Raw genomic sequence first — 49,637 nt, forward strand, 5'->3', positions numbered from 1 at the left:
TCGGCGAAACCCGCGGCCCGCAGTACGCTCGCCTCGCCGGACGGCGTACCGTCGGGCAGCAAACCCTGCCCGGCTCGTCGCGTCGCGCCGAGGTAGCTCCGCACCAAGCTCTTGATCTCGTCGAAAGGCGGCCGGGGTGCCGCCCCCGTCGGCAGCGGCGGGAATTCCTTGAGGTCGCTGATGTGCACCAGGGAACCGCCATCGGTCAGCAGCTCGCGGCTCGTGGCAGCGACCTTGCCCCTTTCCATCCAGTGGAAGGACTGCGCGAAGACGATGACGCGGAACGAGCCGAGGCCGGCCGGCAGGTCCTCGGCTCGCACCTGGACCCATTCCGCGTTGGACACCCTCGCCTCGGCGCCACGCCGCCGCGCCTCCTCGATCATGCCCGGGTCAGGATCCACTGCCACGACCTCCTCGAAGAGGGGAGCCAAGGTCAACGCCACCACGCCCGGGCCGCAGCCCACGTCCAGCAGCCGTCCGCTCCCGTCCAGGCCGAGCGACTCTCGTAGTGCCTCCGCCAAACCGGGGGCGTAGGGAAGTCGTCCTCTGGCGTAGTAAGGCGCGCTTCCCAAGTAGAGCGTCTCGTCCCATACCCAGGTCATGTGCCCTCCCGCCGTCAACTCGCGGAGCACGGCTTTCCGAAGGCGTCTGGCGAGTGACTTCACCCCACGCCCCACTTCCCGCCCGCAGTTGCTCACCACTTTGCAGACCGGCGATGAGATTCTGACGGCGTGCCGGTCACCGCCGTCCGCTACCAGGGCGTCATCCACGACTTCGTCATGCTCAATCGAAGGCCTCCCGTTCGACTCCTATCCGAGTCCTATCCGAGGTGGTCGGAGAGGTAGCGGCGGACGAGGCGTTTGCATTCGGCGATCAGGTCGAGGTCGCCGTCGGGGTGGGCTCGGAAGGCGAGCTTCAGCACGGCGTCGGCGGCCTCGACAGCGACGACGAAGGCTCGCGCGATGTCGTCGCTGCGCGGCACGCCGAGCAGCTCGACCGTGAGCGAGCGCAACCGGTCGGCCACGATGACGTTGTTCTCCAGCGCCGCGTCGAGCATCCGCTGGGTTCCCGGCAACGCGGGACCGCCCGGCGCGGCGAGCACCTCGCCGAAGTCGACCACCCCGAACCCGGGCGTGGTGCGCTTCATCCGCACGAACTCGTCGATCCCGAGGTCGACCGCGCCGGCCCAGTCGGTGGGCGGCGCGTCGGCGAGCCTCGTCGCGACGCTGTCGAGGAACGCCTCGAGGTTCCGCAGCGCGAGCGCCCTGACCAACCCCTGTTTGTCGGGAAAGAACTGATAGAAGGTCCCGATGGGCACCTCGGCCCGCCGGGCGACCTCCTTGGTGGTCAGCGCGTCGTACCCGACCTCGTCGAGGAGCCCGGCGCACTCGTCCAGCATCCGCTCGACCCGCTCCTGGCTGCGGCGCTGGGCGGGCCGGCGGCGCAGCGTTCCCCCAGTGGCGTTCGTCATGCGGCCATTGTCTCGCCCTCAGATAGCAAGCGCATTAACATGAGTTGTACTCACGTCACATGCCGGGGTGCGCGCAGGAGGCGGACACATGTTCCTCTGGGGTACGGCTACCGCGTCCTACCAGATCGAGGGGGCCGTCGGGGAGGACGGCAGAGGGCCCTCGATCTGGGACACCTTCTCCCACGAGCCGGGCCGGACCCGCGACGGGCACACCGGCGACGTGGCCTGCGACCACTACCACCGCTGGCCTGAGGACGTGGCGCTGATGGCCGAGGCCGGCCTCAACGCGTACCGGTTCTCGATCGCCTGGTCCCGCGTCCAGTCCTCCGGCAGGGGCGAGCCCAACAAGAAGGGGCTCGACTTCTACGACCGGCTGGTGGACGCCCTCTGCGAGAAGGGCATCGTCCCCGCGCCGACGCTCTTCCACTGGGACCTGCCGCAGGCCCTGGAGGACGAGGGCGGGTGGCTCAATCGCGATATTTCCGGCTATTTCGCGGATTACACCGCCATCGTCGCCGAGCGGCTCTCCGACCGGGTGAAGATGTGGATCACGCTCAACGAGCCGTTCGTCCACATGGTGTTCGGGTACGGCCTGGGCGTCCACGCCCCCGGCAGGGCGCTCTTCCTCGACGCCCTACCCGTGGCCCATCACCAGTTGCTCGGGCACGGCCTCGCCGTACAGGCGCTGCGGGCGGCCGGAGCCGAGCAGGTGCTGATCACCAACAACTGCACGCCCGTGTGGCCCGCCTCGGACTCTCCCGAAGACCTGGCCGCCGCCGACGCCTACGACACGCTGCACAACCGGCTGTTCAACGACCCCGTCCTTCTCGGCACCTATCCAGATTTCTCGGCGTACGGCCTAGCGAAGCTGGACTTCGTCCTTACCGGCGATCTGGAGACAATCGCCCAGCCCCTCGACGGCCTGGGGATCAACTATTACAACCCCACCCGGATCTCGGGGCCGGGCTCGGGTGGCCTGCCGTTCGAGGACGCGGGCATCACCGGCTTCCCGACGACCGCCTTCGGCTGGCCCGTCGTCCCCGACGGCCTGCGCGAGCTGCTCGTCTCCCTCAAGACGAGGTACGGCACGGCGCTCCCGCCCGTCTACATCACCGAGAACGGCTGCTCCTACGAGGAGATCGACGACCAGGAGCGGATCGCCTACCTCGACGGCCACATCGCGGCCATGCGGGAGGCTCAGCGCGAGGGCGTCGACCTCAGGGGCTATTTCGTGTGGTCGCTGCTCGACAACTTCGAGTGGGCCGAGGGCTACCACCAGCGGTTCGGCCTGGTCCACGTCGACTTCGAGACCCAGAAGCGCACGCCCAAAGCGTCCTACCACTGGCTGAAGGGCCTCATCGAAACGCTAAAGGACTGATACGTGGACGTGGTCGTAGTGGTTGGCCGTGATGCCGCCCCGGTCTGACATCATCCGCCAGCCGGTGCCCGTACGCATGTCGTAGAAGCGCTGCTGCCAGATGATGTACATGATCCCGTACTGCTGGGCGTGAGCGATGCACCACTGGGCGAGGGCGTCGCCGCGCTCCTTGGCGTCGGGCTCGGGCATGCGGCCGCCGCTGCTCATCATGAAGTCGCAGGCCCGGCCCTTGCCGTGCTCTCCCGGGTCGCCCGGCCGCAGGCAGCCGACCCCGAACGGCATCGGGAAATCCTGCATGATCGCGTTACGCACGGTGATCATGCGGGGCGTCAGTCCCGACCCGGCGTCCGGCGCCTGAAAGCCGAACTTGGCCATGCGCCTCTCGACCTCGCGCCGCTTGGCCTTCAACTCCTTGATGTGCGCCTGGAGCTTGTCGATCTCGGCGTCGGCGTCCTTGGTGGCCTTGCGCTGCTGCGCGATCAGATCCTTGACGTGGTTGAGCCGCTCGGTCTTCTGGCTGGAGAGGTAGGCCATCGTCGAGACCGTCCCGAGATCGACCCGCATGGTGAACAGCTGGGAGTCGTCGATCCCGCCGTTGATGTAGGACGTCTGGGCGAACTCGGCCACCTGCCGCTCGGCCGTACGGAGATCGCGGTTGAGCTTCTTCACCCGCTTCGAGGCCTTCTCGGCCGCCTGCTGGGCGTCCTCCAGGCTGATGATCTCGCCCCGGTACGCCTTGGAGAGCTCGGCGGCCTCCCTGGTGAGCGCGCGCAGCTTGGCCTGCGGGTCCGGCTTCGCCTCTGCCCCGGGAACCGTGAGCGCGCCGAGCAGTGCGGTGGTCACCACCGCCAGCCCGATCCAGCGCCCCGGTTGCACGCGACCTCCACTCACATTCGGTCCGAAACTATAGAAGGCGATCTTTATGCCTGCTACCGGAACAGGAGAAACCCATGCACCTTTGGTGAACAACGTGACACTCTGCCGCCACTTGACCAGATTTATCTGGACCAGACGTGATCAATTCGTGACTTACATGAGTCTCGACATGGGTTGCACGTGACCTTACGCGCAGTCAGATTCGGGTGATCGTCCCCCTCACGAAGGGCCGTACCCCATGTCCCGACGACTGATCATGTCAGTCCTGGCGGCCGGCGCGCTCGGAGCGGCACTGCTGACGCCGATCGCCGGAGCGCAAGCCGCCTCCGGAGACCCCCTGCCGCCATCGGACCGGAGCGACCTCTACCAGCTCGACAGCCCGCCGGGGACCGCCGGCGCGCTGCTGCAGAAGGGCTTCGACGTCGTTCAGCAGAAGATCGCGGGCGACAAGGAGCACATCGAGCTCACCGCCACCCAGATCGACCTGAAGAAGCTGCAGGGCCTCGGCCTGAGGCCACAGCCCGTCCGCAACCCGCAGGGCCAGACGCAGCTCCAGGCGGCCAAGGCGCAGGCCGCCGGCGGATACACCGTATGGAAGTCCTACTCCGAGAAGGGCGGCATCGCCGACCAGCTCCGCGCCATCGCCGACGCCAACAAGGACGTCGCCAAGCTGGAGTCGATCGGAAAGTCCCTCCAGGGCAAGGACATCCTGGCGATCAAGCTGACGAAGCTCGCACGGGTGCTGCCCGACGGGACCAAGCCGGCCGTGCTGTACTCGGCGACCCAGCACGCGCGGGAGTGGATCGCGACCGAGGTGGACATGCGGCTGCTGAAGCACCTGGTCGCCGGCAAGGCCACTCCGGAGATCGGCAGGCTCCTCGCCACGACGGAGATCTGGTTCGTGCCGGTGGCCAACCCCGACGGCTACGACTTCACCTTCACCGAGGGCAACCGGCTCTGGCGCAAGAACCTCCGGGACAACGACGGCGACGGCGTCATCACGCGCAACGACGGCGTCGACCCCAACCGCAACTTCCCCACGAACTGGCGCTACGACGAGGAGGGCTCCTCCGGCGTTCTCAACAGCGAGACCTACCGCGGCACCGCCCCCGGATCCGAGCCGGAGACCAGGGCCATGGACGGGCTGCTCAGGAGGCTCCGCTTCAAGGCCCAGGTCAACTACCACTCGTACGGCCCGCTGCTGCTCTACCCGGAGGGCTGGCAGGTGGAGACCAAGACCGCCGACGACCCCGTCTACCTGGCGCTGACCGGCACGGACGAGAAGCCGGCCGTCCCCGGGTTCGACCCCGGCGTGGGCGCGGAGCTGTACACCACCAACGGCGAGACCACCGACCACGCGCACAAGCAGTACGGCACGCTCGCCTGGACGCCGGAGCTCGAAGAGGGGTGCGAGGGGTGCGGCTTCGTCTTCCCCGACGACGAGGCGCTGGTCCAGGGCGAATTCGAGAAGCAACTCCCCTTCGCGCTCGACGTGGCGAAGTCGGCGCTGAACCCGAGCGAGCCGGTCAACCACCTCGGCAACACGGTCCCCGACTTCGTCGTCGACAAGTTCGACGTCAGCTACGGCACCGACCAGGTGGTCCAGGTGGACGCCAAGCGCAAGCTCGGCCCCGTTTTCCTGAAATATCAGATCAACGGTGGCCCCACGAAGATCGCCCTGACCTCGGAGTGGAAGGGCGGCGAGCGCTACGGCGGCGGCTACAACACCTACTTCCACCAGCTCAGGGGCACGGTGAAGGGGGCGAAGCCCGGTGACACCGTGAAGGTCTGGTTCTCCTCGATCACCAAACAGAGCGAGGGCTTCACCTACAAGGTCGCGACCGACATCGGCGGCAAGGTGCTGGTCGTGGCGGCCGAGGACGTGACGGGCGCCAGCCCGGCTCAGGGCGTGACCGAGGCGAAGTACGCCGGCGACTACGCCAAGGCGCTGTCGGAGACGGGTTACTCCTCCGACGTGTACGACGTGGACGCCAACGGCCGCAAGGCGCCGCACCCGCTCGGCGTGCTGAGCCACTACAAGGCCGTGATCTGGGAGACCGGCGACGACACCATCCCACGGACCGTGGGACAGCCGGGCGGCACCGCCGCGAACCTGGCCGAGGCCCTGGAGCTGGCCTTCCGCGACTACCTCAACGAGGGTGGGAAGCTCCTCGCCACCGGCAAGTACGCCCTCTACGCGCAGAACGTCAACGGCGCCTACTGGTACGAGCCCGACTATCCGGCGCAGCCGGAGTGCACGACCCGGACCAAGCCGCCGTGCCTCGCGCTGAGCAACGACTTCGCGCAGTATTACCTGGGCGCCTACAGCTTCGTGGACGGCGGCGGCCAGGACTCGAATGGGAACACCCTGCCGCTCAAGGGCACCGGTGGCGCCTTCGCCGGGTTCATCGGCACGCTGAACGGCGGCGACTCCCCCGGCAACCAGAACCACACCTCGACCTTCGTCAGCACCTCCTCGGTGCTGACGCCGGACAAGTTCCCGCAGTTCGCCAGCGCCGCCCCGCTCAAGTGGCAGTACAGCGCGGGAGCGCCCTTCAGCCCGCACACCGGCGCGTGGGACGTGCAGAGCGACCGGGCCGACGTGTCCTGGAAACGCCTGACCCGGACGATCGACCTCACCGGTAAGGCCGGCGGCAGCCTGTCGTTCTGGACGTCATACGACACCGAGCCGAACTGGGACTTCCTGACCGTCGAGGCCCACACCGCCGGCCAGGACGACTGGACGACGCTGCCCGACGCCAACGGGCACACCTCCGAGGAGCCCGGCGACAGCTGCGGCGGCGGCTGGACGTCCATCCACCCGTTCACCGCCCACTACCAGACCTTCGACGGCGTGTCCTCGTGCACCGCGACCGGCACCACCGGCGCGTGGCACGCGGCCTCCGGCTCCTCGAACGGCTGGCAGCAGTGGTCGATCGACCTGTCCGCCTACGCCGGCAAGCAGGTCGAGGTCTCGATCTCCTACATCAGCGACTGGGGCACCCAGGGCCTCGGCGTCTGGCTCGACGACGCGACGATCAAGGCCGACGGTGCGACGGTCTCGGAGACGTCGTTCGAGGGCGACCTCGGCGGCTGGACCGTCGCCGGTCCGCCTCCGGGCTCGGCCGCCGCGATCAACGACTGGGCGCGCAGCGACCAGTCGCTTGAGGACGGCGCCGGCATCACGACCAAGGACACCGTCTACTTCGGCTTCGGCGCCGAGGGCGCGACCACCCAGGCCATGCGCACCGACCTGGTCAAGCGTGCGATGACCCACCTGCTCACCACGCCCCTCCCATAAACCCTCTCTCCCATCAATCCACGCGGCGTACGGCTCCCGCCCCGACCGAACCCCCAGGCCGGGCCGGGAGCCACACCCCCGCGTGATCATGCACACCTTCCCGCGGATGCCGCGCAACCTGCGCCCCGATCAGCCGTGATCATGCAGACACTCCCGCGCACCCCCGCCGACCTGCGCATACCCCCTCCGTGATCATGCGCGGAGGGCGCGACACGCCGCAGCTCTTGCCAACGATCGGCAGAACATGATTCGGTCTCACTGTGGCGTGGGGCTTGTTCCGGCCCCCTCGCGAGAAGAGACTGTCCAAGCAAGCATTCGCTCAAGTCCATGAGGCGCGCCCGACCAGGAGGCAGACACATGCTTCAGCACGACAAGCTCTTCATCGGGGGCGACTGGGTGGCCCCCGCGGGCACCGGGATCATCGACGTCATCTCGCCCCATACCGAGGAGATCGTCGGCCGCGTGCCGGACGGCACGCCCGCCGACATGGACCGCGCGGTCGCCGCGGCACGCGACGCCTTCGACAACGGCCCCTGGCCCCGGCTCAGCATGGCCGAGCGCGCCGCCGTCGTCGGGAGGCTGGCGGAGATCTACGCGGCCCGCCAGGGCGAGATCGCCGATGTGATCACTCTGGAGATGGGCTGCCCCATCACCTTCTCCCAGCTCGCGCAGGCCCCCCAGCCGCTCGGCATGCTGCAGTACTTCGCCGAGCTCGGCAAGACCTTCGCCGTCGAGGACGAGCGCCCCGGCATGTTCGGGCCGGTGACCGTACGCCGCGAGCCGGTGGGCGTCGTCGCCGCGATCGTGCCGTGGAACGTCCCGCAGTTCGTCATCATGACCAAGCTCGCTCCGGCGCTCATCGCCGGCTGCACGGTCGTGCTCAAGCCCGCTCCCGAGACGCCCCTCGACTCCTACCTGCTGGCCGAGATGGTCAGGGAGGCCGGGATCCCGGCGGGCGTCGTCAACATCGTGGCCGCCGGACGCGAGGCCGGTGAGCACCTGGTCTCCCACCCCGGCATCGACAAGGTCGCCTTCACCGGCTCGACCGCCGCCGGCCGCCGGATCGGCGCCATCTGCGGGGAGCAGCTCAAGCGGTGCAGCCTGGAGCTGGGCGGCAAGTCCGCCGCGATCATCCTCGACGACTGCGACCTGCCGTCGGCCATGGGCTTCCTGTCGATCGCCGCGCTGATGAACAACGGCCAGGCCTGCGTCGCCCAGACCCGCATCCTCGCCTCCCGGAGCCGGTACGACGAGGTGGTCCAGGCCGTGGCCGACATGGTCGGCGGCCAGCGGGTCGGCGACCCCGCGGATCCCGCCACCGGCATCGGCCCGCTGGTCGCCAAGCGCCAGCAGGAGCGGGTGGAGGGCTACATCAAGATCGGCATCGACGAGGGCGCCAAGGCGGTCGTCGGCGGGCTCGACCGCCCCTTCGACCGCGGGTGGTACGTCGCGCCGACCGTCTTCGCGGGCGCGACCAACGACATGCGGATCGCCCGCGAGGAGATCTTCGGCCCGGTCCTGACGGTGATCCCGTACGACGACGAGGCCGACGCGATCCGCATCGCCAACGACAGCGACTACGGCCTGTCCGGCTCGGTCTGGACGGCCGACACCGCGCACGGCATGGACGTCGCCCGCCAGGTCCGCACCGGAACCTACGGCGTCAACATGATGAACACGATGGACCCGGGCACTCCGTTCGGCGGTTACAAGGCCAGCGGGCTCGGCCGCGAGCTCGGCCCCGAGGGCCTGTCGGCCTACCTGGAGTACAAGTCGATCGCCCGCCTGGGCTGAACCGCGATCGACGGCCCCACCGGCTGGTGGCCCTCCCCGCCCCGTACGGCATGCCGCGCGGGCCTGGCCGTACAGGGCGGGGAGTCCGCCCAGCGCGCCCCCGCGACGCTGGGCCACACCAGGGATGGTGTGCGCCGATCCCCGTGATCGGCGGCGCGGACCCCTCGCGGGATCCGTACATCACCCATAGACGACCGTTATCTGGATTTGGTTCGCGAAATCCACCGGCCTATTTTCCGGATCAGCTCAGGGGTGGCCGCCGACTCGGCATGCGCGTACCCCGGCTCGACCCACAGCTCCTTCGGCTCCTTGGCGCCGTCGTACAGCTGATAGGCGTGTTCCAGCGGGAAGAACGGGTCGGCGTCGCCGTGGACGATCAGAAGCGGCGTCGGGGAGATCATGGCCACGGCCTCGTAGGGCGGGATCGGGATGGGATCCCAGGTTCCCCGGGCGATCCGGGTGCCCTTGGCCACTCTCGCGGCGAGCCGTCCCGACCACTGCTCGATGGCCCAGTGCACCTGGCGCATCGGCTTGGTGCCCCGGTAGTACCACCGCGCCGGGCCGCTCACCGCCACCACGGCGTCCACGCCGCCGTGTAGCGCCGCGTGCCGCACGACCACCGCCGCGCCCATCGAGAAGCCCACGGTCGCCACGCGCTTGTAGCCGATCGACCGGGCGTGTTTCACCGCGGCGTCGACGTCGAGCACCTCCAGGTCGCCCACCGTGGACTCCCCGGACGATCGCCCGTGGCCCCGGAAGTCGAACGACAGCACGCCGCCGAAGCGGGACAGGACGTGGACGATGCGCCGGGTCTGGCGCTCCCGCCACGAGCCGGTGAATCCGTGAGCGACGACGATACCGAGATCGAGAGAGCCGTTCGGGGTGTGCGCCGCGTCGATCCGGACACCGTCCGACGTGCGCAGCATCGCCCCGAAAGAGGGAGCAAAAGCCATGCCCCTGACCTTATTCGCCGCCCCGCCCCGACCAAGTGACCCACTCCGGCCCTTGCCGTCGCGCCCGCCCGGTCGCGCCCCCCTTGTGTTTGTTGGTGATCATGCACAGAGTCCCAGCAATGGCTCCGACCTCCACGGACCTTGCGGGTGATCATGCACAGGTTCCCTCGCTCACCGCTGACCAGGAGGCTCACTGTACGTGATCATGCGCTCCTCACCTGCTGTCCCTCTCATACAGGTCGGCGAGAGCGGCCAGCTCCCCCTCGGGGACGCGGAGCCGTACCGGACCGTCCAGGGACTCGACCTGGTCCCAGGTGACGTAGCGGCTGCCCCGGTGCAGCCACCGGACCAGCGCGCTGACCGGCGCGGGTCCCCGGCCTCCCGGCCCCCGCTCGTAGCCGAAGAGCTGGCCCGTATGCCGCGGGACCACGACGAACCCGTCGATCCGGAACGCCTGCTGAATGTCCGCCAGCATCGGCCCATCCTGGATGAGCCTCACGTCAGCGGTGCGTCCGACGATGTTTCCGGAGGAGTCACGGACCTGCCGCCCGAGCAGGCCGCCCAGCCGCGTCGCCTCCGGCCTCCCCGCCTCTCGTCCCTCCGTTCCCCCCTCCGTTCCTCCCTCCACGGCCCGACGGCTCGCCGCCCCGGACGTGACCTGCTCCGCTCCGGGGATCCTGCTGACGACGTTCTCCGCCAGCCAGCGCTCCAGCGCGAGCTCCTCCAGCTCGCCGCTCACCCTGACCGCGCTGCCGATCTCGGTCGCCAGGCTCATGTCGATCCGGTAGGGCTGGGGATCCTCCTCACGCCGGAACAGCCCGTTGACCGCCACGATGAGCCACCCGAGGACGCCGCCGATCCGGGGGCCCAGCGCGAGCGGCCCCGCCAGGATCGCCGTCACGTACGGCGTGCCGTGGTCGTCGATCCCCAGCTCCAGGTCGTCGACCTTGCACAGGAGCCGGTCGTCGCCGGCCCGCACCACCTGCCGGTCGAGCAGGTGCAGCTGTGCGTGCAGGGTCCGGGCGTGCTCGCTCATCGATGCCTCCACCGGCTCACTGCCCCGCCTTGGTGGCGATCATCAACGGGATCGCCGCGACGGCGACCAGGAGCAGGAGCACCATGTACGCCGTCCCGAGCGTGTTGGAGAACCTGCCGTTGACCCGGTCGCCCATGTAGTCGGGGTCGTTGGCGATCATGAGAACCGGCAGGTACGTCAGCGGCAGCGCCGCCGCCGAGAAGACCAGCGAATACTCCGTCACCTTGATCGCGTCCACCGTCGTGAGGATGAGCGCCGTAGCGACGATCGTCGAGACCAGGACGGTCACGTGGAAACGCGCCGCCCGCCACGGCCGCACGTACTTGCCCCACTGCCACCCGAAATACTGGCTCAGCGTGTAGCCCGACGACAGAGCGGTCTCCAGCGTCGCGCCGAACGTCGCGGCGAAGACCCCCAGGATCACCACGCCCAGCCCGATCTTGCCGAGAGCCGCCCCGACGGGGAGCACCATCTGGCCGAGCGTGTCCGGCTGGGCCGCCACCGGAAGGAACACCGTGGCCGCGCACGCCGCGATGGCCACTGACAGCACGCCGCCCAGCGGAAAGCCGACGAACACGTTCGCCCGCTCGATCACCAGGCTCCTGGGCGTCCATCGCTCCTCCACGCCGCCCGACGAGAAGAAGAACACCTCGTACGGCGTCATGGCCCCGCCGAGCAGCGCGATGCCGTAGTAGATGTAGGTCGGCACGCCCTCGTCCCGCGGCGGCCGGGTGAGCTGGTGGGACAGCGCGCCCCAGTCCGGGCCGAGCTGCCACAGCGCGACGAGGAAGACGACGAGCGCGAGGCCCATCAGCCCGAAGATTCGCTCCATGGTCTCGAATTTGACCCGCCACATCACGAGCCAGGCGACCAGAGCGACCGCCGGAACCCACAGCAGGTAGTTGACGCCGGTCACCAGCTCCAGCGCCAGCGACGCGCCTCCGATCTCCGCCGCCAGCGTCAGCACGTTGATGAAGAACGACGCGCCGAGGTTGACCAGACCCGCCCGGGGGCCGAGCCGTTCGCGGACGAGGTCGAAGACCGGCCGCTGCGACACCGCCGCGATCCGGCCGGACATCTCCGCGAACAGGCAGATCCCCACGACGCCCACGACGACGACCCAGGCCAGCGACATCCCGAACCTGGCGCCCACGACCGCGTTGGCGACCAGGTCGCCGATGTCGACGAACCCCCCGAAGGCCGTCAGGATCCCGAGACTCACCGCGAACAGCTTCTTCATCGGTGATCCTCCGCGAACGCGCTGAGCCTGTCCGCGAGCCGTCCCAGCTCCTGTACGGCTTTCGCCGGGTCCTTGACCTGGTCACGCCTGACCTCGATCAGCAGGTCCTGCACCCGGTTTTCGGCCTCCTCGGTCAGGTCGGTCACCTGGTCCCTGACCTGGTCGGTGGCGTCCGATGGCGGCTGCACGCCCCCGAACTGCGCGTTCACGCTCCCCAGCGCCTCGGCCGCCTCGGTCAGGACGACCTTGAGATAGGGCCGGGTCAGCCGGTCCTCATGCTGTACGGCGGAGCGCACGATCTGGAGCGACGACGCGGCCGACTCGGCGGTCGCACCGGCCTTCAGCTCGTAGTCGTGGTCGTCCCAGGCCGGGCTGACGCACGCGCTCAGGAGCACGGCGAGGGCCAGGGCCGGGGGCGCGAGCCGTACCGGACGCCTCATGCGCGCCCCCGGAGCAGGAAGTAGGCGAGCACGCAGAGCAGGGCCAGCAGCTCCGCCCAGGCGCCCAGGAGCACCAGTCCCTCATCGATCACATCGGCCTGCTGCCCTGAAAGTCAGTGTTCAGACACCCGGAGGCATCGTCTTCACCACATGCGGCGGCCAGGACAGCCCGGAACAGCAAGGAATGCGCCCAGAAGACTCGGTGTTGCTTCCACGTTGCCTCATGGCCCGCGAGATTGTGCTGATTCGCGCCATCACGGCACATGGCGGTAAGAGGGATCAACTAAAATGGGAAAGCCGCACTCTGCGGCACGATGTGCGTCTCGCTTCAGTCCCGGGACGCGGACGACACCCCGACGAACCAGAGCGAGACTCCACTATGCCTTTGAACAGCCGCGACGACCTGCGGAACATCGCGATCATCGCGCACGTCGACCATGGCAAGACCACGCTGGTGGACGCCATGCTATGGCAGTCCGGGGCGTTCCGGGCCAATCAGGACGTCGATGAGCGCGTCATGGACTCGAACGACCTGGAGCGCGAGAAGGGGATCACCATTCTCGCGAAGAACACCGCGGTCAAGCACAGCGGCATGACGCTGAACATCATCGATACACCCGGCCACGCCGACTTCGGCGGCGAGGTTGAGCGCGGCCTGTCCATGGTGGACGGCGTGGTCCTGCTCGTGGACGCCTCCGAGGGGCCGCTGCCCCAGACCCGGTTCGTGCTGCGCAAGGCCTTCGCCGCCAAGATGCCGGTCATCCTGTGCATCAACAAGGTGGACCGGCCCGACGCCCGGATCGCCGAGGTCGTGGACGAGGTCTACGAGCTGTTCCTCGACCTCGACGCCACCGAGGAGCAGATCGACTTCCCGATCGTCTACGCCTCCGCCAAGGCCGGCCGGGCCTCGCTGAACCGTCCGGAGGACGGCGGCATGCCCGACTCCGACGACCTTGAGCCGCTCTTCGAGACGATCACCAGGACGATCCCCGCGCCGGTCTACGACCCCACCGCGCCGCTCCAGGCTCACGTCACCAACCTGGACGCCTCCAGCTACCTGGGCCGGATCGCGCTCTGCCGCGTCCACCAGGGCACGATCAAGAAGGGCCAGCAGGTCGCCTGGTGCCGGACGGACGGCAGCGTCCAGCGGGTGAAGATCTCTGAGCTGCTCATGACCGACGCTCTGGAGCGCAAGCCTGCCGAGGAGGCCGGCCCCGGCGACATCATCGCCATCGCCGGCATCCCGGACATCATGATCGGTGAGACGCTCGCCGACCCCGACGACCCCCGCCCGCTGCCGCTGATCACGGTCGACGAGCCGGCGATCTCCATGACCATCGGCACGAACACGAGCCCGCTGGTCGGCAAGGTCAAGGGCTCCAAGGTCACCGCCCGCATGGTCAAGGACCGCCTCGACAAGGAGCTCGTCGGCAACGTGTCGCTGCGCGTGCTGCCGACCGAGCGTCCCGACACCTGGGAGGTCCAGGGCCGCGGCGAGCTGGCGCTGGCCATCCTCGTCGAGCAGATGCGCCGCGAGGGCTATGAGCTGACCGTCGGCAAGCCGCAGGTCGTCACCAAGGAGATCGACGGCAAGGTGCACGAGCCGGTCGAGCGGCTCACCGTCGACTGCCCTGAGGAGTACCTCGGCGCCGTGACCCAGCTCCTGGCCGTCCGCAAGGGCCGCATGGAGCAGATGACCAACCACGGCACCGGCTGGATCCGGATGGAGTTCGTCGTCCCCGCCCGCGGCCTCATCGGGTTCCGTACGGAGTTCCTGACCGAGACCCGCGGAACCGGCCTGGTCCACCACGTGTTCGAGGCCTACGAGCCGTGGTTCGGCGAGCTGCGCACCCGCAACAACGGCTCCCTCGTCGCCGACCGGTCGGGCCCGGTCACCGCCTTCGCGATGCTGAACCTGCAGGAGCGCGGCACGCTGTTCGTCTCGCCGACCACCGAGGTCTACGAGGGCATGATCGTCGGCGAGAACTCGCGCTCCGACGACATGGACGTGAACATCACCAAGGAGAAGAAGCTCACGAACATGCGCTCGTCCACCAGCGACGAGACGGAGAAGCTGATCCCGCCGCGCGTCCTGTCGCTGGAGCAGGCGCTGGAGTTCATCCGCGACGACGAGTGCGTGGAGATCACCCCGGAGACCGTGCGGATCCGCAAGATCGTGCTCGACGCGGCCACCCGTGGCCGCTCCGCCGCTCGCGCGAAGCGCGCCAACTAGGAGTTCTGGAGGGTCCCGGCCCGCTGAATGATCAGCGGGCCGGGACCCTCGTCGTTCGCCGCCTCCCTTCGCCGCCTCCTTCCCGGGGTCCCTTGGGGGCACGCGAAAGTTCGGCGCCGCTTCTCCGCGCCTTCACTCATGAGCATCGAGAGCGACGCACGCGAACGTTCTTATCGATCACGAACTTGTGACCGATAAGGGCCTTTTACCCGGACGGCCACCTCAGACGTCGTAGCCGTGAGGGTTTCATGAACAACAACAAGGGCGCCCAGCCGCGCCAGACCGCTCCGACGGGTGGCGCGCGCCCGGGACGGCCTGCCGTACGAGTCCGGGCGGGGCTCAGCGCCGCCGCCGGGCTCGTTGTCATCCTCTCCAGCGGGCTCTACGGGACGGCCCAGGCCGAGGTCTCTGGACAGGCCGGTCAGCCGTCCGCCTCTGACCTGGCCACATCGCAGTGGTCGACCCGCATCGTCGCCCCGGGCGTAGAGGTCCGCACGGGGACCGTCACACATGCCGGCGCGGCGCCGGTCTGGACGATCGGTGTCCAGGCTCCCGCCACCAGCCGACTGACCGGCGCGGCGACCTGGGCCGATGTGAGCTCACCCACCTGGGCGGACACGACCGCGCGGGACCTGCGCGCCAAGGGCTTCGAGCCGCGCGTGGAGACCGTCCGGTGGCCGGACTACGCCGACACCCCGCACGGCGACATGGGCCGGCAGGTGCGGATCGGCTCCTGCGCCGCTGTCTAGGAAGGCGTCGTCGATCCTCAGGATCTGTCCTTCGGCTACGCGTGGGCGAACATCCGTCAGCCGCGCACCATGGCCGGGGTCGACGCCAAGGGCCGGCTGATGCTCGTCACGGTGGACGGCCGGCTGACCGGCGGCAGCGAGGGCTTCACCATCGCCGAAGCCGCCGACTTCATGCGCTCTCTCGGCGCCGTGCAGGCGCTCAACCTCGACGGCGGCGGCTCCACCACCATGGTGATCGGCGGTCAGCTCGTCAACAACCCCTCGGACGCCACCGGGGAGCGCCCGGTCGGCGACACCATCCAGGTGCTGCCGGCCCGCGCCGGCTGACACCCGGTCCCCATACCGGGCCGGTGAGCGGAGCGCCCCCGCCTCGCTCACCGGCCCGGACGGCGTTGGGGTCACGGACCGGGAAGCGGGATCGCGGACGGCGATTACACCCGTGCGTGATCACGATAGGTGTTCCCGCAGGCCGGCGGCATGCGGAGGAATCCACGCATGATCACGGTGAGTGCGGCGATCCTCGTACGGCAACGCGGGAGTAAACGAGCTGCCATGGGCGGCGTTTCCGGGTCTCGTGGCTGGCCGAGTGCGTGCTGTCCTATGCCGGGCACCAGCCGCACACGAAGGAGCCGTCCATGCCGAGCACGACCCGTCTCGTCCTGACCGCCCACCTGGTCATCGGCGCCGTCACCGGCGTCCTGGCGATCGCCCGGCCGTCGACCGGAAACCTGGCCGAGCCGGTGGCCCGGCACCCCCTCGGCGCGCTGGCCAGCGCGGCGATCAAGAACGTGAACGGCGCCACCCTGGGCACCGTCCAGATCGAGCCGTACGCCACCACCAAGTCGAGGGTCACGATCAACGTTCGAGGGCTCCCCGCGGGCTTCCACGGCTTCCACATCCACTCGTCGGGCACGTGCGACCCGAAATCCGTGGACGCCGCGACCGGGAGCGCGTTCTTCAGCGCGGGCGGCCATCTCGACCTGGGCGGCGCGGGCTCCGGGATGGGCTCCGGCATGGGCTCTGGGATGGGCACGCCCGGCATCACCGCGGGGAACCTGCCGCCGCTGCTTGTGACGGCCGACGGCACCGGCAGCATCTCGTTCGTCACAGACCGGTTCCGCGTCGCGCAGCTCGGCGACGCCGACGGCAGCTCGATCATCATCCACGCCAAACCGGACAACTTCGCGAATATCCCCGCTCGGTACACCCATCCGGCCGACTCGACCGGCACGTCGGGGCCCGACGCGACGACCCTCAAGACCGGCGACGCCGGACCTCGCATCGCGTGCGGAGTGATCAGATTCCTGGCCTGATCACGTGATCTTCGCATCCAAGTCAGTCCACAGCCCGGCACAAGACGCTCGCGTCACCATCCTTCCTGGGAGCGCTCGGTCTCCCAGGAAGGAAACCGTCATGAGGAATGCCAGCGGGAGCTTTCACGCGGCGCTGCTGGGGGCGTGGATGGTCATCGCCCTGATCGCGCTGCTCCTCGGTCACTGAGTTCGATCATTAAGTTCGGGCACGGTCCGCACGGGGTCGTCGCGGGATGCCGGGACGTCGGGGGATGCCGGGACGCCGGGGGATTCGCGGGAGGCGGGCCGTGCTCACGCGAGATGGATTCTCATCCAGTCGACCAGCGGGCCCAGCGCCCGCCAGGTCGCCCGGACGTGGCCGAGGACCTCGGGGGTGTGCAGCCACGGCTCCGGCTCGAACCGGCGGCCGGCGTGCAGCGACCTGTACCTGAGCAGCTCCAGCCGGGGATGATCCTCCGGGGTGCCGCGCGGGCGGGTCTTCAGCCGGTCGCCCCCGACCAAGAGGTTCTCCGGCAGAGCGGCCAGGATGGCCTCGATCCGGGAGCCGGCCGTGTCATCGTCGAGCGCGTCGCGGTAGCGGACGATCTGGTCGCCGCTCGCCCACCAGCCTCCCGCGACGTATAACCCCTCGGCGTCGATCTGCACGTAGTAGCCGACGCCCTCCACTCCCGACTGCACGTAAGCGCCCTGATGCGTCTTGTACGGCGACTTGTCCTTGGCGAAACGGACATCACGGTTGGGCCGGAACAGGTAGGGCGGCCCGAACTCGGGGGCCAGCTCGTCCATCAGGGCGCTCATCGGCCCCTTCACCGCGGTCTCGTACAGCTCCTTGTTGGCCGTCCAGTACGCCCTGGAGTTGTCGGCCACGAGGCCCTCGTAGAAGATGAGCGCCTCATCAGGAAACCCGCTGAATCCCATGGCACCCACCTTGGCATGTGGCACCGACAACAGCCTCCCCGACGACTCGGGCCCGATGAGTGCGAGCCCGGTCAGCGCCGTCGCCGCCGGGCGGTGCCGAAGATCGACCGGGTGATCTCCCGTCCCAGGGCCGACGCCGCCGAGCGGGCGAACGACTTGAACTCGGGCGAGCCGAGCACTCCTTCCAGCACCGACGGCCGCGGCTCGTACTGCGGCCCCTCCGCCGGGGGCATGCCGTACCCGTCGGGGGCCTGCTCAGGAGCCCGGCCACCCTCAGGAGCCCGGCCACCCTCAGGAGCCCGGCCGCCCTCAGGAACAGGCGCGGCGGGTTCGGGAGGCGGCGTGAGGCGGGCGGAGAGCATCTCGTAGGCCGATTCCCGGTCGACCGCCGTGCCGTACTTGGCGAGGAGCGGCGAGGCGGCGACGACGCCGCGCACCACGTCGGGGGCCGACGGCGCCATGAGCGACTGCGGAGCCCGCAGGCGGGTCCACGCCACCGGCGTCGGCGCGCCCGTCTCCGACAGCACGGTCACGACGGCCTCGCCGATGCCGAGCTCGGTGAGCAGCTTCTCCAGGTCGTACGGCGACGTGGGGAAGGTCGAGACGGTCGCCTTCAGCGCCTTGGCGTCCTGCGGCGTGAAGGCCCGCAGCGCGTGCTGCACCCGCGCGCCGAGCTGGGCCAGCACGTCGGCCGGCACGTCCTTGGGCGTCTGGGTGACGAAGAAGACACCCACGCCCTTTGAGCGGATCAGCCGCACGGTCTGCGTGATCGACTGCAGGAACGCCTTGGACGCCTCGTCGAACAGCAGGTGCGCCTCGTCGAAGAAGAACACGAGCACCGGCTTGTCCGGGTCTCCCACCTCAGGCAGGTCCTCGAACAGGTCGGCCAGCAGCCACATCAGGAACGTGGAGAACAGCCGCGGCCGGTCCTGTACGGCGGGCAGCTCCAGGATGGAGACGATCCCCCGGCCGTCGGGAGCCCGCCGCAGCAGGTCGCGCGTGTCGAACTCGGGCTCGCCGAAGAACGCGTCGGCCCCCTGCGCCTGGAGGTTGACCAGCGCCCGCAGGATGACCCCGGCCGTCGACCTGGACAGGCCGCCGACTCCCTTGAGCGCGTCGGGCGTGTCGGTCAGATACCGGATGACGGCGATCAGGTCCTTCAGGTCCAGCAGCGGCATGCCGTGCTTGTCGGCGAAGAAGAAGATCAGACCGAGAGAGGACTCCTGCGTGTCGTTGAGCCCCAGGACCTTGGCCAGCAGGGTCGGTCCGAAGGACGTCATGGTGGCCCGCAGCGGAATGCCCTCGCCGAGCCCCCCGAGCGACAGGAACTCGACGGCGCATGCCGTACCGGACCATGACTGGCCCACCTCAGCGGCCCGGTGGCCGACGCGGTCGGAGGGGACGCCGGGCGAGGCCATGCCGGAGAGGTCGCCCTTGACGTCGGCCAGGAACACCGGAACGCCCTGCGCGGCGAGTTGCTCGGCCATGAGCTGGAGCGTCTTGGTCTTTCCCGTGCCAGTGGCCCCGGCGACCAGGCCGTGCCGGTTCATCATGCCCAGTGGAATGCGGATCTTGGAGGACGAATCGGCCGTGCCGTCGTCCTTCACCAGCGCCCCGAGCTCCAGCGCCGGTCCGGCGAAGTCATAGCCCTTCATCGGTTGAAATACTGCTTTCCGGGTGTGAGGCTGCCGAACAGCTCGGACACGGTCACGTAGGTGAAGCCCCTGCGGTCCAGCTCGTCGAGGAGATGAGGCACCGCGTCGACCGTCGTCGGGTGGATGTCGTGCATCAGCACGACGTCGCCCGGTTTGGCCTCCGCGCAGCGTTTGGCCACGATCGCGGAGTTCCGGTCCCGCCAGTCGAGGGTGTCGACCGCCCACATGATCTGGGCGAGCCCCTCCTCGCGCGTCGCGGCCTCGACCTGCTGGTTCGTCGAGCCGTACGGCGGGCGCATCACGATCATCCGCACGCCGGTGACCTGCTGGACGACCTCCTGGGTCCGTTCGAGCTGGCGCTTGACCGCCTCGCTGGAGAGCCCGGCCAGCGCGGGATGGTCCCAGGAGTGGTTGCCGACCTCGTGGCCCTCGGAGACCATCCGTCGGACGAAGTCACGGGTCTCATCGTTGATCATCTGGCCGAGCATGAAGAACGTGGCGCGGGCGTGGTGGGCGGCCAGCATGTCCAGGAGCTTCCCCGTGTCGTCTCCCGGCCCGTCGTCGAAGGTCAGTGCCACGCATTTGTGCCTCGTACAGTCGATCTGCCGGGGCGGGGGCGCGATCGGGAGACGGGGGCCCGGCCAGCCATGCTGGGCGGCGGTCAGCCGCCCGCCGACGACGGCCGCCTCGAACCTCCTCGGGATCTGCCTCCGGATCGTCTCCTTCCCAGCCGTCTCTTTGGACATGTCCCTTCTCGCCCGCAGCGGCTCATGCGACGGCGACGATCCGGCCTGGAGGGCCGCCGGACTCGCCTGACCACACCCCGCGACCAGCAACAGCGACAGCAGCACCGACCCGATCCGCATACGTCCCCCCGGAGCAGGCGGGGGGCGTGAACGCTACGGATACTCCTCGGCCCTTTCCCCCCGCAGAACCTTGGCCAGGTCCTCCCACCAGGGCGGCACGTCTGCCTTGAGCTCGGCATATCTGCGCGCTACCCGGATGGCGCATCCACCCGGGTCCGTACCCAGGTGCCGGCATTTCACGGCACCTTCGCGCCAACGGTAAAACCCCTCCCGGAAGCTCACCACCAGGCCGATCCAGACCGAGAGGGTGACGTCGTCGCCGATCTCGTAGGCGTCGTGAACCCCGAGCGCGGCGAGCTCCGCGTGAAGCTTCTCCAAGGCGGCGCCTGACTCACTCATCCGCCACCGCCCGCCGCCGCGAAGACGCGGACCGCCGCCGAAGAGACCAGCACAAAAAGGGATGTACCCAACCTTGGTCCGCCCCTCGCACGTTCATTTAGTAATGATGGGGCTCCAATGCGTGACCGCGCACGCTTACTCATGAGTCAGGACGGTGACATTCGCACATCCCGAGGTCGCGGAGATCTGTCAGTGCCCGCTCAATGGCCGCCAATACACTTCAGTCACTTTCGGCATCTTGCTTCGGGGAGGTCTGCCCGGTGACGGCGGTGGCACTGGCTACGGCGTGCGCGGTGATATTCGGGACGGCCGACTTCTTCGGGGGGCTGGCCACCAGGCGCTCCCGCGTGCTGGCCGTGGTCGTGCTCTCGCAACTGGGGGGCTTGCTGCTGATCGCCGCCTTGATCCCCTTCCTGCCCGGACGGGCGAGCACCGCGGCCATGCTGTGGGGGATGGCCTCCGGAGTGGCCGGAGCCGCCGGCATCGTGCTGTTCTACCGGGGTCTCGCCACCGGCATGATGTCGGTGGTCGCGCCGACCACGGCCGCCGCCTCAATGGCGGTGCCGGTGATTTTCGGCCTGGTCATGGGTGAGCGCCCATCGGCCGTGGCGCTCGCCGGCGTCGCGCTCGGCCTGCTCGCGGTGGTGCTCGTCAGCCGGAGTCCGGGCGGCGCGGCGTCCGGCACCAGGCTCGGCCCCATCGCGAACGCCCTCGCCTCGGGCGCCGGTTTCGGCGGGTTCTTCATCCTCCTCAAGCTCTCCCCGGCCGACGCGGGCGGCTGGCCGCTCCTCGGAGCGCGGATCGCCTCGATCACGCTCGTCGTGCTGCTCGCGTTCGCCACGAGGCGGAATCTGCGGCCGATTCCGGGGACGCTGAGGGTGACCGTCGCCGCCGGCGTGCTCGACATGGGAGCGAACGTCCTTTATCTCCTCGCCGCCCAGCGTGGCATGCTCAGCCTCGTCGCGGTGCTGGTCTCGCTCTATCCGGCCAGCACGCTGCTGCTCGCGCGCTATGTGCTCGGCGAGCGGCTGAGTCCGGTGCAGATCACCGGTGTCGGCTTCGCCCTCGGCGCGGTCGCCCTCATCGCCAGAGCCTGACCGGGCCTCCGGAACGAGCCCCCTGACCAGTCCTGAATGAGGCCCGAATGTGCCCCGAAATGGCCGGTACGGCTGCCGCGCTGCGCGACAGCCGTACCGGGGATCAGGCGTGAGGCTGGTGAAGATCTGTCAGGGCGGGTGAAAGGCCCGTCAGGCGGCTCAGGCGGCCACCGGGACGCGCACCATGCCCTCATCACGAGCATAGCCCTCAAGCATCCCGCGAAGCTGGCGGCGGCCACGGTGGAGGCGGGACATGACCGTGCCGATGGGGGTGCCCATCCGGTCGGCGATCTCCTTGTAGGCGAAGCCCTCGACGTCCGCCAGGTAGACGGCCACGCGGAACTCCTCGGGCAGGGCACGCAGAGCGTTCATCACCACGGTGTCCGGGAGCTGGTCCAACGCCTCGGTCTCCGCCGACCTCAGGCCGGTCGACATGTGCGACTCCGCCGCGGCGAGCTGCCAGTCCTCGATGTCCTCGGCGGCCGAGAGCTTCGGCGAGCGCTGCTTCTTCCGGTAGTCGTTGATGAAGTTGTTGGTCAGGATCCGGTGCAGCCAGGCCTTGAGGTTCGTGCCCTCGCGGAACTGGTGGTAGGACGTGAACGCCTTGGCCACGGTCTCCTGGACCAGGTCCTCCGCGTCGGCGGGGTTCCGGGTGAGTCGCATGGCGGACGCGTAGAGCTGGCTGGTCACCGGCACGACATCGCGCTCGAACCACGCCTGTCGCTGCTCGTCAGTCATCGAGATCATCTCATCCCCCTACAGAACTTCTCCCCCGTTACCCCTACGGCGTGGACCCATGCGGGTACAGCCGTTCATTCTTGCCTCAAGGACATCGTCCCAGGCGAGTCGTAAGCGTGATGTTAAATGTTTTGCCTGGTCAGCGGGGTCACATAGCGCAGCGGGCCGACGCGGGCAGGTCACGCGCAGGCCGGGCAAGTCTCAGTAGCGTAACACTCTAGCCTCAATCGCAGGCAAAGTGTGGCAAACGTCACTCGATAGAGTATTGGCATGAAATACGTGGACCGGCACGACCCGGTAACCAGGGCGTGGGCGGCCGATGCCATCCGGGCCGTGGAAGCCGACGCGAACCGTAGTTGCGACACCCACCTGCATGTCTTCCCGCTCCCCTCGCACTGGGGCGTTGACCTCTACTTGAAAGACGAGTCGGTCCACCCCACCGGTTCACTCAAGCACCGCCTCGCCCGATCCCTTTTCCTGTACGGCCTGGCCAACGGGTGGATCGGGCCCACGACGACGGTCATCGAGGCGTCCAGCGGCTCGACGGCGGTCAGCGAGGCCTATTTCGCCCGGCTCCTCGGCCTGCCGTTCATCGCGGTGATCCCGGCGACCACGTCACCGGAGAAGCGGGAGATCATCGAGTTCTACGGCGGCAAGTGCCATCTCGTCGACGACCCCGGGACGATCTACGCGGAGTCCCACCGGCTGGCCGCCGAGACCGGGGGGCACTACATGGACCAGTTCACCTACGCCGAGCGGGCCACGGACTGGCGGGGGAACAACAACATCGCCGAGAGCATCTTCCAGCAGATGTCCCTGGAGCGGCATCCGGAGCCGGCCTGGATCGTGGTCGGGGCGGGCACCGGCGGCACGTCGGCGACGATCGGCCGCTACATCCGGTACCGCCGTCATCAGACCCGGCTCTGCGTCGCGGACCCGGAGGGCTCGGCGTTCTACCCATCCTGGGAGTCCGGGGACGAGCACGCCGGGCCGGGCTCCCGGATCGAGGGCATCGGACGGCCGCGGGTGGAGCCGTCGTTCCTGCCCACGGTGATCGACCGGATGACCCAGGTGCCCGACGCCCTGTCGATCGCCGCGATGCGCTGGGTGCGGGAGGTCACCCGCCGCGACGTGGGCGGCTCGACCGGCACCAACATGGCGGCGGCCGTACAGATCATCAAGGAGATGCGCGCGGACGGCGAGCGCGGGAGCGTGGTCACGCTGATCTGCGACGGCGGCGAGCGCTACCGGGACACCTACGGCAGCGCCGCGTGGCTCGCCGAAAAAGGGATCGACATCGACCCCCACCTCACCGATCTCCACGAGTTCCTCCTGACCTGAACAGACCCTCACCCTTTTTGTGGTGATCATGCACGCATTCCTGGAGGGCCTTCTGACCTGGCCACCTTCCGTGCGTGATCATGCACACCTTCCCGGGAAGAGCCCCTGGCCTGGCCACCCCCCATGCGTGATCATGCACGCCTTCCTGAAAGAGCCTTCTGGCCTGGTCGCCTTCCGCGTGTGATCATGCGCGAGTTCCCGATGGCCAAGTCGTCCGCACACGATGGAGGACGGAAACCCCGCGCATGATCACGGCCGAGGTCCGGCCCGCTCAGGCCAGGTCCCCGGGAACCTGTGCACGATCACGGCGAGGGGTTGGCGGGCTTGGCCGGGTTGACGCCGAAGATCGTGGCCAGGTCGTCGAGGACCGCGTGGGCGCCCTGGATGCCCACGGCGGTCATCCACGTCGTGTCGGAGACCTGGTGCTTCTCCCCCTTCAGCCGATTCCACAGCGGGTTGGCCTCGAACTTCTGCTTCACGGGAGCGGCGGCTGCGGCTGGGTCGTCGTAGGCCGACACGAAGATGTGGTCGGCGTCCATCTCCGGAATGCGCTCCTCGCTGAGGTCCACCGCGATCGCGTCGCTCACGGTCGGCTGGCCGCTCGGGCGGACGAACCCGGCGTCCTTCAGCACGATCCCCGAATAGGACTTCTCCACGTACAGCCGGGCGGTCGGCTCACCCGCGAACCGGACGATGGAGATCGTCGGCGGCGTGCCGCCGTTCTTGGCCTTGATCTCCTCGCCGATCTTCGCGGCGCGGGTCTGGTAGTCCGCGATCCTCTGCTCGGCCAGGGACTCCTTGCCGAGGGCCCGCCCCACCAGGCGGAGGTTGTCCTTCCAGATCGCACCGGTCGTCTCGCTGAACACCGTCGGCGCGATCTGGCTCAGCTTGCCGTACAACGCCTCATGGCGGACCTTGGCCGACACGATGAGGTCGGGCTTGAGCGCGGCGATCTTCTCCAGGCTGGGCGCCTGGAGTGTGCCCACCGACACCGCGTTCTTCGCCTTCGCCATGACCGGCGCGAGATAGCTCGGAAGGCCTCCCTCGATCGACCGGTACGTCGTGTATCCGATGACCTCGGTGTCCAGAGTCAGGACCGCGTCGACGAAGCTCTGGTCGAGCGCCAGCACCCGCTTCGGCTCCCTCTTGATCTCGGTGTCCCCCATCGCGTGGTGGATCACCCGCGGGTACGTCCCGCCGGCCCCCGTCGTCGTACCGGCTGAGCCAGTGCTTGACGAAGTGCTTGACGAAGTGCCGGAGGAGCCGCACGCGGCCACTCCCAGGAACAGCAGGGCTCCAACCGCCAGGGCACGGAGCGTTCTCACTAGGTTGCCCCCCTTGTGGGTCTAAGTTAGGTTAGGCATACCTAAACGGAAATCTACTAAGCGGTCAAGGTGGGACAAAAGACAACGAGCCGCCGCCTGCGGCTTCTCATGGCACTCCTGGCGGCGCTCGTGGCCGCCGCCACGCTCAGCATCGCGATCGGCGCGAAAACCGTACCTCCAGCGGATGTCTGGCATGCCCTGTGGTCGCCCTCGGATACGGAGAACGACGTGATCGTCCGCTCGCTGCGGCTTCCCCGGACCGTTCTGGGCGTGCTGGCGGGGGTCGCGCTGGGCATGGCGGGAGCCCTCATGCAGGGCCACACTCGCAACCCGCTCGCCGACCCGGGTCTCCTGGGCGTGACCCAGGGCGCGGCGTTCGCCATGGTCGTCGCCATCATCGCGCTGGGCGTGCCGACCATGCGGGGCTACATCTGGTTCGGCCTGGCAGGCGCACTGATCGCGAGTGTCGGCGTGTTCGCGCTGGGCTCCGCCTCCGGCCGGGGCGGCCCCACCCCTGTGACGCTCGCGCTCGCGGGGACCGCCGTCAGTGCCCTGCTGTACGCGCTGACCTCGGCGCTCGTGCTCCTTGACGAGCAGGCGATGGACGTCTTCCGGTTCTGGCAGGCCGGCTCCATCGCCGGCCGCGGGTCCGGCCCGGCCTGGCAGGTGGCGCCGTTCATCGCGGTGGGCCTCGTGTTCGCGCTCGCCAACGCGCCCGGCCTCAACGCCCTCGCGCTCGGGGAGGACGTGGCCCGCTCGCTCGGCCAGAACGTGTGGCTCACGCGCGCCCTGGGGCTCGCGGCGGTGACGCTCCTCACGGCCGGGGCGGTGGCGGCGTGCGGGGCCCTCGCGTTCCTCGGGCTCGTCGTCCCTCACGTGGCCCGAGCATTCACCGGTCCCGACCATCGATGGCTGCTGCCGTGCGCGGGCCTTCTTGGGGCCGTGGCGCTCCTTCTCGCCGACGTGATCGGCCGAGTGGTGGCACGCCCCGGAGAACTGGAGGTCGGCGTGGTCCTCGCCCTGCTCGGCGCGCCCTTCTTCATCACCCTGGTCCGCCGCCGGAAGCCGGTGCGGCTGTGATCCGGCGCGGCGGACCGGCGATCCGGCCTGTGGTCCGGCCTGTAGTCCGGAGTGGCGCGCCTGTGACCCCGCGTCCTATCCCAAGGCTGAGCCCACGACTGAGCCCACGACTGATCCTGCTGCTCCCGCGGCTGGTCCCGCGCCGTGAAGCCGCGCGGCCGTACCGCCTGGGTGGCCTGTCCTGGCTCGTCAGGCCGCGGCGGGTGGCCGTCGCCCTCGCCGGCCTGGGGGCGCTGGCCCTGCTGATGGCGCTCAACCTGCGGATGGGCGACTTCCCCCTGTCACTCAGGCAGGTCATGGACGCGGTCCTCGGCAGCGGCGGCGACCGTTTCGTCGTGATGGAACTGCGGATGCCGCGCGTCCTGACCGGCGCGCTGGTCGGCGCGGCCCTCGGGGTCTCCGGGGCGATCACCCAGGCCGTCGCCCGCAACCCGCTGGCCAGCCCGGACATCCTCGGCGTCACCTCCGGCGCGGGCGTCGCCGTGGTCCTCGTCATCGTCATGACGGGAAGCGCGTACGGCGGGACCAGCGGTGCGCTGGCGGGCGTCGGCATCCCGGCGGCGGCGCTGATCGGGGGGCTGGCGGGTGCGGCGATCGTCTACTCGCTGGCCTGGCGCCGCGGCCTGGACGGCTACCGCCTGGTCCTGGTCGGCATCGGCGTCGCCGCCGTCTTCACCAACGTGAAGTACTGGCTGCTGACCGTCGGCGACGTCAACGACAGCGCCAGGGCCATGGTCTGGATCAGCGGCTCGCTCCACGGACGCGGCTGGGAGCACGTGACCCCCGTGGCGTACGCGCTGGTGTTCCTGATCCCGTGCGCTCTCGTGATGGGGCGCACGCTGGGGGTGCTCAGGTTCGGCGACGAGACGGCGACCGGGCTCGGCGTGCGGCTCACGGCGGGGCGCGCGGCGCTGGTCCTCGCGGCCGTCCTGCTGGCGGCGGTCGCGACCGCCGCGGCCGGGCCCATCGCCTTCGTCGCCCTCGCGGCCCCGCAGATCGCGCTGCGCCTCGCCGGGATCGCCCAGCCGCCGATGGTCGTGTCGGCGGTCGTGGGAGCCGTCCTGACTGCCGCCGCGGATCTCGTGGCGAGAACCCTGTTCGCCCCCACCGAATTGCCGGTCGGCGTGGTCACCGCCGTGCTCGGCGCCCCTTATCTGATCTTCCTGCTCTGGCGGCGCCCGGAACGCCGTGGCCGCCGCCTCATCCCCCGTTTCCTTCTCTCCCGTTCCCTCTCCCGTTCCGCACCGGAGGCGCGCTCATGAGACTGCAGGCCGTGGACGTACGGCTCGGCTACGGCGATCGAGTGATCGTTGACGGGCTCCACCTGGGCGTCGAGGCGGGAACCGTCACGACGATCATCGGCCCCAACGGATGCGGGAAGTCCACGCTGCTCCGGGCCCTCGGGCGGCTGCTCCGACCGGCCGGTGGCCACGTGCTTCTCGACGGCAGGCGCATCGACAAGCTGCCGACCCGCGAGGTGGCCAAGCTCCTCGGGGTGCTCCCCCAGGCTCCGACCGCCCCGGAGGGACTGACCGTGGGCGACCTGGTCGCCCGGGGACGGCACCCGCACCAGACGTGGTACCGCCAGTGGTCCACGGAGGACGAGGCGGCGGTGGCCGAGGCGCTGGAGTGGACGGGACTCCTCGACCTTGCTGACCGGCCGCTGGACGAGCTCTCCGGCGGCCAGCGGCAGCGGGCGTGGATTTCGATGGCCCTGGCCCAGGGCACCGGACTGCTGCTGCTGGACGAGCCGACCACCTTCCTCGACCTGGCCCATCAGGTCGAGGTCCTGGAGCTGGTCCGCCATCTGCACCGTGAGGCCGGGAAGACGGTCGTGATGGTGCTCCACGACCTGAACCTGGCGGCCAGGTATGCCGATCGCCTGGTCGCGATGCGCGACGGCCGTGTGGTCGCCGCCGGGCCGCCGGACGAGGTGCTCACCGAGGAGCGGGTGCTTGAGGTCTTCGGCCTCCAGTCCAGGGTCATCCCCGACCCGGTCGCGGGAACCCCCCTGGTCGTCCCCATCGGAACCCCGCACCTCGCGAAGCTTCCCGCCTCATAGACCCTCTCCGGATATACCGTTCCCGGCCGGGCCGGCTTGGAGCGCCTGGCGGCCGATGAAGGTGAACATGCGCTCACCCTCTGCCAGGGGGTCCGGCCGGCCGGTGAAGCGGTGCACGCCGACGCCGAAGCCCACCTCCGGGTCCGACAGCCACTGCCGCTCGAACCCGCGCTCCTCGAACCAGTCGCAGATCAGCGGGATCCGGTCGGGTGCGGAACGGTGCCGGGTCCAGATGACGGTGCCGCCCGTCGCGCACAGCTGGGAGCAGTAGCCGATGGTCCGCTCGACGTCCTCGTCGGTGATGTTGCCGAATATCCCGCAGGCCAGCACGATGCCGGCGGGCGCCATGCCGCGGTAGTGGTCGGTCAGCGCGGCATCGGCCGTCATGACCTCGACCCGGTCCATCCCGGAGGCTGTGACCATGTCCTGGGCGATCGTGGCGTTGCGCGGGTCCAGTTCGACCAGGCGGGCTCGGACGTCATCGCGGCGCGGATGGCCGGCCAGCACGGGGAGAAGGTCTCGGCCCTGGCCCGCACACAGGCTGATCACCGTCAACGGACCGGGCGGGCTGCCGTCCAGGGCCACCTGGGTCCGCTCCTGGACGACGCGCAGCCGCCGCGCCAGGCCCGAGTCGGGGAGATCGTACGCGTCGTGCCAGGCATGCCAGTCCATGACTGGCACCCTACGCAGAGCCCTCCTCACACTCCCACCGAATCCCGGGGTATCCGCCATCCCGGGTGTTCACCGCCGCCGAAAGCCCCGCTCATGACGGACGCCTGGGCCCCCGAGCATGATCACGAGCGGAGTCTGGCCTGCTCACACGTGGTCCCCGTGAACCTGTGCATGATCACGGCCGAGGGATGCCCTGGCCAGGCGGGGTGTCCGTGAACCTGCGCATGATCACGCGGGAGGGGGTGGCACGGTCAGTCGCCGAGGAGGGCGTCGACGAAGACCTCGGGGTCGAACGGGGCGAGATCGTCGGGGCCCTCGCCCAGCCCGACCAGCTTGACGGGGACGCCCAGCTCCCGCTGGACCGAGATGACGATGCCGCCCTTGGCGGTGCCGTCCAGCTTGGTCAGCGCGATGCCCGTGACGTTGACCACCTCGGCGAAGACCTGCGCCTGGCGCATGCCGTTCTGCCCGGTGGTGGCGTCGAGGACCAGCAGCACCTCGTCGACCATGGCCTTCTTCTCGATGACCCGCTTGACCTTGCCGAGCTCGTCCATCAGCCCGGTCTTGGTGTGCAGGCGGCCCGCCGTGTCGACGATGACGGTGTCGACCTTGTCCTCGATGCCCTTGGCCACCGCGTCGAACGCCACGGACGCCGGGTCGCCGCCCTCGGGGCCCCGGACCACGGCCGCGCCCACGCGGTCGCCCCACGTCTGGAGCTGGTCGGTCGCGGCGGCCCGGAACGTGTCGGCCGCCCCGAGGACGACCTTGTTGCCGTCGCCGATGAGGGCACGGGCCAGCTTTCCGGTCGTGGTCGTCTTGCCGGTGCCGTTGACGCCGACGACGAGAACCACGGCCGGGCGCTCTCCGTGAGCCCGGGTATGAAGCGTGCGGTCGAGGTCGGGGGCGACCTGAGCCAGCAGCTCCTCACGCAGCATGCCGCGGACCTCCTCCGGGGAGCGGGTCCCGAGGACCTTCACCTTGGTCCGCAGGTCCTCGACCATGGCCCGGGTCGGAACGACGCCGACGTCGGCGGTGATCAGGATCTCCTCGATCTCGTCCCACACGTCATCGTCGAGCCGGTCTCGCGAAAGGAGTTCGAGCAGGCCCTTGCCCAGCGCGCTCTGCGAGCGGGCCAGGCGGCCGCGCAGCCGGACCATCCGGCCCGCGGACGGCGGCGGAACCTCGATCGCCGGCGGCTTGAGCAGCTCCTCGGCCGGAGGAGGCGGCAGCGTGGTGGTCGTACCGCCGTCCTGCTCGCCGAGGCCGGCCCTGCCCGGCTCTTCGACGCCCGGGGCCCGCGGCTCAGGCGGCGCCTCCACCGGTGGGAGGTCCTTGGCCTTCGGCCGGAACAGCAGGAACAGGCCACCCACCGCCAGCACGGCGACGAGGGCCACGATCACGATGATGCCGAGGTAACCATCCACAACATGCAGTTTCCCAGACAACCCCCACTGCTGCGGTAACCACACCCCGAACCAGCAAAGAGCGCGGCGATTACTCTATTGCGACCAACCGGTGCGCGAGGGGCCTCAAAGGCGCCCCGAGCCGGAGGCGAGGCATCAGCACAGCGCCCCGCCTCGCAGGAGGCGAGGCGATCAAAACAAAGCTAAACGCTCTCCCGGAGGCGCTGGCTGACGACCTGCGTGACGCCGTCGCCGCGCATGGACACGCCGTACAGCGCGTCGGCGATCTCCATCGTGCGCTTCTGGTGGGTGATGACGATGAGCTGTGAGCTCTGCCGCAGCTCCTCGAAGAGGGTGAGCAGCCGCTGGGTGTTGGTGTCGTCGAGGGCGGCCTCGACCTCGTCCATCACGTAGAACGGCGACGGGCGGGCCTTGAAGATGGAGATGAGGAACGCCACCGCCGTCAACGACCGCTCGCCGCCGGACAGCAGGGACAGCCGCTTGACCTTCTTGCCGGGCGGCCGGGCCTCGACCTCGACGCCGGTCGTCAGCATGTCGGCCGGGTCGGTCAGCAGGAGACGGCCCTCGCCGCCGGGGAAGACCCGCTCGAAGATCTGTGAGAACTCGCGGGCCACGTCCTCGTAGGCGGAGGCGAACACCTGCTCGACCCGGTCGTCGACCTCCTTGACGACGAGCAGCAGGTCCCTGCGGGTCTTCTTGAGGTCTTCGAGCTGCGAGGTGAGGAACGCGTGCCGTTCCTCAAGCGCGGCGAACTCCTCGAGCGCCAGCGGGTTGACCTTGCCGAGCTGGGTCATCTGCTTGTCGGCCGTTCTGGCGCGCTTCTCCTGCTCCTCGCGGACGTACGGCACGGGCGGGTCGCCGGGCACCGGGGCGTCCGGGCCGTACTCGGTGATGAGCGGCTCCAGCTCCACGCCGTACTCCTCCAGAGCCCGCTGCTCCATCTGCTCCAGGCGGAGCCGCTGCTCGGTCCTGGCCATCTCGCTGCCGTGGACCCGGTTGACCAGGGCGTCCAGCTCGGAGCTGAGCTCGCGGACGCGCAGCCGTACCGCCTTGAGCTCCGCGTCGATCTCCCCGCGGGCCCGCTCGGCCTCGTCACGCTCCTCGGCGGCCCGGACGAGTGAGCGTTCCAGCGCCTTCAGGGCCGTCTGGGCGCCTCGGGCGACGGCCGCGGCGACCTCGGCCTGCCTGCGGCGGCGCTCCCGCTGGGTCGCCGCCTTCGCACGGTCCTCGCGCTCGCGCTGGGCGGCCCGCATGAGCCCGTCGGCGCGACCGGCGATGCCCCTGACCCGCTCCTCGGCCGTGCGGACCGTCAGCCTCGCCTCCATCTCGGCCTGCCGGGTGACCGCGCAGGTCGCGGCGAGCTGGTCACGGGTCTCGGTGGTCGGCTCGGCCTCCAACTCCTGGGCGTACTCCGCCTCGGCGAGCTGCTCCTCGAGCTCCACGACCCCCGCCTGGGCCAGCTCACGGGCCTCTTCCCCGTCCTGTACGGCTTTCGCGAGGCGGGCGGCCTCGTCCTGGGCCGCCTTGACGGCGGCCTCCAGCCGGGCGAGCTGCTTGGCCGCGGCGGCGGCCTTCTGGTCGGCGTCCCGCTGCTTGGCCCGCACCCGGTCCAGCACGGCCTGGGCGGCGTTGAGACCGTTCTGAGCGCTGTTGACGCCGTTCTGGGCGACGGTTACACCGGTCTGCGCCTCGCTGACCTGGGCCTGTGCCGCCTCGACCGCGAGCTGGAACTCCAGCTCGGCGGCGATGGTCTCGGTCAGCGCGTCGGCGTTCGCCTCGGCCGCCGCCCGGGCGGTGCCGAGATCGGCGGCCGCCTCGTCGAGCGCCGCCCGCACCTGGAGCACCGAGCTGACTCCGCCGGACCCGCCGTGGGCGGCATGGGCGGCGAGGAGGTCACCGGAGCGCGTGACGGCCCGCAGGCGGGGATGCGCCTCCACGACCTGCCGCGCGGCGGTGAGGTCGGCGACGACGACCACATCCGAGAGGAGGGCCGCCACGGCGGATCGGAGCGCGCCGGGCACGGTGACCAGGTCGGCCGCCCACTCCGCGCCGTCCACCGGCACCGGACCACGCGTTTCCGCCGGTAAGGACCCGGACGTGATCAGCAGCGCCGCGCGACCTCCGTCCACCTCACGGAGATGTTCCATGGCGGCGACGGCGGCGTTCAGGGAGTCGACGGCGACGGCGTCGGCCGCGAGCACCGCGGCGATGGCCGCCTCCGCTCCGGGGCGGACGGTCAGCATGGTGGCGATCGGGCCGAGGACTCCGGTGACGCCCGCCCCGACGAGCGCGGCCGCCCCGTCGACGCCTCCGGCGAGGCTCATCTCCAGGGCCTCACGCCGGGCCTCCAGCGCGGCGACGGCCCGCTGTGACTCCTGGTCGGCGGCGCGGGCCGTACCGACCGCGGACTTGGCGGCGGCGAGCGCGTCGCGGGGCGCGGCCACGGCGGCCCTCGCCTGCCGCGCGACCCCCTCCGCCTGCTCCGCCACGGCCCTGGCCTCCTCGACCGCGGCCCGTGCGAGGTCCACGCCCTCCTGGGCGGCCTCAAGCTCGGCGACCAGCTCGGGATCGGCGGCGGGCTCGCTCAGCTCCTGCTCGTCGCACTCGGCCTGGGCCCGCTCGGCCCGCAGGCGGGCCTCCTCCAGGGCCTTGGTGAGCCGGCCGATCTCGTCGGCCGCCGCGCGGGCGCGGCTCCTGGCCGACTCGACCTGCCCCCGGAGCCTCGCCAGGGCCTCACGCCGGTCGGCGGCGGCCCGGGCGGCCGCGGCGAGCCGCCGCTCCTCCACGCCCAGGGACTCCTCCGCGTCGGCGCGGATCTCCACGGCGGCGGCCAGCCGTTCGCGCGCCTCGTCGAGCTCCTCCGCGAGGACGCGCTCCTGCTCGCGGATCTCGGCGGCCTCCCGTTCGAGGTCCTCGGGGTCACGGCCCCGGCGCTCGATCGCGGCCGCGTCGGCTGCGTGCCGTTCCCGCTCGACCGCGAGGCTCTCGACGCTCCGCAGCCGCTCCCTGAGGGCGGCCAGGCGGTAGAAGGTCTCCTGGGCCGCCTTCAGGCGGGGCTGGGCCTCGTTCTCGGCCGTCTCCAGCTCGGCCTCGCGACGCTGGCCCTGCGCGAGCTCGGCCTCGACCTGAGTCCTCCTCGACAGGACGGCCGCCTCGTCGGCGGCCTCCCGCCGCAGGGTGTCCCGCAGGGTCACGACGTCGTCGGCGAGCAGCCGCAGCCGCGCGTCGCGCAGGTCGGCCTGGATGACGGCGGCCTTGCGGGCGATCTCCGCCTGGCGGCCCAGCGGCTTGAGCTGGCGGCGCAGCTCGGTCGCCAGGTCCTGGACGCGGGTCAGGTTGGCCTGCATGGCGTCGAGCTTGCGAAGCGCCTTCTCCTTGCGCTTTCGGTGCTTGAGGACGCCCGCGGCCTCCTCGATGAACGCCCTGCGGTCCTCGGGCCCCGCGTGCAGCACCTGGTCGAGCTGGCCCTGGCCGACGATGACGTGCATCTCACGGCCGATGCCTGAGTCGGAGAGGAGCTCCTGGATGTCGAGGAGGCGGCAGGTGTCGCCGTTGATGGCGTACTCGCTCTGGCCGGACCTGAACATCAGCCGGCTGATCGTCACCTCGGTGTAGTCGATCGGGAGCGCGCCGTCGGAGTTGTCGATGGTGAGCGTGACCTCGGCCCGGCCGAGCGGCGGGCGGCTGGAGGTGCCCGCGAAGATCACGTCCTCCATCTTGCCGCCGCGCAGCGACTTGGCGCTGTGCTCGCCCATCACCCAGGCGAGCGCGTCGACGACGTTGGACTTGCCGGAGCCGTTCGGCCCGACCACGCAGGTGATGCCCGGTTCGAAACGGAGGGTCGTCGCGGAGGCGAAGGACTTGAAGCCGCGCAGGGTGAGGGTCTTCAGGTACACCTCCGCCCCCTCCCTGCCGCCCTGCTGTGGGGAAGACTACCGGTCTCCGAAGGCGCGGGGCGTCGGATACGGCTCGCTGAGGGGCTTCACCAGGCGCTCGCATGACCCGGTGGAGTCGAGCGGGGCCACCGGAAACGCTCGGGCCCGGCGATCGACGAGATCCGCCGGTGCCAGGTGCCGTCTTCACCAAAATGGGCTTTACGGACAATTAACAGCACTTAAACTGCAGTTAATGGCGTCAGAACCAGTCCGCAAATGACAAGGGACGCCTTGGGAGGCGTCCCTGACAATCCATCTCCTGTTCCTTGCCGGTCCTCAGGTGAGAGCCGGCTCGCGATCCTGAAGCCGGACCAGAGCCTCATCACGAGTTTGCGCCGAGAGCGCGTCGTTCTGGGCCTGGAGCCGGGTGAGTTCTGCCTCCAAGTCCCGGATGCGCTGCTGGAGACGGCGCATTTCCGAGACCATCCGAGGGTCAGGACCGCCGACGTGGCCGAGTAGAGCCTTCGCCATAGTAAAGGGTCCTCCACGCTGAGTGACCAGACTGGTTCGCGCACTTCATGCCGCGGGAGGGGTGCGCGTGGTTCCTCTCAAGAGTCGCACCGACATTGGAGGCGGTCAAGTTGAACGCTCCGCATGGATGTACCGGTGGGCACTCTCGGTAGGTAAATATACCGCATTTGAGTGGTTTGAGGGAAGCCCTATCTCTCTACAAACCCCGCCATACTTCCCTTAGCATCGCTCCAGCGCTCGACCACCCCCTCGACCTGGCCGGGCGTGTCACCAGCACGTAACATCCCGAGCAGTTTCTCGCACGATTCCCTGGGACCTTCGGCCACGATCTCAACCCTGCCGTCAACCAGGTTGGCGGCCCAGCCGGCCAAGCCCAGTTCGAGCGCCCTGGCCCGGGTCCACCACCGGAACCCGACGCCCTGAACCCGTCCCCTGACCCACGCCGTCAACCGAATCACGCTTACAAGTATCCAAACGGCTCCGGGCGCGGCCACGCCGGGGGCGCTGTTCACGGCCTGGCGTTCCTGGGCCGGGGCTGGCACTTCGGGCAGCTGTAGGACGACCTGTTCATGAAGGCCTCGCGCCTGACGGGCGTCCCGCACCGGCGGCACGGCTCGTCGCGCCTGCCGTACACGGCGAGGGACCGGTCGAAGTAGCCGCTCTCGCCGTTGACGTTCACGTACAGGCTGTCGAAGGACGTGCCGCCCTGACCGAGCGCCTCGGCCATGACCTCGCGGACGGCCGACACCAACTCGGCGATCTTCGGGCGGGTGAGCGTCTCGGTCGGCCTCGCCCAGTGCAGCCGGGCCCGCCACAGCGCCTCGTCGGCGTAGATGTTGCCGACACCGCTGATCAGCGACTGGTCGAGCAGGGCCCTCTTGATCCCGGTACGGCGGAGCCGCAGGTTGATCGCGAACTCGTCGTCGTCGAACGCGTCCTCCAGCGGGTCGGCGGCGATGTGCGTGATCGGCTCGGGAACCGGGCGCGGCAGCCGTACGACCATGGGGGCGACGAGGACGTGGCCGAACGTGCGCTGGTCCACGAAGCGCAGGTCCGGACCGCCGTCGGTGAAGCTGAGCCGTACGCGCAGGTGCTTCTCGGCGGGCGCGAGCGGATCGACCACGAGGAGTTGGCCGCTCATGCCCAGATGCGCCAGCAGCGCCTCGTCACCCTCTTGGCTGAAGACGCCCTGCTCGCCCGGCTCGTCGCGGAGCGGTAGCCATAAATACTTGCCCCGGCGCTCGGCCGACAGGACGGTGCGGCCCTTGAGCTGGTCGGGCAACTCCCCCGCGTTCCGGCGGACCGCGCGCGGGTGGAGCACCTCGGCGTACGCGATCGTACGGCCGGCGACCCAGCGTTCGAGACCGCGCCGGACGACCTCGACCTCGGGCAGTTCAGGCATGCCGCTCCGACCCCTCTCGCTCGTTCACGTCCCGCTCGTCCACACCGGAGCGCTGTGACTTCCGGCTGGAGTTCTGTGACCGTCCACCAGGCTGCTGTGACTTCCCGGTTCGCTTGACCGCTGTGACTTCCCGCGGGGACTGTGTCACCTTCCCGTGGGAGTTGTGTCACTTCCCCATGGGAGCTGTGTGACGCGAGCTCAGGCCCGGCCGAGACCGGCGCCCTCGCGAGCGTCCCGCAGCGCGCGGATCGCCGTCCAGGCCGCCTCGGCCGCCTGCTGTTCGGCCTCCTTCTTGCTGCGCCCGGCGCCCGTGCCGTACTCCCGCCCGCCGACCCGGACGGTCGCCACGAACGACTTGGCGTGGTCGGGCCCGCTCTCGTCGACGTAGTACTCCGGGACGCCGAGCATCTCGGCGGCGGTCAGCTCCTGCAGCGACGTCTTCCAGTCGAGCCCGGCGCCCAGCGAGGCCGACCGCGTGATCAGCGGGTCGAACAGCAGGTGGACGACGCGGAACGCCTCTTCCAGGCCCTTGTCGACGTAGACCGTGCCGATCAGGGCTTCCAGGGTGTCGGCCAGGATGGACGACTTGTCGCGCCCGCCCGTGCCCTCCTCGCCGCGGCCCAGGCGCAGATATTTGCCCAGGTCGAGGGTCCTCGCCACGTCCGCGAGCGCCCTCATGTTCACGACGGCGGCGCGGAGCTTCGCGAGCTGCCCCTCGGGCAGGTCGGGATGGCCGCGGAACAGGGTGTCCGTGACCACGAGGCCCAGGACCGAGTCGCCCAGGAACTCCAGGCGTTCGTTGGTCGGCAGGCCGCCGTTCTCGTACGCGTAGGAGCGGTGCGTCAGCGCCCGCTCCAGGATGTCCGTGCTGAGCCGCACATCGAGCAACTCCTGCAGCTCATCACGGGCGGCCTCGACGGCCACCGGCTTCACCGATGATGCGCCCACGACTTTTCCTCCTGACTTCATGCATGGCGGGGCCGAGCACGGAGGCAGGTGGATCGCTGGAAGCCCGAAGGCGTGGTGGACGCCGGGCCACCGATGATCGGGGGCCCCGGCGTCCACCACGGCCTCGGGCACGCTGTGATGGTCTTCTTCTCGCTCCAACCGCCACCGCACGCGCCTGTAAAGCAAGGTAACGCCGGCCGGGTCGTTTGACGATCCGGCCGGCGTCCCCCTCCGCTTATGGCGCGATCAGGCCGACGGCTCGATGACCTGACGGCGGTTGTAGGTGCCACAAGTCGGGCACGCCACGTGCGGACGCTTCGGCGAGCGGCACTGCGGGCAGCTCACGAGCGCGACCGCGGCGGCCTTCCACTGGGACCTGCGGGCGCGGGTGTTGCTCCGCGACATCTTCCGCTTGGGGACGGCCACGTCAACCCTCCTGATCGTCTTCGTTGTTCACAACCAAGCCCTGCAGCGACGCCCAGCGCGCGTCGATCTTCTGGTGCCCGTGGTCAGGACCGGCCTCCGCCAGCTTGACCCCGCATTCCGCGCAGAGACCGGGGCAGTCATCACCGCACACCGGGCTCAGCGGCAGTGCGAGCACCACCGCGTCACGGAATACCGGCTCGAGATCGAGCAGTTCGCCGTCGAGGAGTTGATCGTCCTCTCCGGCGTCCTCCGCCGAGTAGAAGAAGAGCTCCTGGAAGTCGACCTCGATCTCCGAGGTCAACGGATCCAGGCAGCGCGAGCACTCTCCGCTGAGCGGAACCCGCGCCGTGCCCGTGACGAGCACGCCCTCCATCACCGCTTCGAGCCGGATGTCCAGCTCGACGTCGGCGTCCTTGGGAACGCCGATCATTCCGACCGCGAGGTCCACCGGAGCCGGGAGGACTGGAGTCATCTTGCGCATCGACCCTGGTCGTCGCCCTAGGTCATGGGTTGAGATCACCCACGGGGCTCGGGGGTCGAGGCTGCGCAGAGTCATCCTGCTCTCGTTAGGCATGGCGAATCACCGCCGTCGTGCAAGGCTGAAAGGAAAGAATACCAGCCTGTTGTCAGCCTCTGAGCCGCTCGACGAGCAGCTTGAGAACGAGGTCAGGGACCAGGCCTGATACGTCACCACCATACCGCGCGATCTCCTTCAGCCTGCTCGACGACAGGAAGGAGTACTCCGGGTTGGTCGACATGAACAGCGTTTCGACACCGGACATCCGGTAGTTGAGCTGGGCCATCTGCAGCTCGTAGTCGAAGTCGCTGACCGCGCGCAGCCCCTTCACGATGGCCGGGATGCCCTGCTGCTTGCAGTAGTCGACGAGGAGCCCGTGGAACTTCTCCACCCGGACGTTGCCGTACTCCCTCGTCACCGACTGGAGCATCTCTATCCGCTCGTCGATCGTGAAGAGGCTCTTCTTCTCAATGTTGATCAGCACCGCCACGACGACCTCGTCGTACAGCCGAGAGGTCCGGCCGATGATGTCCAGATGTCCGTTGGTCACAGGGTCGAACGACCCCGGACAGACGACGCGACGCAAGGCGCACCCCCACGTTTACGGGTTCCCGGCTGCGCGACCGTACCAAACGGCCGCTTCACCATAGCGACGGACCCTGTCTTCTTCGAATCCCGGTGGCCACACCAGGTCCTTACCCCTCGACTCCCGTTCCACCGCGATGAGGGCGTCCCCGGCCAGCCAGCCGTTGTCCCGCAGCGCCTCCAGCACGCGCGTGACCGCCTCGTCGGAGACCGCGTAGGGCGGGTCCGCGAAGACCAGGTCGTACGGCTCGGCGCACTCCTGGGCCACGACCCGCTCGACCTTCTCCGGCCTGAGCGACGCCCCCGGCAGCCCGAGCGAGGCCATGTTCTGCCTGATGGTCCGTACGGCTTTCGCGTCCGACTCGACGAGCAGCGCGTGGGCCGCGCCTCTGCTCAGGGCCTCCAGACCGACGGCGCCCGACCCGGCGTAGAGATCGAGGACCCGGGCCCCGTCGAGCGTGCCGAGCAGCGAGCCGACTGTCGCGAACAGCCCTTCCCTGGTCCGGTCGCTCGTCGGCCTGGTCGCCCTGCCCGGTGGTACGGCGAGCCGGCGGCCCCCTGCGGTCCCTGCGATCACCCGCGTCATCCGCCCATTCTCCCGCCCGGCAGGGCCGTGGCGCGCGGGCGGGCCACCTCGATCGGTGAACCTCCCAGGTCAAGAGTGGGCAAGGAGTGGCGACGAATAGGTAAGAGCGGTATCGCGGACCCGTCCGCATCCGCATGATGAGTTCTGCGGCCTTCAAGGTGACCCAGGGGAAGGCCGGCCGGCGTGATCGTGAGCCCTTCCGCACGTCGGCGCCCTCGGCACCTGACCCGAGGGTGGGCCCAGCCGGGGACGGCATTCGGGGGGAGGCCGTCCCATGGCTGGGCCCTGGGTCATTTAAACGCCCAGGGCCCCTGGCCCGTCAGCGTCTCCCGGCCATTGCGGCCTTTCTGAGATCTGCCGGCGGTTGTCAGGCCTTTTCGAGATAGTCCGCCTTCTCGTCGGCGACGACGGCGTCGAGCTCGGCCCGCAGGGCTGGGTGGGCCTCCAGCTCGGGATCGGCGGACAGCACCGTCACGGCCTCCTCCCGGGCGGCCTCGATCACGTCCTCGTCGCGGAGGAGCTGAAGCATCTTCAGCGACGACTTGCGGCCCGACTGGGCGGCCCCCAGGACGTCACCCTCGCGGCGCTGCTCCAGGTCGACCCGGGACAGCTCGAACCCGTCCAGGGTGGCCGCCACCGCCTCCAGACGGGCGCGCGCCGGTGTCGCCTCCGGCGCCTCGCTCACGAGCAGGCACAGGCCCGGCAGGCCGCCCCGGCCCACCCGGCCGCGGAGCTGGTGGAGCTGCGAGACGCCGAACCGGTCGGCGTCCATGATGATCATGACGGAGGAGTTCGGCACGTCGACGCCCACCTCGATCACCGTGGTGGCCACCAGGACGTCGATCTCCCCCTTGGTGAAGGCCCGCATCACCGCGTCCTTCTCCTCGGGCGGCAGCTTGCCGTGCAGCACCTCGACCCTCAGCCCGTGCAGAGGACCGTCCGAGAGCATCTCGGCGACCTCCAGGACCGCCAGGGGCGGCCTGCGCTCCTCCTCGTCCCTGCCCGCATCGCTGTCCACATCCCTGCCCACGTCCCCCTCGTCGCCCTCCTGGTCGCCGATGCGGGGACACACGACGTACGCCTGGCGGCCCAGGGCGACCTCCTCACGGACCCGCTGCCAGGTGCGGTCGAGGAAGTGGGGCTTCTCGGCGGCGGGCACGACATGCGTCGAGATCGGCGCCCGGCCGGAGGGAAGCTGGGACAGCGTGGAGACCTCCAGGTCGCCGAAGACCGTCATCGCGACCGTCCGCGGGATGGGGGTCGCCGTCATGACGAGGACGTGCGGGCGCCCGCCGCCCCCCTTCTCGCGCAGCGCGTCGCGCTGCTCGACGCCGAACCTGTGCTGCTCGTCCACGACGACCAGCCCGAGGTCGGCGAACTGCACGTGCTCCTGCAGCAGGGCATGGGTGCCGACCACGATGCCGGCCGCCCCCGAGGCCGCGTCCAGCAGCGCGCTCCTGCGGGCGGCCGTGCCCATCGAGCCGGTCAGCAGGGCGACGACCGTGCCCCCGAACATCCCGCCCGTGGCGAGGTCGCCCAGCATGCCGACGATCGACCGGTGGTGCTGCTGGGCCAGCACCTCGGTGGGCGCCAGCAGGACGGCCTGGCCTCCGGAGTCGACCACCTGCAGCATGGCGCGCAGCGCGACCACGGTCTTGCCCGCTCCCACCTCTCCCTGCAGGAGCCGGTGCATCGGGTGCTCCCGGGCGAGGTCGGCGGCGATCTCCTCGCCCACCTCCCGCTGCCCTTCGGTGAGCTCGAACGGCAGCCTGGCGTCGAAGTCGCCGAGCAGCCCTTCGGCGCGTCCGGGACGCGGCCTGGCCGGCCAGGCGGACGCCGCCAGCCGCCGCCGGACGAGCACGGCCTGCAGGACGAACGCCTCGTCGAACTTCAGCCGGCTCCGCGCCCGGGTGATCTCGCCGAAGTCCCTGGGCCGGTGGATCCAGCGCAGCGCCCCCTCCAGCGTCGCCAGCCCGTGCCGCGCCCTCACCTCGGCGGGAAGCGGGTCGTCGAGGCTCAGCACGTCGAGCACCGTGCGGACGGCCCTCCGGATCTTCCACGTGGCGAGGCCCTGCGCCGACGGGTAGATCGGCACGGGCGCGGACGCGAACTCCTCGGCCGTCTCGGCCGTCTCGTCGAACGACTCGTAGTCGGGATGCGTCAGCGACACCCGCCTGGTCTTCGAGGTGGCGAAGACATCGACCTTCCCCGAGAACATCGCCTCGGTGCCCGGCGTCAGCCGGTTCTCGGCGACGTAGGCCCCCTTGCCGAAGAAGGCGAGGTGCAGCCTGTCCTTGCCGTCGGTGATCTGGACGTCGAGCCAGGTGCCCTGCCGGTTCTTCATCGGGCGGCGCATCGCGGACGACACCTTGCCGACCACGGTCACGTGCTCCCCGTGCTCCAGCGACGCGATGGGCGTCAGCTCGCCGCGCTCCGCGTACCGCCTGGGATAGTGCCGCAGCAGCTCCCCGACCGTCGTGATGCCCAGGGCGCTCTCCAGCGGGGAAGCCGTCTTGTCGCCAAGGGCCTTCTTCAGCGGCTCGTCGAACCTCGTCACGCCACCAGTTTCTACCCGGGATCGCCGACAATCCCGCTCACTCGGCTCCGATAAGGAGCGGATAGCCGCCCTGACCCCCCTCGTAGACGGTCACCTCGATGTCCGGGCGGGTCCGCTCCAGATGGTCCTGTACGGCCCGCAGAAGCCCTTCTGGGGCGTCGGCGCCCGTCACGAGCGTCACGAGTTCGCTGCCGCCGGACAGCAGCCTGCGAGTGATCTCGACGGCCGTGTCCGCGAGAGCCGTACCGATCAGGGCGACCTCACCGTCCACGACGCCGAGGACGTCGCCGGGACGGCAGAGCCCCGCGCTGGTCATGGCCTCGCGGTTGGCGACCCAGACGTGGCCGTGCCGGGTGTGCCCCGCGGCGTCCGTCATCGTCACGATGTCGTCGTCGAAGCGGCGGAGCGGGTCGTGGACCGCGAGCGCGGCGAGCCCCTGAACCGACGCCTTGGTGGGGAGCACGCTAACCGTGAGGCCCTCCTCCCGGGCTATCTCGGCCGCGGCCACGGCGACGGCGTGGACGCCGCCGTCGTTGGGCAGCACGGCGACCTCGGCCCCGGCCTCCCGGATGGCCTGGAGGACGGCCGCCAGGGGCGGGGTGGAGCCGGGCTCCCGCAGGACCACGACGGCCCCGGCCTGCCGGAACAGCTCGGCCAGGCCCTCTCCGGCCGCGACCGCGACGACGCCGCGCTGCCGGCTTGGCTCGTGCGGGCGCTCGCCGAGATAGGTCACGCGGATGCGGTGCGGGCGGCCGAGGCCCATCGCGGCCTCGATCGCCGCTCCGGCGTCGTCCACGTGGACGTGGACGTTCCACAGGCCGTCGCCGCCGACGATCACCAGGGAGTCGCCCAGGGCGTCGAGCGCGGCCCTCAGCCGGTCGACGTCGTCCTGACCGGCGTCCAGCAGGTACATGACCTCGTAGCCCAGGCCGGCCTCGGCCTCGGCCGTGATCTTCTCGGTCGGGGCCGGGACCTCGTGCCTGTCGCTGTAGGCCTCGGCGACCACCTCGGACAGGCTCTCCAGGATGATCGCCAGCCCGGCCGCGCCCGCGTCCACCACGCCGTTGCGGGCGAGCACGTCGAGTTGGCCGGTCGTCCGGCGCAGGGCCCTGCGCGCCTCCTCGGCCGCGCACCGCGCCACCTCGGCGAGATCGTCCGGAGCGTCCCGTACGGCTTGCGCCACCGCCGCCAGCACGCTGAGCAGGGTGCCCTCCACCGGGCGGACCACCGCCGCCCTGGCCAGCTCGGCGGCCTTGAGCAGGCCCTCGCGTAAATCGGCTCCCCGGCCCTCGGCCTTCCTGAGCACCTCGGCCATGCCCCTGATGGCCTGGCTGACGATCACCCCGGAGTTGCCCCGGGCGCCGATGAGGGCGCCTCGGGCGAGCGTCTGCCACGTCGTGTCGCTGCCCGCGTCGCGTGGCAGGGCGTCCAGGGCCTCGGCCGCGGACAGCAGGGTCAGGTGCAGGTTGGTCCCCGTGTCGCCGTCCGGGACGGGGAACACGTTGAGCGCGTCGATCTCGGCCCTCGCCTGGCCGAGGGCGTCCGCGCAGTGCCGGGACCAGCGCCGGACCGCGGGGGGATCGAGCACCTCCAGCATTGACGCCGTCCTTCCTACTGGGCGCGCTCCGGCCCCCCGATGCGCTACGGTTGGCTGGATACGAGATTATCCCCGTTCGCCGGGATCCCCGTTTGGCGTGGACCGGCCGACATCGGATATCCTCGTCTGGCCAGCCGGTTGTCCCGGCATTGCTCGGATGAGCCGCTCTACCGGCGGACCGGGCCGATCGACTGATTCAAAGGAGCGATTACCGTGGCTTCCGTCTGCGACGTCTGCGCCAAGAAGCCGATTTTCGGCAACAACGTCTCCCACTCGCACCGCCGCACCCGCCGCCGCTGGAACCCGAACATCCAGACCGTGCGCGCGGTGGTCAACGGGACGCCGAAGCGGCTGAACGTGTGCACCTCCTGCATCAAGGCAGGCAAGGTCACCCGCTAGACCCTTAAGGACCTCAGGTCTCCGCTGAAGCCCGCCACCGATCCGGTGGCGGGCTTTCGCGTTGCCCTGCAGTTCACATCCGTGATCATGCACAGGTTCCCGTGCGCACGATCTGAGCAGCGCGAAAATCGCACGTGATCATGCACAGATTCCCGTGCGTACGGCCTGAGCAGCGCGAACATCGCACGTGATCATGCAGAGATTCCGAGCTCACGGGGCGATGCCGTCGATCTTGACGAGGAGGTGCCGGGGCCCGCGCAGGACGGGGTTCTGCCGGTAGGGTGGCGGGTCGGTGACGAGCCGCGGGTTCTGGAGCCGCCGCGCGAGCTCGACGAGCGCGATCTGGCCCTCCAGCCGGGCGAGCGGCGCGCCGAAGCAGATGTGGACGCCGCTGCCGAACCCGAGATGCTGATTGTCCCGGCGCTCGGGATCGAACCGGTCGGGGTCGTCGAAGCGCAGCGGATCGCGGTTTCCCGCGCCCAGCACGAGAGTCATCGGAGCGCCCTTCGGGATGGGGACGCCCGCGACCTCGATGTCCGCCAGCGTCACCCGCTGGGGCAGCAGGTGGACCGGCGGCTCGTAGCGCAGCAGCTCCTCGATCGTGCCCACGGCCAGCTCCGGCTCGCGGCGTAGCCGTTCGAGCACGTCCGGGTGGCGCAGCAAGGTCAGCATCCCGTTGGTGATGAGGTTGACCGTGGTCTCGTGACCGGCGACGAGCAGCAGCACGGCGGTGCTGATCAGCTCTAGCTGAGACATGGGCCCGTCCGGGCCGCGGTCGGTCACCAGGGCGGAGAGCATGTCATCGCCCGGCTTCCGGCTGCGGGCGGCCACGAGCTCCCCCAGGAAGCGGCCGAGCTCGAGCCTGGCCCGCTGCGCGGTGCGCTGCCGCTCGACGGGATCGTCCCAGGCGGCCATGTCAAGAGTGGAGACCAGCAGGTCGACCCAGCCACGGAAACGCGGCTCGTCCTCGGGCGGCACCCCGAGGATCCGGCAGATCACCGTGACAGGGAACGGGTAGGCGAAGTCGTCGACGATGTCGACCTGGCCCTTGCCCTCGAAGGCGTCGATCAGGCCGCCGACGATCCCGGCCAGCTTGGGCCGCAGGCTGTCGACGTACTCGGGACTGTGCGGCGGGCCGAAGGGCCGCATCGCCTGACGGCGCAGCCGGTCGTGCGCGGGCGGGTCGACCCTGATCATCGCGGGAGGCAGGGTCGCGTCCTCTTCCTCGATGTCCGGATCCGCCCACGGGCCCGCGAGGTTCCGCCTGTCGGAGCTGATCCGCGGGTCGTGGAGGAGCGAGAGGATCTCCCAGTAGGTGCTGACGACGTACGTGCCGTCCTCCTGCCTCGCCACCGGGGTCTTCCTGAGCTCGGCGTAGAGCGGGTAGGGATCGGCGCGGCTGCCGTAGTCGGTGATCCGCTTGAGCATGGTGTCCGGCGTCATGGCCTGGTCTCCTGAGGTGCTTGTCTGAGGTGTCTTTTCTGAGGTGTCTTCTGTATGCCTCGAAGTGCCGTGGTTTGCCCTGCGCGTGCCGTGCCCCTGCCGCGCCGGGCCGTACGGGATCGGCTCGGACGCGGGGACGGGCGGGACGGGCGGGACGGGGCGGTCATGCCCGCGCGGGGGTGAAGACGACGCGCTGGTCGTTCGGCAGGTGTCCGGTGATCGTCACCGTGGCGCCGTGGCTGGGCAGAGCCGGATCCGGGAACTCCGGGGACATCGACCGCATCACCGGCGGCCGGTCGACGGGGACGAAGGACGGCGGGAACGGCGCCGCCGCCATGATCAGATCACGGTAGAAGTCGAGCCATTTCGCCTGGTCGAATGCGACCGCCGCGGTGATTCGGCCGCGGTGCCCGTACGCCGCGACGAACCGGCGCTCCTCGAGCGAGCCCTGCATGACCATCATCTCGTCGGAGAACGTCGGTACGCCGACCGATCGGATGCTGACGCCGAACTGGGTGGACCAGAAGGCCGGGATAGCGAGATGCGGGCGGCGGGCCGACCCGCAACTGATCATGTTGTGCCCGGCGATCTCGGCCTGGGCGACGGCGTTGCCCCAGTGTTCGAGGAAGAGGAAGTTGTACTCATAGAGCGGGTTCGGGGCGCGCGCCACATCACCGGCCACGAACACGTCATCCGTGACGATTCCGTTGACGTCGAAGACTCGGCAGCCCGCGTCACAGGCCACGCCACGCGGCCCGGCGGCCAGGCCCGACCCGGCGAGCCAGTCGGTGTTGCCTATCGAGCCGAGGCAGACGACCGCCGCGTCCACGTCTATGGCGGTGCCGTCGGACAGGTGGGCCCGCCTCAGCCGCCCGGCCGGGTTCCCCTCCAGGGCCGTGACCGTCACCCGGCATCTAAGGTCGACGCCGTGCTCGCGGTGCATCCGCGCGACGACCGAACCGATCACGCCGCCCAGCGCCCCGACCAGCGGGACCGGCCCGCGTTCGGCGACCATCACCTCCAGACCCAGCTCGCGGCAGGCGGAGGCGACCTCCGAGCCCATGAACCCGGCGCCGATGACAAGAACGCGGCGCGGCCTGGCGGCGAGCCTCCGGCGCAGGCGGGCCGCGTCGCCGTTCGTGCGCAGGACGAACACTCCGTCGAGATCGCGCTCGCTCTCGTTCGGCCAGGGCCGGGCGCGGACGCCGGTCGCGATCAGGAGGCGGTCGAAGCCGACCTCCTGCCCGTCCGCGAGGCGCACCCGCTGGGCGTCCAAATCGAGCCCGGCGGCGGGCACGCCGAGCCGCCACTCCGCGTCGATCTCGCGGCGCCGGGGCAGCGCGGTGTGCTCGGCGGGCACCATCCCCAGCAGGACCTGCTTGGAGAGAGGCGGCCGGTCGTACGGCTGGTCCGGCTCGTCGCCGATCATGGTGAGCGACCCGGTGAAGCCCTCCTCCCGGAGAGTCTCCGCGGCCCTCAGCCCGGCCAGGGACGCGCCGACGATGACGATGTGGCCCCTCCGTTTGATGGCATGCGCCCGTTCCGGCCCGTCAACGGACATGGGTATCCTCCTCAGCCGTCGCCGGGACCTCAGCAGTGGCCGGGACCTCGGTCTGGTCCACGAGGATCGCCTGGACCGGACAGGCGGCGGCCGCTCGGCGGACCCGATCCCACTGCGCGTCATCGGGGTTGGGGTCGTAGAACAGCGCCTCCTCCCCGTGCATGGTGAACACGTCGGGCGCGAGGAAGGCACACTGCGCGTAACCCTGGCATCGGGTGAGGTCGACGACGAGTCTCATTCGGACGCCGCCCTTTCTTTCGCATGTTCTCCGCTGGCAGACATCAACCCATCGAACCGCGAGCAGAATGGTTCTCGCCACATATATCGCGCCATAGTACGCAGCGCCGCGTGGCGGCTGAGGGGCGTATCTACATTCGTTTTCCAATTTATGGCGATACGGTTTACCGTACTGGTCGAGCTGGGGTGATACCGCCGGGCGTCGGCGGCATGCGCGAAGGAGGCGCGATTGGAGTGAAGCGATTCGATCGAAATGGCGGCCGTTGCACAGGCGTCTCAGCGACAGGCGGTGGCTAGCGATCGGCCCAGTCATGGCGAAGCCGGGAAAAAGTCAAGTAGATTTGCCCGAGGGCGGCCAGCCCACCCCGATCGCCGTGAATTCTGGATGGCCGCCGGCATGATCACGCTCCTGCTGCACACGTTCCAGCACCACGCTCGGCTCACCGGCACCACGCCGAGCTCACCGGCGCCACGCTCGAGGTCCGGGGAGCGCTGTGGGCCTCGGAGGGCCCACCTGGCGAGCGCCGTGCCCGCGCCGAGTCGGCCTTTTCAGGAAGTGCGCCAGCGCCAGGCGTGGTCGACGGGGCCGATGCCGGAGCCAAGAGGAAACCCGTAGGCGATGGCCCCCGTGACGTATTCCTTGGCCAGCCGTACCGCACCGGGGACGTCCTCGCCGAGCGCCAGGTATGAGGCGATCGCGGAGGCCAGCGTGCATCCGGTGCCGTGAGTGTGCCGGTTGTCGAGCCGCTCGGCACGGAAGCGATATTGCTTGGACCCGTCGGTGAGCAGATCGACCGGCTCACCGGGAAGGTGCCCGCCCTTGATCAGCGCCCATTTCGGACCAAGCGCCAGTACGGCTTCCGCCGCCCGGGGCAGATCGTCCTCGTCTTCGACTTTGACTCCGGTGAGCTGCTCGACCTCCCACAAGTTAGGGGTGACGACGGTCGCGGTCGGCAGGAGCCTGTTCTTGACCGTCCCCACGGCGGCCGGAGCGAGCAGGGAGTCGCCGTGCTTCGAGACGCCGACAGGATCCACGACCACAGGCGCGGACACTCCGGAGAGCACCTCGGCCACGGTCTCCACGAGGATGGAAGAGGCCAGCATGCCGGTCTTGATGGCCTGTGCGCCGATGTCTCCGAGAACCGAGTCGAGCTGGGCCTTGACCGCCTCCGGCGGCAGCTCCCAGTAGCCCTGGACGCCCAGCGAGTTCTGCGCCGTCACAGCGGCGATCACGCTCATGCCGTGCACGCCCAGAGCCAGCATCGTCTTGAGATCGGCCTGGATCCCGGCGCCGCCGCCCGAATCCGAGCCGGCGATCGTCAGCACGCGTGGGGGGGTCGTCATGTGCCCATCAAATCAGGCCCGTCCCCAGCCCTCGCACACCCGGTCACGCTCGCACACCCCGGTCGCCAGACACCGGCAGGCGCCTCACCGCCCGTCGGTGGGAGGCCGTCGGCCGTAGTCATTTCCGCGTACGGACAGACATACACCCACAGTGGCCGGGCTGCGCGGTGCGGCCGGAGAGGTACGGCCGGAAACATCGCGTAACCCATGGCGTTCACATCGGGGCCTGGCCGGACGACGCCGAGCCGGGCGTCTGGACGTACGTCCCTCCCAGCCCCTTCCTCGATCGCAAGCGGAGATGCCGTGGCCCTTGCCGAGCCCCACGACCGCCGCTCAGCCGTTCCGATACCGATCGCCAGGTGCCATCGGTGACATGCGGGTCCTTATCGGCGCGCCCATTGACGATCACCTCCGAAACGATCGCGACCCTGAGCGAGTAGCTCTTCCAGGGGCGTTAGGTAGATCTTTACGGCGACCTCCTGACCTGCGGTTTTGTAAAAGATCAAGTCCTGGTTTTGTCGTAGGTGCTGGATAGCGTGAGGGCAGTTCTTGAGACGGCTGGAGCGTGGGGGGAGGTGCCTTTGGATGGCCGGGTCACCGATCGATGTGTGGGGTTCCCTTGGTGCGGCGGGTGCTTCCAGGCGCGGGCTGCCCGAGGTCCTGAAGGGCACTGTGCTGGATCCTGACTATGTCCCTCCGCGCCGGCCCGCCGAGGAGGCGTACGGCAGCGCGTGGCAGCACGAGGCATACCGGCAGTTCGTCAACGGGTCCTCCTCGACCTCCGCCCGCACCTCCGATCGGTCCGCGAGCCCAGCTGGTGCCGTCTCCTCCGACGGCGACCCGTGCGGCGGTGAACCCTCCGACGGTGAAGTTTCAGGGTCTCCACCCTCGGGTGCTGGGCCTGCCGGGTCGGCTGGGTCTGCGAACTGCGGCGAATCGGGGCCGCCTAAGGATCCGAGGCCCACAGGGTCGGGCAGGGCCGCCGGGCGGGGCGATCCCATGAGGTCGGCAGGTTCAGACGACCCGCTCGGGTCGACGGGACGGCCCGTGGAGTCGGCAGGAGAATCACCGGATTCGGGTGGGCCGGTGAGGTCGGGGGTGTTGGTGTCGGAGTTGCGGGAGATGGCGTCCCGGCTGGCGGTGGCCGGCCTTCCCGACAGCGCCGCCTTGTGTCTGGTTGAGGCTGAGGAGTTGCTGTACGCGCGGGATCGGTTGACCTCGGCGATCGCCGCCCGGGTGGGCCGGGTGCACGCCGCTGGGGAGGCCAAGAGTGTCGGGTACGCCTCGACCGGGACGTGGTTGCGTGGCGCGGCGGGGATGACCGGTGC

The 49,637-nt window shown here is 69.8% G+C and carries 44 protein-coding genes (1 of these 44 only partly in view); 14 read left to right on the top strand and 30 right to left on the bottom strand.

Features of this window, described 5'->3' with window-relative positions:
• Together ABH927_RS20870 and ABH927_RS20875 are read right to left on the bottom strand one after the other, a co-directional pair.
• Positions 1 to 602, bottom strand: the 5' portion of a protein-coding gene (locus tag ABH927_RS20870) for a class I SAM-dependent methyltransferase (protein WP_370023931.1). 238 nt of this gene lie to the left of the window's left edge; only the first 602 of its 840 coding nucleotides appear in the window; it begins with the start codon at positions 600 to 602; its stop codon lies off the left edge, out of view.
• 218 nt (positions 603 to 820) lie between these two features.
• Positions 821 to 1,471, bottom strand: coding sequence for a TetR family transcriptional regulator (locus ABH927_RS20875; protein ID WP_370023932.1), 651 nt, complete (start codon positions 1,469 to 1,471; stop codon positions 821 to 823).
• Between the two features lie 88 nt (positions 1,472 to 1,559).
• Here ABH927_RS20875 and ABH927_RS20880 point away from each other — a divergent pair, with 88 nt between their 5' ends.
• Complete coding sequence (locus tag ABH927_RS20880; protein ID WP_370023933.1) at positions 1,560 to 2,849, top strand: GH1 family beta-glucosidase; 1,290 nt, start codon at positions 1,560 to 1,562, stop codon at positions 2,847 to 2,849.
• On the opposite strand, the gene ABH927_RS20885 is transcribed toward ABH927_RS20880, so the two are convergent.
• Positions 2,838 to 3,725 carry a coiled-coil domain-containing protein gene (locus tag ABH927_RS20885; RefSeq protein ID WP_370023934.1) on the bottom strand — a complete coding sequence of 296 codons (888 nt, stop codon included), beginning with the start codon at positions 3,723 to 3,725 and terminating at the stop codon, positions 2,838 to 2,840. The genes ABH927_RS20880 and ABH927_RS20885 overlap by 12 nt on opposite strands.
• Positions 3,726 to 3,963: 238 nt before the next feature.
• Here ABH927_RS20885 and ABH927_RS20890 point away from each other — a divergent pair, with 238 nt between their 5' ends.
• Both ABH927_RS20890 and ABH927_RS20895 read left to right on the top strand, forming a co-directional pair.
• Positions 3,964 to 7,026, top strand: coding sequence for a M14 family zinc carboxypeptidase (locus ABH927_RS20890; RefSeq protein WP_370023935.1), 3,063 nt, complete (start codon positions 3,964 to 3,966; stop codon positions 7,024 to 7,026).
• A 357-nt stretch (positions 7,027 to 7,383) separates the two neighbouring features.
• A complete protein-coding gene (locus ABH927_RS20895; RefSeq protein ID WP_370023936.1) occupies positions 7,384 to 8,820 on the top strand; it encodes an aldehyde dehydrogenase in 1,437 nt (478 codons plus the stop codon).
• Positions 8,821 to 9,017: 197 nt separating this feature from the next.
• Here ABH927_RS20895 and ABH927_RS20900 read toward each other — a convergent pair whose 3' ends face one another.
• The 4 genes from ABH927_RS20900 to ABH927_RS20915 all read right to left on the bottom strand — a co-directional run bounded on the left by ABH927_RS20900 (position 9,018) and on the right by ABH927_RS20915 (position 12,489).
• The gene (locus tag ABH927_RS20900; protein ID WP_370023937.1) at positions 9,018 to 9,773 is read right to left on the bottom strand and encodes an alpha/beta hydrolase; all 756 of its coding nucleotides are present in this window, start codon (positions 9,771 to 9,773) and stop codon (positions 9,018 to 9,020) included.
• Between the two features lie 214 nt (positions 9,774 to 9,987).
• Positions 9,988 to 10,809, bottom strand: coding sequence for a hypothetical protein (locus tag ABH927_RS20905; RefSeq protein ID WP_370023938.1), 822 nt, complete (start codon positions 10,807 to 10,809; stop codon positions 9,988 to 9,990).
• Between the two features lie 16 nt (positions 10,810 to 10,825).
• On the bottom strand, positions 10,826 to 12,049 hold the full coding sequence (locus ABH927_RS20910) for an NRAMP family divalent metal transporter (RefSeq protein WP_370023939.1): 1,224 nt from the start codon (positions 12,047 to 12,049) through the stop codon (positions 10,826 to 10,828).
• Positions 12,046 to 12,489 carry a hypothetical protein gene (locus tag ABH927_RS20915; RefSeq protein WP_370023940.1) on the bottom strand — a complete coding sequence of 148 codons (444 nt, stop codon included), beginning with the start codon at positions 12,487 to 12,489 and terminating at the stop codon, positions 12,046 to 12,048. The genes ABH927_RS20910 and ABH927_RS20915 overlap by 4 nt, the downstream gene beginning before the upstream one ends.
• Before the next feature lie 379 nt (positions 12,490 to 12,868).
• Here ABH927_RS20915 and typA point away from each other — a divergent pair, with 379 nt between their 5' ends.
• From typA to ABH927_RS20935, 4 genes are all read left to right on the top strand, one after another.
• A complete protein-coding gene (gene typA / locus ABH927_RS20920; protein WP_370023941.1) occupies positions 12,869 to 14,722 on the top strand; it encodes a translational GTPase TypA in 1,854 nt (617 codons plus the stop codon).
• Positions 14,723 to 14,970: 248 nt separating this feature from the next.
• Positions 14,971 to 15,471 carry a hypothetical protein gene (locus ABH927_RS20925; protein WP_370023942.1) on the top strand — a complete coding sequence of 167 codons (501 nt, stop codon included), beginning with the start codon at positions 14,971 to 14,973 and terminating at the stop codon, positions 15,469 to 15,471.
• A 51-nt stretch (positions 15,472 to 15,522) separates the two neighbouring features.
• Positions 15,523 to 15,798, top strand: a complete 276-nt coding sequence (locus ABH927_RS20930; protein WP_370023970.1) for a phosphodiester glycosidase family protein — start codon at positions 15,523 to 15,525, stop codon at positions 15,796 to 15,798.
• Positions 15,799 to 16,106: 308 nt separating this feature from the next.
• Positions 16,107 to 16,784, top strand: coding sequence for a superoxide dismutase family protein (locus ABH927_RS20935; protein WP_370023943.1), 678 nt, complete (start codon positions 16,107 to 16,109; stop codon positions 16,782 to 16,784).
• 291 nt (positions 16,785 to 17,075) lie between these two features.
• Here the strand turns inward: ABH927_RS20935 and ABH927_RS20940 are convergent, their stop codons facing one another.
• From ABH927_RS20940 to ABH927_RS20955, 4 genes are all read right to left on the bottom strand, one after another.
• The gene (locus ABH927_RS20940) at positions 17,076 to 17,702 is read right to left on the bottom strand and encodes a DUF2461 domain-containing protein (protein ID WP_370023944.1); all 627 of its coding nucleotides are present in this window, start codon (positions 17,700 to 17,702) and stop codon (positions 17,076 to 17,078) included.
• A gap of 71 nt (positions 17,703 to 17,773) precedes the next feature.
• Positions 17,774 to 19,357: a helicase HerA-like domain-containing protein gene (locus ABH927_RS20945; protein WP_370023945.1), complete on the bottom strand. Its 1,584-nt coding sequence runs from the start codon at positions 19,355 to 19,357 to the stop codon at positions 17,774 to 17,776.
• Complete coding sequence (locus ABH927_RS20950; protein ID WP_370023946.1) at positions 19,354 to 20,223, bottom strand: polysaccharide deacetylase family protein; 870 nt, start codon at positions 20,221 to 20,223, stop codon at positions 19,354 to 19,356. The genes ABH927_RS20945 and ABH927_RS20950 overlap by 4 nt, the downstream gene beginning before the upstream one ends.
• 33 nt (positions 20,224 to 20,256) lie before the next feature.
• Complete coding sequence (locus tag ABH927_RS20955) at positions 20,257 to 20,562, bottom strand: hypothetical protein (RefSeq protein WP_370023947.1); 306 nt, start codon at positions 20,560 to 20,562, stop codon at positions 20,257 to 20,259.
• Between the two features lie 260 nt (positions 20,563 to 20,822).
• Here ABH927_RS20955 and ABH927_RS20960 point away from each other — a divergent pair, with 260 nt between their 5' ends.
• Positions 20,823 to 21,659 carry an EamA family transporter gene (locus ABH927_RS20960; protein ID WP_370023948.1) on the top strand — a complete coding sequence of 279 codons (837 nt, stop codon included), beginning with the start codon at positions 20,823 to 20,825 and terminating at the stop codon, positions 21,657 to 21,659.
• A gap of 159 nt (positions 21,660 to 21,818) precedes the next feature.
• On the opposite strand, the gene ABH927_RS20965 is transcribed toward ABH927_RS20960, so the two are convergent.
• The gene (locus ABH927_RS20965; RefSeq protein WP_370023949.1) at positions 21,819 to 22,406 is read right to left on the bottom strand and encodes a sigma-70 family RNA polymerase sigma factor; all 588 of its coding nucleotides are present in this window, start codon (positions 22,404 to 22,406) and stop codon (positions 21,819 to 21,821) included.
• Between the two features lie 261 nt (positions 22,407 to 22,667).
• Between ABH927_RS20965 and ABH927_RS20970 the strand changes: the two genes are divergently transcribed.
• A complete protein-coding gene (locus tag ABH927_RS20970; RefSeq protein ID WP_370023950.1) occupies positions 22,668 to 23,738 on the top strand; it encodes a PLP-dependent cysteine synthase family protein in 1,071 nt (356 codons plus the stop codon).
• 302 nt (positions 23,739 to 24,040) lie between these two features.
• On the opposite strand, the gene ABH927_RS20975 is transcribed toward ABH927_RS20970, so the two are convergent.
• Positions 24,041 to 24,904, bottom strand: coding sequence for an ABC transporter substrate-binding protein (locus ABH927_RS20975; RefSeq protein ID WP_370023951.1), 864 nt, complete (start codon positions 24,902 to 24,904; stop codon positions 24,041 to 24,043).
• A 228-nt stretch (positions 24,905 to 25,132) separates the two neighbouring features.
• Here ABH927_RS20975 and ABH927_RS20980 point away from each other — a divergent pair, with 228 nt between their 5' ends.
• The 3 genes from ABH927_RS20980 (at position 25,133) to ABH927_RS20990 (ending at position 28,205) form a co-directional block, all read left to right on the top strand.
• On the top strand, positions 25,133 to 26,143 hold the full coding sequence (locus ABH927_RS20980) for a FecCD family ABC transporter permease (RefSeq protein WP_370023952.1): 1,011 nt from the start codon (positions 25,133 to 25,135) through the stop codon (positions 26,141 to 26,143).
• 62 nt (positions 26,144 to 26,205) lie between these two features.
• On the top strand, positions 26,206 to 27,405 hold the full coding sequence (locus ABH927_RS20985) for a FecCD family ABC transporter permease (protein WP_370023953.1): 1,200 nt from the start codon (positions 26,206 to 26,208) through the stop codon (positions 27,403 to 27,405).
• Entirely contained in the window at positions 27,402 to 28,205 is an 804-nt protein-coding gene (locus ABH927_RS20990; protein WP_370023954.1) for an ABC transporter ATP-binding protein, read from the top strand. The genes ABH927_RS20985 and ABH927_RS20990 overlap by 4 nt, the downstream gene beginning before the upstream one ends.
• Here ABH927_RS20990 and ABH927_RS20995 read toward each other — a convergent pair.
• From ABH927_RS20995 to ABH927_RS21055, 13 genes are all read right to left on the bottom strand, one after another.
• Entirely contained in the window at positions 28,200 to 28,877 is a 678-nt protein-coding gene (locus tag ABH927_RS20995) for an SAM-dependent methyltransferase (protein ID WP_370023955.1), read from the bottom strand. The two genes, ABH927_RS20990 and ABH927_RS20995, sit on opposite strands and share 6 nt — an antisense overlap.
• Before the next feature lie 251 nt (positions 28,878 to 29,128).
• Positions 29,129 to 30,301: a signal recognition particle-docking protein FtsY gene (ftsY, locus tag ABH927_RS21000; RefSeq protein ID WP_370023956.1), complete on the bottom strand. Its 1,173-nt coding sequence runs from the start codon at positions 30,299 to 30,301 to the stop codon at positions 29,129 to 29,131.
• Positions 30,302 to 30,483: 182 nt separating this feature from the next.
• A complete protein-coding gene (locus ABH927_RS21005) occupies positions 30,484 to 34,197 on the bottom strand; it encodes an AAA family ATPase (protein ID WP_370023957.1) in 3,714 nt (1,237 codons plus the stop codon).
• A 315-nt stretch (positions 34,198 to 34,512) separates the two neighbouring features.
• Positions 34,513 to 34,707 carry a hypothetical protein gene (locus ABH927_RS21010; protein WP_261586568.1) on the bottom strand — a complete coding sequence of 65 codons (195 nt, stop codon included), beginning with the start codon at positions 34,705 to 34,707 and terminating at the stop codon, positions 34,513 to 34,515.
• 188 nt (positions 34,708 to 34,895) lie between these two features.
• On the bottom strand, positions 34,896 to 35,165 hold the full coding sequence (locus tag ABH927_RS21015; protein ID WP_370023971.1) for an acylphosphatase: 270 nt from the start codon (positions 35,163 to 35,165) through the stop codon (positions 34,896 to 34,898).
• Positions 35,166 to 35,215: 50 nt separating this feature from the next.
• Positions 35,216 to 36,109 carry a bifunctional DNA-formamidopyrimidine glycosylase/DNA-(apurinic or apyrimidinic site) lyase gene (gene mutM / locus ABH927_RS21020; RefSeq protein ID WP_370023958.1) on the bottom strand — a complete coding sequence of 298 codons (894 nt, stop codon included), beginning with the start codon at positions 36,107 to 36,109 and terminating at the stop codon, positions 35,216 to 35,218.
• Positions 36,110 to 36,307: 198 nt separating this feature from the next.
• Entirely contained in the window at positions 36,308 to 37,078 is a 771-nt protein-coding gene (gene rnc, locus ABH927_RS21025; RefSeq protein WP_370023972.1) for a ribonuclease III, read from the bottom strand.
• A 225-nt stretch (positions 37,079 to 37,303) separates the two neighbouring features.
• The gene (gene rpmF, locus ABH927_RS21030) at positions 37,304 to 37,483 is read right to left on the bottom strand and encodes a 50S ribosomal protein L32 (RefSeq protein WP_261586570.1); all 180 of its coding nucleotides are present in this window, start codon (positions 37,481 to 37,483) and stop codon (positions 37,304 to 37,306) included.
• A gap of 1 nt (position 37,484) precedes the next feature.
• Positions 37,485 to 38,039, bottom strand: coding sequence for a DUF177 domain-containing protein (locus ABH927_RS21035; protein WP_370023959.1), 555 nt, complete (start codon positions 38,037 to 38,039; stop codon positions 37,485 to 37,487).
• Positions 38,040 to 38,109: 70 nt separating this feature from the next.
• Entirely contained in the window at positions 38,110 to 38,586 is a 477-nt protein-coding gene (gene coaD, locus ABH927_RS21040) for a pantetheine-phosphate adenylyltransferase (protein ID WP_370023960.1), read from the bottom strand.
• 15 nt (positions 38,587 to 38,601) lie between these two features.
• Complete coding sequence (rsmD, locus tag ABH927_RS21045; RefSeq protein ID WP_370023961.1) at positions 38,602 to 39,171, bottom strand: 16S rRNA (guanine(966)-N(2))-methyltransferase RsmD; 570 nt, start codon at positions 39,169 to 39,171, stop codon at positions 38,602 to 38,604.
• A gap of 367 nt (positions 39,172 to 39,538) precedes the next feature.
• Positions 39,539 to 41,728: an ATP-dependent DNA helicase RecG gene (gene recG, locus ABH927_RS21050; RefSeq protein WP_370023962.1), complete on the bottom strand. Its 2,190-nt coding sequence runs from the start codon at positions 41,726 to 41,728 to the stop codon at positions 39,539 to 39,541.
• 37 nt (positions 41,729 to 41,765) lie between these two features.
• Positions 41,766 to 43,325, bottom strand: a complete 1,560-nt coding sequence (locus tag ABH927_RS21055) for a DAK2 domain-containing protein (protein WP_370023963.1) — start codon at positions 43,323 to 43,325, stop codon at positions 41,766 to 41,768.
• A gap of 213 nt (positions 43,326 to 43,538) precedes the next feature.
• Here ABH927_RS21055 and rpmB point away from each other — a divergent pair, with 213 nt between their 5' ends.
• Positions 43,539 to 43,724 carry a 50S ribosomal protein L28 gene (rpmB, locus tag ABH927_RS21060; RefSeq protein WP_203945893.1) on the top strand — a complete coding sequence of 62 codons (186 nt, stop codon included), beginning with the start codon at positions 43,539 to 43,541 and terminating at the stop codon, positions 43,722 to 43,724.
• Between the two features lie 210 nt (positions 43,725 to 43,934).
• Here rpmB and ABH927_RS21065 read toward each other — a convergent pair whose 3' ends face one another.
• From ABH927_RS21065 to thiD, 4 genes are all read right to left on the bottom strand, one after another.
• Positions 43,935 to 45,167: a cytochrome P450 gene (locus ABH927_RS21065; RefSeq protein WP_370023964.1), complete on the bottom strand. Its 1,233-nt coding sequence runs from the start codon at positions 45,165 to 45,167 to the stop codon at positions 43,935 to 43,937.
• A gap of 163 nt (positions 45,168 to 45,330) precedes the next feature.
• On the bottom strand, positions 45,331 to 46,728 hold the full coding sequence (locus tag ABH927_RS21070; protein ID WP_370023965.1) for an NAD(P)/FAD-dependent oxidoreductase: 1,398 nt from the start codon (positions 46,726 to 46,728) through the stop codon (positions 45,331 to 45,333).
• Entirely contained in the window at positions 46,718 to 46,966 is a 249-nt protein-coding gene (locus tag ABH927_RS21075) for a ferredoxin (protein ID WP_370023966.1), read from the bottom strand. Before ABH927_RS21075 ends, ABH927_RS21070 begins: the two co-directional genes overlap by 11 nt.
• A 548-nt stretch (positions 46,967 to 47,514) precedes the next feature.
• On the bottom strand, positions 47,515 to 48,309 hold the full coding sequence (gene thiD, locus ABH927_RS21080; protein WP_370023967.1) for a bifunctional hydroxymethylpyrimidine kinase/phosphomethylpyrimidine kinase: 795 nt from the start codon (positions 48,307 to 48,309) through the stop codon (positions 47,515 to 47,517).
• 1,086 nt (positions 48,310 to 49,395) lie between these two features.
• On the opposite strand from thiD, the gene ABH927_RS21085 reads away from it, so the two are divergent.
• Positions 49,396 to 49,637: hypothetical protein (locus ABH927_RS21085; RefSeq protein WP_370023968.1), on the top strand; the 242-nt coding region annotated here is incomplete at its 3' end.

This window comes from Planotetraspora sp. GP83 (assembly GCF_041262585.1).
Taxonomy (GTDB): domain Bacteria; phylum Actinomycetota; class Actinomycetes; order Streptosporangiales; family Streptosporangiaceae; genus JAOEGB01.

Coding starts and splice junctions, on each gene's coding strand:
- thiD (WP_370023967.1), bottom strand. CDS start 48,309: ATGACGACCCCCCCACGCGTGCTGACGATCGCCGGCTCGGATTCGGGC.
- ABH927_RS20975 (WP_370023951.1), bottom strand. CDS start 24,904: ATGGGGGACACCGAGATCAAGAGGGAGCCGAAGCGGGTGCTGGCGCTC.
- mutM (WP_370023958.1), bottom strand. CDS start 36,109: ATGCCTGAACTGCCCGAGGTCGAGGTCGTCCGGCGCGGTCTCGAACGC.
- ABH927_RS20965 (WP_370023949.1), bottom strand. CDS start 22,406: ATGATCTCGATGACTGACGAGCAGCGACAGGCGTGGTTCGAGCGCGAT.
- ABH927_RS20880 (WP_370023933.1), top strand. CDS start 1,560: ATGTTCCTCTGGGGTACGGCTACCGCGTCCTACCAGATCGAGGGGGCC.
- ABH927_RS21070 (WP_370023965.1), bottom strand. CDS start 46,728: ATGTCCGTTGACGGGCCGGAACGGGCGCATGCCATCAAACGGAGGGGC.
- ABH927_RS20955 (WP_370023947.1), bottom strand. CDS start 20,562: ATGAGTGAGTCAGGCGCCGCCTTGGAGAAGCTTCACGCGGAGCTCGCC.
- ABH927_RS20895 (WP_370023936.1), top strand. CDS start 7,384: ATGCTTCAGCACGACAAGCTCTTCATCGGGGGCGACTGGGTGGCCCCC.
- rnc (WP_370023972.1), bottom strand. CDS start 37,078: ATGAAGTCAGGAGGAAAAGTCGTGGGCGCATCATCGGTGAAGCCGGTG.
- ABH927_RS20900 (WP_370023937.1), bottom strand. CDS start 9,773: ATGGCTTTTGCTCCCTCTTTCGGGGCGATGCTGCGCACGTCGGACGGT.
- rsmD (WP_370023961.1), bottom strand. CDS start 39,171: ATGACGCGGGTGATCGCAGGGACCGCAGGGGGCCGCCGGCTCGCCGTA.
- typA (WP_370023941.1), top strand. CDS start 12,869: ATGCCTTTGAACAGCCGCGACGACCTGCGGAACATCGCGATCATCGCG.
- ABH927_RS21055 (WP_370023963.1), bottom strand. CDS start 43,325: ATGCTGGAGGTGCTCGATCCCCCCGCGGTCCGGCGCTGGTCCCGGCAC.
- ABH927_RS20935 (WP_370023943.1), top strand. CDS start 16,107: ATGCCGAGCACGACCCGTCTCGTCCTGACCGCCCACCTGGTCATCGGC.
- ABH927_RS21035 (WP_370023959.1), bottom strand. CDS start 38,039: ATGACTCTGCGCAGCCTCGACCCCCGAGCCCCGTGGGTGATCTCAACC.
- ABH927_RS20995 (WP_370023955.1), bottom strand. CDS start 28,877: ATGGACTGGCATGCCTGGCACGACGCGTACGATCTCCCCGACTCGGGC.
- ABH927_RS20890 (WP_370023935.1), top strand. CDS start 3,964: ATGTCCCGACGACTGATCATGTCAGTCCTGGCGGCCGGCGCGCTCGGA.
- ABH927_RS21065 (WP_370023964.1), bottom strand. CDS start 45,167: ATGACGCCGGACACCATGCTCAAGCGGATCACCGACTACGGCAGCCGC.
- ABH927_RS20910 (WP_370023939.1), bottom strand. CDS start 12,049: ATGAAGAAGCTGTTCGCGGTGAGTCTCGGGATCCTGACGGCCTTCGGG.
- ABH927_RS21010 (WP_261586568.1), bottom strand. CDS start 34,707: ATGGCGAAGGCTCTACTCGGCCACGTCGGCGGTCCTGACCCTCGGATG.
- ABH927_RS20990 (WP_370023954.1), top strand. CDS start 27,402: ATGAGACTGCAGGCCGTGGACGTACGGCTCGGCTACGGCGATCGAGTG.
- ABH927_RS20925 (WP_370023942.1), top strand. CDS start 14,971: ATGAACAACAACAAGGGCGCCCAGCCGCGCCAGACCGCTCCGACGGGT.
- ABH927_RS20940 (WP_370023944.1), bottom strand. CDS start 17,702: ATGGGATTCAGCGGGTTTCCTGATGAGGCGCTCATCTTCTACGAGGGC.
- ABH927_RS21075 (WP_370023966.1), bottom strand. CDS start 46,966: ATGAGACTCGTCGTCGACCTCACCCGATGCCAGGGTTACGCGCAGTGT.
- ABH927_RS20915 (WP_370023940.1), bottom strand. CDS start 12,489: ATGAGGCGTCCGGTACGGCTCGCGCCCCCGGCCCTGGCCCTCGCCGTG.
- ABH927_RS20945 (WP_370023945.1), bottom strand. CDS start 19,357: ATGAAGGGCTATGACTTCGCCGGACCGGCGCTGGAGCTCGGGGCGCTG.
- ABH927_RS20875 (WP_370023932.1), bottom strand. CDS start 1,471: ATGACGAACGCCACTGGGGGAACGCTGCGCCGCCGGCCCGCCCAGCGC.
- ABH927_RS20970 (WP_370023950.1), top strand. CDS start 22,668: ATGAAATACGTGGACCGGCACGACCCGGTAACCAGGGCGTGGGCGGCC.
- ABH927_RS20905 (WP_370023938.1), bottom strand. CDS start 10,809: ATGAGCGAGCACGCCCGGACCCTGCACGCACAGCTGCACCTGCTCGAC.
- ABH927_RS20950 (WP_370023946.1), bottom strand. CDS start 20,223: ATGCGGATCGGGTCGGTGCTGCTGTCGCTGTTGCTGGTCGCGGGGTGT.